This window comes from Mycobacterium sp. NGS49 (genome assembly GCF_059812565.1).
Window position 1 is genome coordinate 1 of sequence record NZ_JCALCX010000024.1, and the last position, 56,804, is coordinate 56,804.

Below are 56,804 nucleotides of genomic sequence, written 5' to 3' on the forward strand. Positions count from 1 at the left end.
GCAAATCTTGCGGGTACGTGATCGGCATCACACGTCCCTAGGAGTAGACATGGCAATTCACGGCATTATCAGCGCGATCCTGGTCGGTCTGGTGATCGGCGTGCTCGGGCGGCTCGTCGTACCAGGAAAACAGCCGATCCCCATCTGGTTGACGATTCTCGTCGGCATCGGTGCTGCGTTCCTGGGCACCGCACTGGCCAACGCACTGCACATACCGACCCAGACCAACGGTGTCGATTGGCTGGAGCTGTTGGTTCAGGTTGTCGTGGCGGCGATCGGCGTGGCCATTGCCGCGGCCGCATTCGGGCGCAGGCGGTCCGGCGTGCTGAGGCGCTGACGGTTGGGGGCGCGGGAGCCGGCTGCTGGTCAGCCGGCTCCTTGCTGTCTGGCGCTGCACTGGCGCTTGAGTGACGGCACGTGCGATGGTGGCAGAGCGATACCCGTCGGGAACACGACCATAGGCTGAGGTGGCGCTGCGGTGCAGCTAAGCGCACAGAACTTGCACCTGTTGAATATTCCTGTCCCCAACTACGATCGCAGCCGAATCAGAACCGGCATAGTGCATTTCGGTGTCGGCAACTTTCACCGTTCGCACCAGGCAATGTATATCGACCGGCTACTCAATCAGGGCATTGCCCGGAACTGGGGAATCTGCGGGGTCGGCGTCCTGCCGGGTGACCGTCGGATGCGCGACGCGTTGCGCGGTCAGGACCATCTCTACACGCTGACCCTGGCGCACCCCGACGGCACCCAGGAGCCACGAGTCATCGGCTCCATCGTCGACTTCCGTTATGCGCCAGACGATCCGGTGATCGAGCTGCTCGCGGACCCCGCGGTCCGCATCATCTCGTTGACCATCACCGAAGGGGGCTACCACCCGCCGTTGAGCGCGGTCTTCGGCCTGGTCACCGCGGCGCTGGACCGGCGCCGGCTGCGGGGCCTGCCCTCCCCGACAATCATGTCCTGCGACAACATCGTCGGAAACGGTGACGAGGCACGGCGGGCGTTCACGTCCTATGCGCAGGCGGCCAATCCGGCGGTGGCGCACTGGATGGACGAGAACACCAGGTTCCCCAATTCGATGGTGGACCGGATCACGCCGGGCACCACTCCCGACGTGGCGTCGCGGCTGGCAACCGAATTCGGCGTAGACGATGCCTGGCCGGTGACCGCCGAACCATTTGCCATGTGGGTGATCGAGGACGATTTCGCCGACGGCCGCCCACCCCTGGAGCGGGCCGGTGTCAAGTTCGCCGACGACGTGTCACCGTATGAGGCGATGAAGCTGCGGCTGCTGAACGCGAGCCATCAAGGCCTGTGCTATTTCGCGTACCTCGCCGGGTACCGCATGGTGCACGACGCCGCGCAGGACCCGTTGTTCGCCGAATTCCTCAGGCGCTATCAGGAACACGAGGCGATGCCGACACTGGCACCGCTCGAGGAGTTACCCGCATTCAAGGGTCAACTTTCGCCACGGTTCACCAATGCGCATGTCCGCGACACGGTGGCGCGCCTTTGCGCCGACTCCTCGGACCGCATTCCCAAGTGGCTGCTGCCCGTCGTCCGCGACAACCTGCGCTCGGGTGGGCCGGTTCGGCTGTCCGCGGCCATCGTCGCCAGTTGGGCCCGGTACGCCGAGGGGGTCGATGAAGACGGCCGGCCGATCGACGTGGTGGACCCGCAAGCGGAAACCCTGATCCCGCTTGCCCGCTCGCAGCGCTCAAACGCATCGGCCTTCCTGTCCAATCGCTCGGTATTCGGCAACCTGATCGAGGAGCCCCGCTTCGTGCAGCCCTACCTGTGGACGCTGGACTTGCTGCACCGCGACGGCGCCCACGCGACAGTGGGAAAGCTGCTGCAGTCATGACCCTGGTCGGCGGTATCGACTCGTCGACCCAGTCCTGCAAGGTCCTGGTGTGCGACGCCGACACCGGTGCGGTGCTCCGCCAGGGTCGCGCCGCACACCCCCCAGGGACCGAGATCGATCCTGCCGCTTGGGAATCGGCCGCCCGACAGGCCATCGCCGCGGCAGGTGGGTTCGACGACGTCGACGCGGTGGCAATCGGCGCGCAACAACACGGCATGGTCTGCCTCGATGCCACCGGTGCCGTGGTGCGGCCCGCGCTGCTATGGAACGACGTGCGCTCGGCCGGCGCGGCAGCTGCGCTGGTGGACGAACTCGGCGGACCTCAGGCGTGGGCCGACGCCGTCGGACTGGTGCCGCTGGCCGCGGTCACCGTCGCGAAACTGCGCTGGCTCGCCGACCGCGAACCCCGGCACGCCGACCGCACGGCGGTCGTGTGCCTGCCCCATGACTGGCTGACCTGGCGACTGCGCGGCGAATCCGATATCGCAACGCTGACCACCGACCGCAGCGACGCCAGTGGCACCGGCTATTTCGACGCCGAGAGCGACCGGTACCGGATCGACTTGCTGCAGCTGGCGCTGCACGGCCGCAGTCCGGCACTGCCGCGCGTGCTCGGTCCGTCCGAGTGTCTCGGCGGCGCGACGCTGTTCGGTGCCGGATTGGGTGACAACGCTGCCGCGGCGCTGGGCCTGGGCGCCGAGGACGGCGACGTGATCGTCTCGATCGGCACCTCCGGGGTGGTTTGTGCGGTGGCCGCTGACCCGGTCCGCGACGATAAGGGATTCGTGGCCGGCTTCGCCGACGGCACCGGTCGCTACCTTCCGCTGGTGTGCACGCTGAACGCGGCGCGGGTGCTCGATGCCGCGGCGACGATGCTGCGGGTCGACCACCACGAGCTGTCCGGGCTGGCGTTGTCGGCGCCACCGGGCAGCGGCGGCCTGGTACTGGTGCCCTATCTGGAGGGTGAACGAACACCCAACCGGCCCAACGCTACTGGTGCGTTGCACGGTCTGCGGGTGTCCAACTCGACGCCGGCCAACGTGGCCCGGGCAGCCGTGGAAGGCTTGCTGTGCGCACTCTCCGACGGTCTGGCCCACCTCACCGGGCACGGCGTCCGCACCCGCCGCATCCTGCTGATCGGCGGCGGCGCGCAGTCGCGTGCGGTGTGCGAGATAGCGCCGGCGGTATTCGGAATGCCGGTGCTGGTGCCCACCCCCGGCGAATACGTCGCGCTCGGCGCGGCCCGGCAGGCGGCGTGGGCATGCAGCGGATCACCCCACCCGCCCGCGTGGCGACCGCCGGCAACGCGCGAGTACACCGCTGACGCCGAGCCGGGCGTGCTCGAACGCTATGCGCAGTTGCGGGATCTCACCGAATGAGCGGAAGCGGCCGGTAGACCGGCAGGGCCCGGTACTTGGAGGCGAAGGTGGCCTTGTCGTACTTCTCGCCGATCTCGCCGTCATGGGCGACCACAGTGGGTCCCTCGACGGCCGTGAAGGTGAACTCCGGCACCTGCATCTCGTGATACAGCGGGCTGCGTTCCAGGCGTCCGAGCGCCAGTGCAGTCAGGATCCTGATCCGGGCCAGCCGCCGGCCGGTCTCCAGGATGCGCACATCGATCAGGCCGTCGTCCATCCGGGTGCGCCGCGACGGCGCGAATCCCGTTGGCAGATAGAGGGAATTGCCGACGAACATGAAAGACGTCTGCAGCGTCTTGTTGTCGTAGCTGATGCGCACGGGCTGGCCGTTGCGCAAGGTGTGCAGCATCGCGTACATGCCGGCCAGGGGCTTGCCGATGCGCTTCTCCAGCTTCTCCCGCTGCTGGACGAACGCGGGGTAGGCGCCGATGCTGGCGGTGTTGACCACCATGTGGCACTCGTTCAGGCACATCAAGTCGACGTAGGCCACGCTGCCACGCCGGATCGCTTCGATCGTCTTGGCGTTGGAGTCGCAGCCGATGTCCTTGGCGAAATGGTTGAAGGTTCCGCCCGGAAAGACGGCCAGCGGCACTCCCCTGTCGGCAGCCACCGCCGCGGCCGCTGCCACGGTGCCGTCACCCCCGCCGACCGCAAGCACCTCGGCGCGTGCGGCAGCCTCGCCCAACACCTGCAGCGGGTCTTCGTCGGCGCCCAGTTCGACGATCTCCGCGGCGGGCAACTGGGCGCGAACCTCCTCGGCGACGCGGGCGCCGGTGCCGCTGGCCGAGGCCGGGTTCACGACCAGCACCACGCCGGAGCCGTCGGGCCGTTCCGGTACATCCATCCGGAGCGGCTCGGTCTTCGGCAGAGCGGTTTCGACGATCGGCGGGACCAGCCGGCTGCCCAACACGGCGATGCCGGAGCCGATGCCGAATCCGATGACGACGTCACCGGGGTAGTGCGCGCCGACCGCCACCCGGGACAACCCGACCAGGCCCGCCAGCAACGCCAGCCCGAAGCCCACCGTCGGGTTCTCCAGCCCCACTCCGACGGCGAACGCGGCAGCGCTGGCCGAGTGCCCCGACGGCAACGAGTTGGACGTGGGGCGGCGCCGGACGCGGCGGACCAGCGGCACCGAATCGTAGAGCGGGCGCGGCCGCCGGCGGACGCGCTTGGCGACCTGATTGGTCACCAGGCTGGTGACCCCCAGCGACACCAGCCCGCGGACGGCGCCGCGCTGCGCGGAATGCTTTCCCGACGCGATCAACAACGCTCCGATGGCGAACCACAGCTTGGAGTGGTCAGCCGCCCGGGTCAGCGGCGGCATCGCCGAGTCGAGCAGCGGGGTCGGACTCTCCGCGATCGCCTCGAACAATTCGCGATCGAGGGCGCCCAGCCCGCGGGTTATCTGTTTGATGCTGCGTGCTTCTCGCCAGGGCCGCCGGTCCATTGACTCCACCCTAGGTCAGTGCATGCGGATCGGGTCGTTGGGATGCGGGCTCAGCGGTGTGGTCTCGATCGTCATCCAGCCCGAAAGCGGCAGCGACTCCACGATGGCCATCAACTCGCCGGGGTCGCGGGCACGCCACAGACTGAGCGTGCCCGGGCCGTCCGGCGCGACGGCAAGTGTCCAGAACCGGGACAGGTGCCCGCGCACGGCAAGGTCCCGAATCTGGGCGACTTCGCGTGCCCGGGCCGCCGCCACGGCCGCCTCCGGGGTACCCGGTGGCACGATGAGGGTCATCGTGATCAGGGATTCGGGCCCCTTTCCCGGCCGACCGACCACGCCCTGGGCAGCCGGATCGTCGGGATGCGCGCCCAGCACCGTGACCTGGTCGGTGCGCCATGTTCGCCCGGGCATCGACGAAAGCACCTGCGCGAGCTGGTCTTCGTCGTCGGCCGCGAACAAACCGAGCGCACGCCGCCGGCCGGGCTGAAGCGGCGGACGCCACAGCCGCCGCAAGTGCCCGCGCCTCGCGAGATCCCGCGAGTGCGCGCGCTCGCGGCGAACGGCGTCGCTGACCTCTGCTGCGGATGTCCCGTCCGGCACGCAAGTGGTCATCGCGACCAGGAATTCCACGAAAAGACTGTATTCCGATGCTCATCGGTGGGGACGCTCGGCTTTGCGGCGCAACGTCCACGCCGGTACCCAGTGCGTGACCGTCTTCTGCTTCGCCCCGAAGGCCACCGGATAGGTCACCAGACCCCACCAGTCGCCCTGCTCGCAGATGCCCCAGCAGCTCAACGTGCCCTCGACCACCTTGTGCAGCTGCAGACCGTTGGGCTGATACCTGCCCGAGCGGTGCGGCTCGCGCGGGAACAGCACCGTCAGGTCCACCAGCACCGGAACGGGCGGACGGACCGGCCGGAACGGCCCGCGGAGGGGTTGCCCGTTGTACCCGATCGACGCGAGCCGCCCCATCGATCGATCATACGTTCGAATACGGGATCGCCGTCAGTCCTGCGGGGGTAGCCGACGGGCTTCTGGCACCATGACCGATGTGGCCCGGCGTTGCGGTGCACTCGATTCCCTCCTCGTCGGTGCGTTCGCCGCCGCAGTCGGCCTTTGGGGCGCCGGCCGGCCCTCGTTCTGGTACGACGAGGCGGCAACCGTCTCGGCTGCCTACAGTCGTTCACTCGGCCAGTTGTGGCACATGCTTGGCAGTGTCGACGCGGTTCACGGCCTGTACTACCTGTTCATGCACGGCTGGTTCGAGGTTTTCCCGCCGACCGAGTTCTTCTCCCGGGCACCGAGCGGCCTGGCCGTCGGGGCCACCGCGGCCGGAGTGGTGATGTTGGGGCGGCAGCTGTCGTCGCGCACGGTGGCGCTCAGCGCCGGGATGTTGTGCGCGATCCTGCCGCGGACGACATGGGCCGCCATCGAAGCCCGTCCGTATGCCCTGTCGATGATGGCCGCGGTCTGGCTGAGCGTGCTGCTCGTCTGCGCCACGCGCCGCGCCGGCGCGTGGATGTGGGCGGCTTACGGCGCCGGCCTGGCCCTCTCGATCATGCTGGACGTGTATCTGATCCTGTTGCTGCCGGCGCACGCCGGCTTCCTCTGCGTCTTTGCGCGGCGGCGAAACGTGTTGTCCGCGTTCACCATTACCTCGATCGTCACGGTCATTGGCATGGCGGCGTTCCTGGTCACGGTCGTCGGGCAGGCCCATCAGATCCGCTGGGTCGCTGCGATCGGGCACCGGACCGTCGAAGACGTGGCGGTGCAGCAGTACTTCGAGCGCAACCCACCCTTCGCGGTGCTGTCGGCGCTGGTCGTGGTCGCTGCCGTCACCGTCTGGCGATGGTCGCCGGTGCAACTGACGCAGGCGGATCGGCAGCTGCTGACCCTGGCGGTGGCCTGGATCGTGATGCCGACCGCGCTGATCGTGCTGTGGTCGTTGGTCCACCCGATCTACACGCCCCGGTATCTGACCTTCACCGCACCGGCGGTCGCGCTAATCCTGGGCGTCTGCATCGGCGCGGTGTCCGTCAAGCCGTGGACGGCAACGGCGCTGGTCGCCCTCTTTGCGGTCGCTGCCGCTCCGAATTACCTTCGCACGCAACGTCATCCGTATGCCAAGTACGGAATGGACTACAGTCAGGTCGCCGATCTGATCGGCGCGGAGGCGGCCCCCGGTGACTGTCTACTCGTGAACGACACCGTGAGCTTCATGCCCGCACCGATGCGCCCGTTACTGGCGGCGCGTCCCGACGCGTATCGAAAGCTCGACGACCTCACCCTGTGGCAGCGGGCAACCGAGCGCAACGACGTCTTCGACACCAACCTGATACCGGAGGTGGTCGCCGAACCGCTGAGCCGCTGCCACGTGGTGTGGATCATCACCGAGGCCGACAAGGCGATGCCGTCGCACGAGCAGGGTTCGGCGCTGCCGCCCGGCCCGCGCTATGGCGCTACCCCGGCCTTCGCGGTTCCGCACGACCTGGGTTTCCGACTGGTCGAGCGCTGGCAGTACAACCTGGTTCAGGTCATTCGAGCGCAGCGGTGACGCGCTACCAAACGCGGATGTAGTCGATCAACATCGAGGCCGGAAAATTGCCGGCGGCGGGATCCCCGGCGCCGACGCCACCGACCGCAAGGGTGAACATCGGAGTCATCCAGTAGCCCGGATTGTTGAACGGCCAGCGGAAGTCGTCGGGAGCGCCGCCCGCAACGTGGATGGGCTTGGGCGGAACGCTGAAGTACTGGGCGCCGTCGCGGGAAAACTTGAAGCCGCTCTCATCCCAGCGCATCTGCCAGGTGTGCCAGCCCTCGTCGACCAGGCCGGGAATCGACTTCCCCTCCCAGGTCTTGCCGTTGGACGCCGCGTGAACCGTCGTCCCCGGGGCCCAATCCCCATTGCCGTACCACTCGAAGATGTCGACCTCGCCATCCGGCAGCGGATCCTCGTTGACGGTCCAGAATGCGGGCCACAGGCCGGGGCTGAGGCAGTCCAGCTTGATCCGTGCTTCCCAGGTGGTGTTGATCATGCCGCGCCAGTTGCCGCGCAGCTTGCCGCTGTAGTAGCCGTCCAGCTCCCGGGTGGCCCTGAGCACGAGGTTGGAATTGCCGTCCTGGAAAACATTGCGGGGATCGTTGCGGTAGATCCCGTCGACCGGCGGAAAGACGTCGTCCTGCCAGGTCTGCACGGTCCACTTGGCGGGATCGGGCCCCGCACCCGCCGGACCGTCGAATTCGTCGTGAAACAGGTAGGGCCCGGACCCACCGGCGGACGGGGCCTGGGGTGGCGCCGGGTGCGCCTTGGCCTCGGGAATGGGAATCGCGGCCGCGGCTGCCAGCATGCCGATACCGGTCGTCAACAACATGCTGCGACGATCCATTCAAATACCACCGTTCCTCAGTGCCCACTCAGAGCCGCGAATGATGACTCGCGCCATCCCCCTGCACAGTTCTCACAAAACGGTCTTATAGAACCATGTGCCGGGCCGGACGCGCATCTTGCACACGCGGTGAGATGCGCCGCAACCTTCCCGGCTCACGTTTCCACTGCCTCTATCTGGTCAATTCGGTGTGTCAACCATCGTGGACAGGAGGTCGGGATGCGGACCATGATCGCCGCCGGGATACTGACAGCGGGCGCCGCGCTGCTCACCACCGCCGTGGGTATGGCCAATGCCGATGAAGTGCAGGTCGAGGGCAGCTACGCGACGCTGGCGGCCTGCCAGGCCGACGGCCCGCACGTCGAGATCACGCACAACGACGGCGCCTATACCCACTGGGACTGCCGCCAGGGCGAGGACGGGCTCTGGTATCTGCACCTGTCGAACTGAGGTCAGAAGACGCGCACCCAGTCGATGAGCATGTCCTGCGGGTAGTTGCCCGCCGCGGGGTCACCGCCCCCGGACCCACCCACGGCCAGGTTGAGAACGGGGAAGACCGTGTAGTCGGGGTCGTTGAACGGCCATTCGCGGATCGGTTCGTCAAGGTTCTCGATGCCCGTCGCGGGAACCGAGAAGTACGGGGCGGCCCCCTCGGAGTAGTCGACCCAGAAATACATCCCGGAGGGATCCCACCTAACCCGCCAGTTGTGCCAGCCGCCGTCCACCCCGATCGGGTGCGTCTCGAACGCCGTGCCGTCCGGGTTGGCGTGCACAGTCGTGCCCGACGGCCAGGTGCCGTTGCCATACCACTCGATCAGGTCGATCTCGCCACTGCGGCCCGGGTCGTCGTTGGACAGCCACCAGGCCGGCCACATTCCCGGCCCGAGGCAGTTCATCTTGATTCGCGCCTCCCAGGTGGTCCCGACGCCGCCTCGCCACAGCCCGTGCACCAGGCCGCCGAAGTAGCCGGCGCCGTCCCGGGTGGCCCGCAGCACCAGGTTGGAGTTGCCGTCCAGGAAGACGTTCTGGCGACTGTCGCGGTACTGCCCCCAGTACTGGGGCTGGTCGAACCCCACCGGGTTACGGATCGGCGTGCGGAAACTCGACACCGCCCACCTCGACGGATCGGGCGCCGAGCCGGCCGGACCGTCGAACTCGTCGTGCCAGATGAACCCACCGGTGGCCCCCGCCGCCGGTGCGGCCGGCGCGGGTGCGCGGGAAGGATCGGCCCCGGCTACCGGGGCCGCGCTCGCGGCCGCCAATGCGCCGAATCCCGCCATCATGATCATGCGGCGACGGTTCATCTGTGGCATGGCAAGGGAGGATAGCAGCCCCCCGGAAAGGGGGTCTGGCCGTCGCCGGGTAACGAGGGCGGCGTCACCGCGCGGACCGGACGGCTTCGAAACCTCGTCGCGGCAAGCCATTTCACATGCCGCGGGATCACCGGGCTCAGCCCGGTTCGCTCAGCTTGACCAGTGTCTTGCCGATGTTGGCTCCGGTGAACAGCCCGTTGAGGGCCTCGACGCAGGACTCGATGCCCTGGTAGATCGTCTGCCGATGCCGGAGCCGCCCGTCGGCCTCCCATTGGCGCAGGTTCGCGAACGCCTCGTCGAAACGGCCCCACTGGTCGAGCGCGTTGAACCCCTGCATCGACGCCGTCTTGGACAGCAGGTTGACGTAATTGGCCGGTCCCGGGTGCTCGCCGGTGAGGTAACTGGAGATGACACCACAGAGCACCACGCGCGCCCTGGGTGCGAGCCGGCCCAGCACGGCGTCGAGGATCGGTCCGCCGACATTGTCGAAGTACACGTCGACACGGCGGGGGCAGTGCTCCTTGAGCGCGGCCACCATGTCGTCGTTCTTGTAGTCGATGCAGGCGTCGAAACCGAAGTCCTCGACCACCGCCCGGCACTTGTCCGGTCCGCCGGCGATACCCACCACCCGGGCACCGGCGATCTTGGCGATCTGGCCGGCCACCGATCCGGTGGCACCCGCCGCGGCCGAGACGACCACGGTCTCACCGGCCTGGGGGCGACCGATGTCGGTCATGCCGAAGTAGGCCGTGGCGCCGGTGGGACCGTACACCGACATGATGGCCAACTGATCGCCCTCGCCCGGGATGGGCGTGCTGAAGATGTCGTCGCGGATGGTCACATACTCCTGAAAGCCGGTGAGCGTGGTGACAATGTCGCCGACTTCGTAAGCATCACAACGTGTTTCGACGACTTCACCGATGCCGGCCGCCCGGATGACCTCGCCCAGCCGCACCGGCGGCAGGTAGCCGGGCTGGTCGTCGAGCCAGGTGCGTGCGGCGGCGTCGATGCCCACGTAGGTCGTGCGGAGCAGCGCCTCGCCTTCGGCCAGTTCGGGCGCCGGCCGGGTGACGAGCTCGGTGTCGTCGGGCCGCACCAGCCCGCAGGGGCGGCGGCGCAGCAGGATCTGGCGATTCGGCAACTGGGGCACGAGGCCGAGCCTATTCCGCGGCCTTCGCGATATGGGAGCATCTGAGGCATGAATCCAGAGGACGACCCGGAAGCCCGGATCCGGGAGCTGGAGCAGCCGCTGGCTGACCAGGCGCGCGCATCCGAGTTCGGTTCCGACCTGGGATCCAGTGGCGGTTACAGCTATCCGCCGCCCCCGCCCGGGCCGGTGCCGCCGCCGCCGATGCCGCCGAACATGGCGCCGCAGTCCTATGGCTACGGCAGCCCGTACCCCGGGGCGACGCCGCGGTCCTCATCGGGCATGCGCTGGTTCTGGATCCTGGCCGCGGTCGGCGTCATCGGGGTGCTGCTGCTGGTCGGCGGCATCGCGGCGTACGCGGCCCGACAGTTCTCCCATGACGACCTCGTAGTGGCGTCCCCTACCGAAAGCACCTCGGCGGTCCCGTCGCCCGGCACCGCGCCCAGTCGCACGGCGCCCTCCACCGGCAAGACGCGGTCGCCCAGCGCGAGTCCGTCGCCATCGGCCACCGCACCGGCCGGCGAGGAGATCACAATTTCGGGCATCAACGAGAACCGCACGGTGGCCTGCAGCGACAACGTCGTCACCGTCAGCGGCATCTCGAACACGGTGGTGCTCACCGGGCACTGCGCGACGGTCACCGTGTCCGGCTTGCAGAACGTCGTCACCGTCGATGCGGTCGACACCATCGAAGCCTCCGGACTCAACAACAAGGTCACCTATCGCTCCGGCTCCCCGAAGATCAGCAAGAACGGCAGCGGGAACGTGGTGGAGCAAGGCTGAACCGGCGACCGCCGCCGCCGAGGTTACGCGGGATCGTCCGCCGAGTCGTTGGCCGGCGGGTCGCCCGGATCGTCCAACACGCTGACCGCGATGCCGTACGGCAGGAAACGCACCTTGCGCTTGGGATCGGTGTTGTTCTTGTGGGCGCGCAGCGCGTCGAGCTCGTTGGCGTACACCTGCTCCACCCGGGCCCCGCCGTCGGCGTCCACGGTGTAGATGGCCCACACCCCGTCACCGGCCTCGCCGGCGGTCTCGGGCTCGGGCCGTCCGCGCCGGGAAAGGTCGTCGAAGAGCAGCGACCACCCCGACCGGCCACCGGGAGCTCCGACATACCTGGTGAAGCGCTCGAACGCGTCGCGCAAACCCTCGGTCCCCTCCCGGATCACCCGATCGAGGTCCTCGGGATCGAACCCGAATCCGCCGCCCGATCCACCCTTATCGCTCATACTGCCCAGTCTGCGCTCAAGTCACCGGATCCGCTACGGGCCGGGTTCCGCGGGGGGCGGCGGGGCCGGCGGCGGAGGCGGGTTGATGGGAATCGGGATCGAGACGAACGGTAGGTGCAGGTACATCGTCATGATCGGAGTCGGCGGAGCCGCGGGGGCCGGCGCGGCCGGCGGGGGCGCCGCGGGCGGCGGTGCCACGGGCTGGGGGGCCTGTGGCACCGGCGTCTGCACCGGCGGAGGGGCCTGGCGGGTCGGCTGCCGGCGGGGCTGTGGTGCCGGCGCCAGGTACGCCGGGGCCTGCGCCGGTCTGGTGACGGTCTGCGGCGGTGCCTGCACCACCGGCGGCGGGGGGGCCGCCACCTCCACGGGCGGCGGCGCCGCCGGCGCGGCGCTCGGTGCCGGCAACAAGACCTGCGCCGGCAGCTCGGTGGCGGGCGCCGCCACCGCCGGTGTCTGGAGGCTGTCGCGTGGTCCACCCTGCTGCGCCGCGGTCGGGCGGACATCGGAGGACAGCGACACGACCAGAACCCCGGCCACCACAGCGGCCACGCCGACGACGGCGCCGCCGATCAGCGCCAGGGGCCGACGCCTGGTGTCGGTGGCGGGCTCGATCCGGTGCTCGGTGTCCTCGTCCACCGCGCTGTAGGCCAGTGCGCCCTCGCTGACACCGGCCATCGCGCACACGTCGAGGTAGCTCGGGGTGAGCGCGCGGGGACTCACCTCCCCGGTGCCCGGGTCCAGTGCGTAGGCCAGCGCGGACGTCGACGAGGCGAACAGCGGCGCATTCGCCGATGCCAGCGCCGCGCCCCGGGCCAGCGCCATTTCCGGTTCTTCCGGACAGCTCACGACCAGGGACGTCGCGGCCTCCACCGCCGGCTTGAGGTCGACGATGTCGACGCCACAACCGACGAGAAACACGCCGTCGGCCCGCGAAGCCGGCGCATCGAGACCGGCGACCATGGTGACCAGCCCGGCGGCCGGCGACGCATCCCCCAGCGACTGGCGATGCAGGTCCACGATCGAGCCGTCGGCGATCTCCACCACCGCAAGCGTCGCGCTGTCGGCCTCGACGAAAAGCATCGCGATGTGCTCGTAGTCCAGGGCCGCGCCCACCGTCTGCGCCAGCGCGGCCGCGGCGAGCAGCGGCGAAACCAGCATCACACCGCCCACCTCGCGGGCGGCCAGTTCCAGCCGCAGCGCGGCCACCTCGGTGGGATCGGTCCACGTCACCCCGGTGGAGGTCAACTGGTAACCGCCCTCGGTCGCGCCTTCTCGGGTGCCGATCAGCGCGGCGATCACCCGATCGGTCGCGGCTTCACCCCCGTCGTCGGCAGCGACGTCGATGCTTTCTTCCTCGACGGTCGCGCCGTCGGCATCCGTGCCCTCGATCAACACCATCCGGACTGCCGAGGGCTCCATCGATACCCCGAGCACGATGTCCATAACCCCTCCAAGCCATGTGCGAGCTAGCACGGGGTCTAGGCGGACCGGCGCACCGCCCCGGCCGCCATCGACAAGAGATCCGCCCCTCTGCTGGAGCGACCGATTCAGCTGGCCTGTATGCAGTTTGCCAGCTCAAACCCTACTCGCACACATCGAGGCAGGGAGCGATTCCTATGAAGCTCAAATGCAGACGGCGTGCGGGGCCGACACGTGGCCCCGGACCGGACACCCGTGTTTGTCGCGCGCCCGAAGGCACCTGACCCGCGGGGTCAGGGGCCGCCCGGGCTGGAGAACGGGTTCTGTGGGTTGGTGTTCTGCGGCACCTGGTTGAGCGGGACCTGATTTGCCGGAATCTGGCTGCCCGGGGCCTGGTTGGCCGGGGCCTGGTTGGCGGGCACTTGAATCGGTATCGGGAGCGGGATCAGCGGGACGTGCAGCCACTGGGTCGTCATCTTCACGGGCGGCGGTTCCGACGTGGCGGGTGCCTCCGCCGCACTCGGCTCCTCTGCCGCGCTGGGCGACTCGGGGGTGGACGGCGGTGCGGAGCTGACCGGCGTGGTGGCCGCGGGGGGGCGTGTGGTGGTGGTGATCGGCGCCGGCTTGGTGGTCGTCATCGACGGGGGCGGCGACGGGGTCGGCGGGGGCGGTGGCGGCGTCTCGACACTGGTGGGCGCCGCCGCATTGGGGATCGCCGCCTCGGTGGGCGGTGGCGGTAGCGGGCTGGGCGCCATGGGACTGGTCGGGATGGGATTGGGCAGCTTCGCGCTCGGCGACGGCGCGACGCTGGGCACGATCGGGGCCGGGTGGGGAGTGTGGCGTTGCTCGACCGCGGTCAGGGTGATCGCCACACCGCCGATCGCCGTCATCGCCACCGCCGCACACAGGCCGATCAGCAGCTGCGACACCCGAACGCGTCGCCAGGACGGCTCTTTGGGTGGATCGATGATGTTGAGCCGCATCGAGAAGCAAGGACCGTCTTCGTTGTAGGAGTCGCCCTCGAAGCGGGTCGGCACCTCCGGGAATTCGGTCTGCGACCAAGCCAATTCACGGTCTGTCAGGGCATCCTGGTCGATCACCAACACGTCGCCGGCCGGCAGGTCGATCACGCCGGTGCCCGAACCTGCGGTGGCTTGGGCAAACCCTGCCATCAGCCCGATGGAGGTGCGGGTCCGCAGGTCGAGAAGTTCCTCCCGCGTCGCCAGCAGCAGGGCTCCTTTTGCGGCCGCGCTCACCGGATCCGACGCGGTCAGCACCGGCAGCCTGGTGTGAAACGAGAGGCGTTGGCTGACAAGCGGAATGCTGGCGCCCCCGCCGACCGTCACCACCGCTGCGAGGTCGGCGAAGCTCGAGTTGTGGCGCGCCAGCATGTCGTCGAAGGCGTAGATGAGGCCGGTGAGCCGGTCGGCGATCAGGTCCTCGAACTTCTCCCGGTGCAACTCGATGCCGGTGCGGGTACCCGAAAGCTCAACCGCGAGTTCGGTCACGGCGTCGGTGGACAGCCGCTCCTTGGCCTCCCGGCACTGGTCGCGCAGTCTGCCGAGCTGCCCCAGGGCGGTGGGACCGGTCGGGTCCACGTCCTCGTGGCCGAGCTCTTCGATCACCTGCAGCAACAACGCCTGATCGAGCTGGTTGCCCGAGAAGTCGTCGTAACGCATTGTGGCACTGACAGGTTCGAACTCATCCTTGGTTTCGACCAGGGTGACACAGGTGCCGGAGCCGCCGAAGTCCAGCAGCCCGACCACGCCTCCGGTGGGCACGCCCACTTCGGCGTTGACCGCCGTCAGCGCCGCGATCGCATCCGGCACCAGGCGTGGTGCCATGCCGCTGCGGACGAACCCGACGTGCGTGCGCAATGCGTTGCGCAACGCCTGCACCGTCGCGGGTTTCCAGTGCGCGGGGACGGCAATCGTGATCTCCGAGGAACTCGCATCGGCACCGACGGCAACCACCATCGCATCCAGCGCCTCAACCGTCAGCAGGTCGGGGTCGTGCGCGGATCCGTCCGGGGAGATCAGCGCCACAGAATCGCCGATACGTTCCACGAACGCACTCATCAGAGTGCCCGGTTCGGCCGAATTATCGGCGAACACACCAAGTTTCGGGGCGCAGTGTGGATACAGGGTGAGCACGGCGCGACGGATGACCGGAGAACTGCCGTTCGCCGCCGCAACCAGGTTCATGGTCCCGATCGACAACCCCAGCGGGTCGTACATATAGCCATGCTTTCGTCGATAGGGGTCGGTAGCCAGCGTTAACCATAGCCGCGGAGGTGTCGAATACGGTTCGGCAGCAACCTCATTGGTATCCGGTCGATGCCGTGTCGTCATTGAAAAGGTATCTTCGGCACCCTTGACAGGACGGCCGGAGCAACGTCCGGCCCGGCCCTGGCGCAGCGCGGCCGGCGTGATGTGCTGCAATGGCCCGGTGAGCCTCTCCGATTACCCCGTGGCAGATGTCGAAGCGATCAAGCAGGTCAAGTACCGCTACCTGCGCGCGATGGATACCAAGCACTGGGACGAATTCGCCGACACGATGACCGAGGACATCGTCGGCGCCTACGGTTCGTCGCTGGGTAAGGAATTGCACTTCGACAATCGCAAGGACCTGGTTGAGTACCTGAGCTCAGCCATGGGGCCCGGCGTGGTCACCGAACACCGGGTGACGCATCCGGAGATCACCGTCAGCGGGGACACGGCTTCGGGTATCTGGTATCTGCAAGACCGGGTCATCGTGGCCGAGTTCAACTTCATGCTGATCGGCGCGGCGTTCTACCGGGATCAGTACCGGCGTACCCCCGACGGGTGGCGGATCAGCGCAACCGGCTACGACCGCACCTATGAGGCGACGATGTCGGTGGCGGACCTCAAGTTCAACGTGAAGCCCGGCCGTGCTCGCGCAGATGTGAGCGAATAGCGGCCTCTTACTTGGCGATCGCGATGACCGCGCCGGGCCGCAGCCACTTGATGATCGACACCAGCGTCGCGTCGTCGATGGCCACACATCCCTCGGTGGGACCGCCGTCGGTGGTGTGAAAGAAGAACGCGGCGCCACCACCGGGCACCTTGTTCTTGTTGACACCCATCACCACCGCGTGCTTGTACTGCGGGATCTGCAGGTTCTCGCTTTCGGCAGTATTGAAGGGGCACTGCGCTTTCTGGCACACCTGCATGCTGTTGAAGGTGGGGCTGTGGTCGTCGCCACTCCACCAGTGGTTCGGTCCGACTTGCGTATAGGGAAGCCCCCCACCGGGATTCGGCGCGGTACCGAACGCCGAGTCCAGGCTGTAAACGCCCATCGGGGTGGCCGGATAGCCGCTCTTGGCCTGCGGGGCCATACCCGCCGAGCCGACGTGGGTGGAAATGCCGGTCTTCAGCGGCTGCCAGCCGGCCGCGGTGCGCTGATAGATGTCCATCTTCGCGTTGGACCCACCGGTGGAGACCACCGAAACCACTTGTGTCGCATTACCGACCGAGTTCGCGAACCACGGATTTCCGGCCGCGCCGGCAACCGGGGCACACAATCCTGCGAGAGCGATGACCATTACGGGAGCGCACACGGCAGCACAAAGCTGAGCTAGCAGTCGGCGCATTGCTCAATCGTCAGACCGGCCGCAGCGCAGGGTCAAGTCAAGGTTGAGACCCGGTTGCGTCACGGGGCCGTGATCCAGGCCGGAACACCCAGAGACACAACATGAAATACACGTACCCCAGCGCCCAGCCGGCGATGACGTCCGACGGGTGGTGCACGTTGAGCGCCACCCGCGCCACGCCCACCCAGAAGACACCCAGGCCGGACAACCCCATCGCGGCGACCCGCGCCGGACGGCTTCTCATCATCGGCAGGAACAGGGCCAGCAGCGCGAGCAAGCCACACATCGCCTCAAGTGCGTGCCCCGACGGGAATGACGTCTCGGTTGCCACAACCAGGGCGGTGGCGGGGCGCGGCCGCCCGGCCAGATTCTTGGCCACCCAGGTCACCAGCCCGTTGAGCGGGCCGCAGGCCAGCAGCAGCAGCCCCATTCTGACCCGCCGCCGGGCCAGCAGCGCCACCGCCGCCACCAGGCCGCACACCCGCACGGGAACCGGGCCCAAGACAATAGACACGACAACCCAGAACCGCACCCATCCGGCGTGCTTGATCCCGATGTCGTGCGCCGGGTTCAACAGCGCCCAGTCGAAGTCGTGCAGCCAGCCCCAGTGCTGCCGGTGCCCCACCCACAGCACGACGTAGAGCAGCACCGCCGCCGGCACCAGCCAGCCCGGCCACCGGCAGCGGGGCGCACTTTGTCGGCTGGTCACGGGCTACATCGATACCAGGCTTGGTGCACCGAACGCCAAACCGCCCCATACTGGCGAGATGGCGGTGATTCTTCGCAAGTTGTTCGGTGTCGGTAAGTTGCCCGCGGATCTGCACGCCCAGATGGAAGCCGAGGGCATCATTCACCTCGCCGAATTCGTCGCCGTCACCAGGCGGTTCAGCGGCTCCATTCCGGGCCTGCGCTCGCAGGGCAGCATCGCCAGCTATGTGGGATCGCTGGTGTTCACGCAGGAGCGGGTGCTCGCGACACTGTCGGTGGTGCCCAAGCTGGCCGGTCGCGTCGTGGACGTGCGATGGGACGAGGCGGAAAGCGGTGCGGCCACCGCGGAGATCTCCGCGACGGGACTGCAGGTCGATCTGGACACCGCCGCCGTGGACGAGAAGTTCCACGGTCACCTGTCCCTGCACTTCAAGGACACCATTGACGACGAACTGCTGGCCCGGCTGCCGCGGCGCTCGCTGGCCTTCGATGTGCCGCCGGAGTACGTCTTCCGGGCGGTGGGCGTCACGTACAGCCCGTGAGGGCCACGTTTCTACGATGACCGGGTGACCGATCACGCGTACACCGCCGCCGAGCGTCGCGCCGTGTACCGCGTCATCTCGCAGCGACGCGACATGCGCCGCTTCGTGCCGGGCGCAGAGGTTCCCGGCGAGGTGCTGACCCGACTGCTGCAAGCCGCCCACGCCGCGCCCAGTGTGGGACTGATGCAGCCGTGGCGCTTCATCCGGATCACCGATCAGGACCTACGGCGGCGCATCCACGCACTCGTCGACGCCGAACGCGTTCTCACCGGGGCAGCGCTGGGGCCGCGGGAGGCGGAGTTTCTGGCCCTGAAAGTCGAGGGCGTGCTCGAGTGCGCGGAGTTGCTGGTGGTGGCGCTGTGCGAGAACCGGGAGGCGCACATCTTCGGCCGGCGCACGCTCCCGCAGATGGATCTCGCGTCGGTCTCGTGCGCGATCCAGAACCTGTGGCTGGCGGCGCGGTGCGAGGGCCTGGGCGTGGGCTGGGTGTCGCTGTTCGACCCGGACCGGTTGGCGTCCTTACTGGGGATGCCGGCCGGTGCCGAGCCGGTGGCGATTCTGTGCGTGGGTCCGGTGCCGGACTTCCCGGACCGCCCGGCACTGGAATTGGACGGCTGGACGTCGGCGCGACCGCTGCCGGACTTCGTCTCGGAGAATCAATGGCAGACTCCTCAGAGCGAAAGGACGGTGTGAATGGGTGACGCGGGAACAGCTGCGCAGAATGTCCTGCTCGTGCACTGGCACGACCTCGGCCGTTACCTCGGTGCCTACGGCCACCCGGACGTGTCGAGCCCACGACTGGACCGCCTCGCCGCCGAGGGCATCCTGTTCACCCGGGCGCATGCCACCGCACCGTTGTGCTCGCCCTCACGCGGCTCGCTGTTCACCGGGCGCTACCCGCAGAGCAACGGGCTGCTCGGCTTGGCCCACCACGGTTGGGAATACCGCACCGGGGTACGCACCCTGCCCCAGCTGCTGAGTGAATCCGGTTGGTATTCAGCACTTTTCGGCATGCAACACGAGACGTCCTATCCCAAGCGGCTGGGGTTCGACGAGTTCGACGTGTCGAACTCGTACTGCGAGTACGTGGTGGAGAGGGTCCAGGAGTGGCTGCAGGACTGGCCCACTCTGCAAGCCGGTGAGCCGTCCGGACAACCATTCCTGCTGACCGCAGGCTTCTTCGAAACCCACCGGCCCTATCCGCACGATCGCTACCAGCCCGCCGACAGCGCGGCCGTCGCCGTCCCTGACTACCTGCCCGACACCCCCGAGGTGCGCGGCGACCTCGCCGACTTCTACGGGTCCATCACCACTGCGGACGCCGCCGTCGGCCGGATTCTGGACACCCTGTCCGAGACGGGGCTGGACGCCAGCACCTGGGTGGTGTTCTTCACCGATCACGGTCCGGCGTTTCCCCGGGCCAAGTCCACGTTGTACGACGCGGGAACCGGCATAGCGCTGATCATCCGGCCGCCCGCCGGCCTCGGCGTCCCGCCGTCTGTCTACGACGAGTTGTTCAGCGGCGTCGATCTGCTGCCCACCCTGCTCGGATTGCTGGGTGTCGAGGTGCCTGACGACGTCGACGGCGTCTCGCACGCCGATGCGCTGTTCGCACCCGAGGCGATCGCCCCGGTGCGCGATCACGTATACACCACGAAGACCTACCACGACTCGTTCGACCCGATTCGGGCGATCCGCACCAAGGACTACAGCTACATCGAGAACTACGTGCCGCGGCCGCTGCTGGACCTACCGTGGGACATCGAGGAGAGCCCGTCCGGAATGGCCGTCGCACCCTTCGTCACCGCGCTCAGGCCGCCGCGCGAACTCTACGATCTGCGCACCGACCCGACCGAGACCAGGAATCTGCTCGGTGACACGGTGCCCAACCGGGACGCTGACTCCGTCGCGGCAGATCTTGCCGTACGGCTCCATGACTGGCGTCAGCGCACCGGAGATGTGATCCCTTCGGAGTTCGCCGGCACCCGGATCTCGGTGCGATACACCGAAACCTATCTGCAGATCCATCGCTCGACACCGACCAGCCGCTCCGCCATCGCCGTGGACCGCGGTATCGAAGACGAGGTCGAGCCCGGCCTAACCAGTTGACCGGCGCCCGCCGACCTGCGCCACGATGAACAGCCGCCGGAACGGGAAGATGGTCGTGCCGTCGGCGCGGGCCGGATAGGCGTCGTCGAGCAGCGGGATCAGCTCCTGGCGGAATTGGTCGAAACCGTCGTCGTCGAGGCGCTCACGCACCGGCACCAGCGCCGTGCCGGTGATCCACTCGAGCACCGGGTTCTCGCCGGAGAGCTGGTGCAGATAGGTGGTCTCCCACGCGTCGACCCGGCAGCCGGCGTCCAGCAGCAGGTCGGCGTAGTGGTTGGGCGGATGCACCACCGCACCCACCCGAAACGGTATGTCGCGCATGATCTTCGCGTACGGCTCCCGGCGGGCCAGCGCGCGCACGGCGGCATGCGACGGCGTGTCGAAGTTGCCGGGGATCTGCACGGCGATCCACGACCCGCCGGGCAGCTGTCCGACCCACTTGAGCAGCAGGTCGGAGTGTTCGGGCACCCAGTGCAACGCCGCGTTGCTGACCACGACGTCGGTGTCCGGTTGCGGCTTCCAGTTGCGCAAGTCGCCGGTGACGGCGTCGATCCCGCGTTCGCGGGCCGCGGCAACCATCTCCGGTGAACTGTCGATGGCCTCGATCACCGCTTGCGGCCAGCGCTTGGCCAGGTACCGGGTCAGGTGACCGGGGCCGCAACCCAGGTCGACCACGCGGCGCGCCCGGTCGGCCCCCACCCGCGACAGCAGGTCGTAGAACGGACGGCTGCGATGAGCCGCAAAAGCCAGGTAGACGTCCGGATCCCACATTTCGGTCCTCCTGATCGACACCTGCAGTGGTTTGGTCCGTCGGGTGTCATAAACAAACCGTATTACCGGACTCGCCCAGAATGCGCGGCCACGGTCTGAAAAATATTGACGATCGTGTCCAAACGCCCGGCTTTCGTCCCGAAGTGCGCGTTAACATCGAGGAGATGTCTGAGATTTCGGACCTGGCCGGCGACGCTGCCGCTCCGATCATTCCACCGGCGCTCGTTCCCGACGTACCCGGCGGCGATGTCGGCGCCGAGGGACTGCCCGCCCGCTCGGCCCTTTCGGCCCGGCAGCGCCTCGTGGTGGAAGCCTCGGCCATCAGCGATGTCGCGCTGCGCACCACCGCGTCGGCACTGCTGGCCGCCACGGTGGCACCGGTGGTCGTCAACAGCAATCTGCGCCGCGGCGATTCCGGCAGCGAGCGCGACAAGCTCAGGTTCTACGCCGAACTCGGCGCCGAGAAAGATCCGCGCAAGTCCTTTCCGGCTCCGCTCGAGCCACCCGAGAAGGTGTCCCGGCAGGCCAGTCCAATCGCCCAGCGAGTCGCACTGGCCACCATCGACAACATCTCGTTCCCCAGCAGTTTCCGGGCGATCAACCCGGCGATACGCAAGCGGTGGAGTGCGTTGACTGCCAACAATGTGGTGCGTGCCCAACATTGGCGCCACGATGACGGGCCGCGGCCCACACTGTGCGTGATCCACGGCTTCATGGGCTCTTCCTACCTGTTCAACGGCCTGTTCTTTTCGCTGCCGTGGTACTTCCGGTCCGGTTATGACGTGTTGTTGTACACGTTGCCCTTTCATGGGAAGCGAGCCGAAAAGTGCTCACCCTTCAGCGGTTTCGGGTTCTTCGCCAATGGGTTGAGTGGTTTCGCCGAGGCGATGGCCCAAGCGGTGCACGACTTCCGGTCCGTGGTGGATTATCTGCACGGCACCGGTGTGGAAAAGATTGCGCTGACGGGACTTTCGCTGGGTGGGTACACCGCGGCGCTGATCGCCTCCGTCGACGACCGACTGGAAGCCGTCATCCCGAACTGCCCCGTCATCACGCCCGGTGACCTGTTCGACGAGTGGTTTCCGGCGAGCACCTTCATCAAGTTCGGCAGATGGCTGACCAGCATCAGCAACGAGGAGTTGCAGGCCGCGCTGGCCTATCACGGTCCGTTGAACTACCGGCCGCTGCTGTCCAAGGAGCGCCGGATGATCATCACCGGGCTGGGCGACCGGATGGCCCCGCCGCAGCACGCGGTGGCCCTGTGGGAGCACTGGGACCGGTGCGCGCTGCACTGGTTCCCCGGCAGCCACGTCCTGCACGTAAGCCAATTGGACTACCTACGCCGGATGACGCCATTCCTGCATCAGTTCATGTTCAACTGACCACCGCCACGGCGGTCGGCCAGTTCAGCCTTTCGAGCAGGTCCACCGGCGCCTGCGCGTGCCCGTCGAGTCGCCTGGTGGACAGCGGATCCAGCGCCTGCAGAGCCGGGCGCTGATTTCCCCGCTCGAGTATCAGCCCGGCTACCGGTGCCGCGCTGCCCGGCGCGGCATCGGTGTGCAACGCGCAGGCGGCGGCGAGCGTGTGGCGCCCACCCGAGTCGGCGATCTCGAGCGCCGTCCAGATTTCGCCGGCCTGCTGCGCCCGAACCGCGGCCAGCGTCTCTGGCAATGCGGAATCGGGAGTGATCCGGTACGCCGCAACATAATCCGAGTCACCCTGCTGCACCGAGCGCCAGGTTTCGCGGGCCGCCTTGGATTCGAAAGCAAGCACTTCCGGAACCTGCTCAGGGTCAACGATATTGGCGTCGAAGCCGATCTCACGCAGATGATCGGCGAGCCGGCGGGCGGCGACCTCGGCCGTCTCGTGCAACGGAATCCGGGACGAGCGGGCCTGTAGCGCGGCGAGGTTCTCGACGGCCGACACCGTCAGCCCGATCCACGTCTCGCAGGCACCGCCGGCGACGGCGCGACTGGTGATCCGGATGCTGTCGGCGCGGATGCCGTAGCAGTTGAGGTAACGGGCAATCAACGGCAACGGCAACGGGCCGGCGTCCGGCGCCGCCGGTCCCAGCCGCAGCAGCGCGGTGGTGCGGGTCTTCGCGTCGGGCTCGGGCGCCGGCCGTCCGCCACGGCGGATGATTGCCAGGCGCCGGCCGAGGATTGTGGTGAAGTGCAGCCCGCGCCACCAGCCGAACAACAGGATCACCGTCACGGCGGCGCTACCCAGCAACCAGTAGGCACGGGTGGACTGCCAGGGGTAGGCCCCGGAATAGGCTAAGGCGGCGGGCACCACGGCCAGCAGCGCCAGGGTGACCCTGGCGGCCCCCGGTTTGGGAATCGAGCGGCTCACGGGGTGGACTCCTTCCGGCGGCGCACTACCGCCACCGTCGCTGCGGTGATGATGACGAGCAGTGTCAGCACGCCGGCTCCGGCCAGTGCGACATTGCGTGGTGTGGTGTCCTTGGCCGCCGCCGGCGGCGGGAGGGTGACCGGCCGCACCGATGGCGGGGGCGGGGTCCCGCCGGGCGCGGACGGCAGTTGCCAGGTCAATGCCGCGACCGCATCCAGGGTGCCGGCCCCGACGACGTTGGACGGATCCCGGGGGCCGTTCTGTGCGGTCGCGGTCAGGCGGCGCACCACCTCGGCGGCCGGCAGCTCCGGATACTTGGAGCGGACCAGCGCCGCCACGCCGGAGACGTAGCCGGCCGCGTAACTGGTGCCGCTGAGCGGGATCTGTTGCTGGTGGTCGTCGGGCAGGCCGTTGGCCAGGGCACCGCCGTCGGCGTTGCTCACCGACGCGATGTTCTCCCCGGGTGCCGCGATGCCCACCCACGGACCGGCCATGGTGAATCTCGAGGGCCGGCCGTCTGACGCGACCGAGGCCACCGACAGCACGTAGGGCTGCCACCACGACGGCACCGAGACCGACGTGACGCCCGCCCAGTTGCGTGGGTCACTGGGCCGGCTCATATCGGTCAGCGGGTTGGAGTCGCACGAGGTGCCACCGGCCACCGATCCGGTCGGGCCGCTGTTGCCCGCGGCCGCCACGATCACCGCGTCCCGGTCCACGGCCGCATACCTGATCGCCGCCCCCAGCGCCGCCTGATCGACGCTGCGGTCGGCCGGCAGGCACGTGATCGCGGAGATGTTGATCACCCGGGCGCCGCGGTCGGCCGCGTGCACGATGGCCCGGGCCAGCGCCTCGATGTCGATGGCCGCTCGCGCCAGCGTCGGGTCGCCGCCCGGGGTGCGCGGCGAGAACTTGGCGGAAGTGACCCGCAGCGACAGCAGGCGCGCCGCGGGCGCCACGCCGGAGAAGCCGTCGTCACCGGGCTGGCCGGCGACGATACCGGCGACCAGGGTGCCGTGCCCGTCGCAGTCGGTCAGCCCGTCGGTGGAATCTACGAAGTCACCGCCGGCATCGACATTGTTCAGACGCGGACCCGGCTGCACCCCGGTGTCGATGATGGCCACCACTTGGCCTTCACCGCGGGAAAACTGCCAGGCGTCAGTCAGATTCAACATGGATTGGCTGGCGGTCGGCGTGCCCGGATCGCTGCCCGGGATGACGCCGGAGACGCTGCACGGGCCGCGCTGCTCCATCGCCTGCACCGGCCCCGGCGTCCCACTCGGCGGCTGGGCCCCGGCATCCACCACCGGCGGGCTGATCGCCGACGCCGACGGGGCAGTCGCGATCACCGGAGCCTGCAGCAACGCCAGAACCGCAGTGCAGCAACCGAGTGCAGCGGCACGTCTCATCGATTGAGCACCCAGGCGAACAAGCCGACCAGGAACGCCATCACCGGGATCAGCGAAGCGTCCAGGCCGGCCGCGACAAAGCCCAGCAACCGGCGCAGCGGCAGTGCGTAGCTGTCCGGCGAGGCGATCGACGAGTTCAGCGCCACCACGATCCACGCCAGCGCGAGGACGACCAGCACCAGTCCCGCGACGAAGGCACCCACGAAACGCCCCGTCGCGGCATAGAACACCAGCAGCACCCCGGCCACCAGGAACGGCTGCGCCAGCAGCCACGCCTTGCATGCTGCCGAATCCCACACCCGCGCCCTTAGTGTGGCGGCCAGCGAGGTCGCTACCACCACGTACCAGCCCGCAACGCTGAGCGTCTCGGGTCGCAACGCGATGGCCACCGATCCGAGCACACTCAGTAGCACGGCCGCGGCGATGAACCCGTTCTGGTGGGCGTCGCTGACCCGCACCCGTCGGGGCAGGTCCTCGAGCACCCGCAACGACGGTGCGGACGGTGTGGGATCGCCGGGCGCCGGAATGACCGGCAGCGGGAACCGCGCCCACAGCGCAGAGAGTTGAGCGGCCTGGATGGTGATCAACAGCGCGGCCACGATCAGCCCGCAGCCCAGGGTCAGTAGCGTTGGCTGCCAGAGTAATTCGGCACCCGCCGCCAGCGCGACGGTGAGCCCCACCACCGCCGTTGCGGTGAAGAATCCGACGGCGCGCTCGCGTTCCACACTCGGGACGATCAGGGCGATCAGCGACCAGGCGGCGACGCCGGCCGCGGCCAGCAGCACCTGTGCGGCCCCGAACCGACCCGGTACCGCCAGTGCCAGCGCCGCCGCAATGGGCACCAGAGCGGCGATCGACAAGGCCATCCCGGTACGCGGCGAGCGACCGGTGCTCAGCAGGCCGGTGATGGCAACCAGGGCCGCGATGACGCCGGCCGCCACCAAACCGGCCAGCGCTCCGGTGACCACCCGGTGGGCAACCGACAAACCGGTCGCCAACAGCGCCACGCCGATCACCGCGGCCAGCGCGCCGCGCTGAATGTGCTTCGGGCCCCAGGGATTGCGCCGTGACGACGAGAAGATCATGGCGGCGTCGGCGATGTCCTCGACGATGCCGGGCGCGGCGGGCCCCGTCGGCACCGGCTGCAGGGCGAGCAGATCCCCGTCGACCACGCCGACGGTGTCCAGGCTGGCGTCCAGGCTGAACGGCGCGCCCCCGATGGGCGCCAGGCTCAGGTAGGGAGCGGCCGCGCTGCCGTCAGCGTCTTCACCGTTGCGGCCGGCGGGAACCACCAAACGCTGGACCGCAGGAAGGATTTCGCGCAGCGGCAACTCGGCCGGCAGTGCCATCTCCGTCAACCGGCTGTCCGCGAGAATGGCGACGCGGACGATCGGCATGACGGTGCCGGACGTCACTGAACCCACCGGGGTTGCCGGGGTCGTTGCTGAAACATCGTGCTCTCTTTCTGCTTGCTACTTATGCGTTTGTCTGGGTAGAGAAGTCTCGCGATAACCGGTGGTCGGGGAACCATTCCCCGTCCGGCAACAAGGACGTGAGGTGCTCGATCGCGACCGCGGTCGCGAAGGGCGTGCCGGGACTGAAGGTCGAAACCCATTCGCCGTCGAAGGCCCGGGAGGGACTGACCAGCACCCGCCCGGCGGTGGCGTCGACGATGCTCAACCCGACTTCGGTGGTGGTGTGCGTGCCGTCCCGGTTGCAGCCGGCGACCACCTCGACATAGCTGCGCGGGCCGGAGAACACCGACTCCACCACCGACCGTGCGGAGGCCGGGACGCCCAGAAAGTCAAGGACTTCCGCAAGCGGCGCGCCGGACCGCAGCCGCTCGTCGGCGCGGGCCCCGACGCGGGTCGGCATGGTGAACGCCTCGAACCGGGCCGGGGGGCGTTGCATCAGTCCGACGCCCAGCACCGGAACCAGCGCCCGCGGGTCGTCGATGTCCATCACCGTGAACGTGACCAATTGTGCGCTGCGCAGCGCCACCACGGTCACACCGGCACGCTGGGCGACGATGCCGCGCAACATGTCATCGGCGCCGGTGACCGAGCCGGGGCCGACGTATCGCAGGTCGAGCCAACGGTCCGGGAAGCAGACCACCTTGATCCAGTCGGCGATCGCGGGGTTGATCGCACCGTCTTGCGGTGCGACCACCCCCATCCGGGTCAGCTCGTCGCGCTGACGGTCGAAAAAGGCAGTTCGTTGCGCGGCGTCCCGATAGGGCGTGGTGATGGCGAGCACCCAGGGAAAATTGCCCGCCCCAACACTTTCGGCAATGAACCACGCCTGATCGACCGTCAGCTCGACGGCGTTGGGCGTAGCGTCCATCTAGTTGGGACTAACCGCCCCACTTGGCGGCTTCGGCCTGGTCGCGGGCCATCATCGACATGGTGTTGGCCTCGTGGGTGCTGGCCATCGCCTGGTAGGCGCGCACCAGGTCCTCCATGGCTTGGTTCCACTGCACCTGCCAGGCCTGGTACGTCACCCCGGTGTCGCCCTGCCAGGCATTCTGCAGCGCGGCCTGCTCGGCCGAGATGTCGGCACCCAGGCCCTGCAGCGTGCCCGCGTAGCCGGACATATCGCCGGCGTGGGCGAGCATGGCCGGGTAGTTGTACATGATCTGCGACATGAGAAATCCTCTCTGGACGAACCGGCTCAGAAACCGGTGTAGGACGAGGCGGCCGCCGCGTCGGCAGCCACATACGTGCCGGCAGCCTCACCGAGGTTGGCCTGCGCGATGTCCAACAGGGTGTTGACCCGGGCCGCTACCTCCACGAAGCGGGCGTGCGCGGCTTGAAACGCGGCCGAGGACTCGCCCTGATGGAACGCCTGTGCGGACATCGCCGCCTGCTCGGCCTGACCGATCGTGTGCCGCATCAATCCCGCCTTGGCGCCGAACGCCGACTGCGAGGACACCAATTGCGGAATATGAGCATCCAACAAACTCACAACTTTTCCTTTCCACCTACGTGATTCATTCGAATCGGAATTCCGTCACCGACTGCTCGGCAAGTCTTCTCGCTGACTTCCGGCTACCCCTTCCTCTCGGCCCCGCTCCCAGGTCCCGGGCACCATCGGCATCCGCGGACCCCCACCGAAATCGTCGCCGGCCAGGGCCGTCAGCCCGGCCGCCGGCAACAGCGTCTCGGCGGGCAGCGTCCCGGCGAATCCGAACGTTCCGCCACCGCGCCCGGAAGCCTGGGTACCGCCCTCGAATGGCTCCGGTGCGTCGGGATTGCCGGAATCCATATCCAGATACTCGTCGCTGTGGTCGTGCAGCGGAGCGCGCCGGCGCCGCTTCGCCCGCGCCGCCGCACTGCTCACCGCGGCCGCGCCGGCCGCGGGAATGGTTGCCGCGGGCGCCTTGGCGCCGCTGCGGCCACCGACCGTTGGTCCGCAGCTAGGTCCCCAATCACCGCCCACCCCAACGACATACGGCGCGAAACTGGAGGTGGCAGGGGCCGGCGTCGCGGGCGCGCCCGCACTGGTGCCGGCGGCGGCCGATCCGGCCGGGGCGCCGGCGACGCTGCCGGTCGTCGGCGCCATCCCGGCGACCGGCCACGCGGCGTGGGCACTGGTACCGACCAGCGCCAGCGGCGCCGCGACGGCCGGAAGCACGACCGGCGCGGCAGTGGGCAGCAGCGCCGTGGCGCTCAGCCCCAGGCTGAGCGCGACCGGCAGCAGGAACGGCGAACTCAGGATCAAGGCCCAGGTCGGCCAACCCACGAGGTTGAAGAACACCTGGTAGGCCAGCGCGAACAGCAATGGGCCGTAGGTGATGATCGCCGCTTCGGGATTGGTGAGGAAGGCGATGATGATTTTGATCGTGTTGCCGATCGGGTCCTGCAGGAACGTCGCAATCTCCTGCAGCATCCAGGAGTAGAAGCCGGTGTAGGCGTTGTACAGCTGCTGCAGTAGTTGCACCAGCCACTGCCACGGATCCGCTGCGGCCGCAGTGGCCGTCCAGCCGCCGGCCTCGCCGCCGGGATTCAGCACCGCGGGGGCGGGGTTGGTACGCGGCGCCGATGCCAGTGCCGCGCCGGTGGCCGCCTGATAGAGGGCCATGGTCGCGGCGGCCTGCAACCACATCCGCAGATAATCGGCTTCGTTGAGCGCGATGGGAATGGTGTTGATACCGAAGAAATTCGTCGCTACCAGGACACCGTGCAGCAGGTGATTGGCCGCCAGCTCCGCCAACGTCGGCATCGCCGCCAGGGCGGTGCCGTAGGCCGCGGCCGCCGTGTTGAGCCGGGCAGCCGTCACCGCGGCGTCAGCACTGGTCTGCGTGAGCCAGGCCACGTAGGGCTGATGCGCGGCCACATACCGCGCGGCGCTCGGCCCCTGCCACGAGCCGGCCGCAACCGCCCCCAGCAGCCCATCCAGTTCCGCTGCCGCCGAGGCATATTCGGCGCTGAGCGCGCTCCAGGCCCCGGCGGCCGCCAAAAGCGACGCCGGACCCGGTCCACTGCTCAGCAGTGCCGAATGCACCTCCGGCGGCGAAGCCACCCAGATGGGCCCCAGGGGGGAGCTCATCAGCCGCCCGCCACCCCGTAGGTCGCAGCGGCCGCCGCGTCACCGGCGAGGTAGCTGGCTCCGGCATCGGCGACGCCGACGCCGGCCCGCCCCAGTTCTTCGACACCCTGGGCGGCAACCGCGGTGTGCTCCTGGCCCTGCGCGCTGAAGCCGGCGGCGGTCTGCAACGACACCGGGTCGGCCGCAGGCGGAACGACCGCGGTGATCAACGGCGCCGCACTGGCGTGCGCTGCAGCCAGTCTCGCCGTCAGCGCCTCGACAGCGGCGCTGGCAGCGGCCAGTCCCTCCGGAACCACTCGCAACGTCATGACTGACTTCCCTCCTGTTGCGTATCACCAAATAACGCGGCCGCACCGACCATCGGATTGACCAACTGCACGAATGTCGGGGTGTCGCTGTCGGACAACAAGATTCCGCGGCCGGCCGGCAGCCGGCTGAACCGCTGGCCGCGGATCTTGCCGCTGTCCTGCGGGTTGCCGGCCAGCATCAACGTGGTGGCTTGCAGGTCGTTGAACCTGCGCAGCAGCGGGTTGGTCATCAGCCCGTGCGCCGATCCCGACGCCCGGCCGGTGACGATAACCCGCAATCCCAGATCAGCTGCCTGACCCAGCAGGCCGATCAGCGGGGTCCACGGGCGCTGCCCGGCGTAGGGCCCGCTGGTTGCTGCCGAATCCGGAAGCTGGTCGACGTCGTCGATGATCAGGTAGTGGGTGTGACCGCCAAAGGTCCAGCGCGACAGCTCGGCCGGCGACATTCCGGCGGGCGGCCGACGCGACTCGATGATGTTCGCCAAGCCCAGCATCGCCGGGGTGATCCGGTCGATGTTGGCCGTGTACTCGTTGTCCGGGAACAGCGGCTCGTCGACCAGGTGCAACCGGCGGTCGAGCACGGTGAAGGCGACCGTGTCGGCGGTCGAATTCTCCCGGATGGTGCGGATGATGTGCCGCAGCAAGGTGGTCTTGCCGGACTTGCTGTCGCCGAACACCATCAGCAGCGGGTTCTCGGCGAAATCGTGTACCACCGGCGCCAAATCTTCTTCGCGCTGGCCTAGAACAACTTGGTCGATCTGTTCCGGACCCCGATACAGCGGGCCGACCGCCTCCGGCCCCAGGTTGGTGGGCAGCAACCGCACCGGCGGCGCCGTCTGGCCCGGGTAACGCGCGTTGATCGCCGGGATCTGGTCCAGCTCCGGCTGGGCGAACAGGAAATGCTGGGCGGCCATGGTCAACCCGCGGCCCGGCTGGTCGGGCGGAACGGCATCGGCCGGACGGTGTAGCGCGCCCACCACCCGCACGTTGCTGTCGCGCGCGTCGTGCAATCTGAGCTCGAGGCGCAGCCCCAGTCCGTCGCGCATCGCCAGCGGCACCTCCAGCCAGCTGGGCGTGGTGATGACCACGTGGATGCCATAGGCAAGCCCGACATTGACAAGCTCAGTCACCTTCGCCAGCAACGGGTTTCGAGTGTTGAACTGGTCGACGTTGTCCCGCCCGAACCCGTACAGGTTGTCGATGACCAGGAAAACCTCGCCGAAGCCGTCATCGGCGGGCGTGGATCCCGCGGAGCCGTTGCCGTGGCCGTTGGTCCGCCCGTCGCGGAAGGCCCCCCGCCGCTGGCGGGACAGCAGCAGCTGTTCCAGCTCACCGAACGTGCGGCGGATGCGTTCGGGTTCCAGGGCGGAGGAGACGCTGCCGACGTGCGCCAATCCTTCCAGGGCACGCAGCTGTCCGCCGCCGTAGTCCAGGCAGTAGAACGTGACGTCGCGGGGCGAGTGCAGGCTGGCGGCCGACATGATGAACGTCTGCAGCGCCGTCGATTTGCCGGACTTGGCACCACCGTGAATCACCATGTTGCCGGCCGCCGACGTGGCGTCGAACACCAACGGGTCGCGGCGCATCTCGAACGGCTTGTCGACCTCACCGAGCGGCCACCGCCACTGCCGGGCCGGCACACCCGCCCGCGCCAGCGCCGCGGTGAGCGGGATCGGCTCGTCCAGCGGTGGCAACCACAGCTGCGGCGCCCGCGGCCCATAGCCCGCAAGTTGCTGGCCGATGGTGGCGATCAGCTTGCGCGGCGGTCCGATCGGCTCGTCCTGGCCGTCACCGGAGATCACGGTGCCCGGATCGGGCTCCACCGCACCGGCGGGGAACAGCTTGGGCTCCGGAATAGACTGCATCACCATGGTTTTCGCCGTCTGCGGCGGTTCGTAGATGCCGTCGACGTAGGTGGACCGGAACTTGATCGGGGCCGCACCCGGTGCCGGCACCAGGAACCCGATGCCCTTGTGCTCCTTGCCCGATTCGATGTGGTAGGCGTCCTCCACGCCGATGATCTGGCGTGACACGCTGGGGCTGGCCACCTTCAGACCGATCCGGTAGGAGGTGTTCTTGTCGATGTCCTTGATCTTGCCGACGTCCAGCGTCTGGGAGGCGAACAGGATGTGGATCCGGAAAGAGCGGCCTTTGCGCGCCACATAGTCGAACAGCTCCGCATATTCCGGATGGTCGGCGAGCATCAGGGTGAACTCGTCGGCTACCACGAAAAGTGTTGGTATGGGCGCCAGGTCGTGCCCATTTGCAATGGCGTTCTCGTACTCGGTCACCGAGTTGAAGGCGCTGCCCTGCACCCTGCGGCCGGCGTCGCGCAGCAGCATCTCGCGCCGGGCCACCTCGCCGCGCAGCGTGTCGGCGAATCGGTCGGCCAGCGACTTCTTCTCGGCCATGTTCGAGATCACGGCGACGACCTGCGGGAAGTTGCGGAAGCTGTCGGCCCCGGCCTCGCCCTTGAAGTCGGCGTAGATGACGATCAGCCGATCCGCGGAGTGAGTGGTCAACAGCGACAACAGAATCGACATCAGGGTTTGCGACTTGCCCGAACCCGTCATACCGATCATCAGGCCGTGCGGACCCATCCCGCCCTCGGCCTCGTCCTTCAGGTCGAACATCAGCGGTTCACCGGTGGCGGTGACGCCGATCGGGACGCGCAACTCGTCGTCCCGATTTCGCGGTGCCCACAACGCGGGCACATCCAGCCGGGACGCGTCCGGGATGCCCAGCAGCGTGGTGAAATTCGCGCCGCGGGTGGCCGCTGAACGCAGACCGGTGTGCGTCGGATTCGAGTCCCAGCGCGACAGCCGCCGCGCCAGATGCGCGGCCTCGCGCGTACCGAATTCGTCGGCGACGTCGATGTAAGGTTGCCATCCGCCGGTCTGCCACCGCTCGATGGCGCCGCCGGCGATCCGCAGAATCGGCTTCTCCGGGTCGGAGTACTGCTCCCGGTGCGGCGCCGTGTCGGAGAAGTGCACGACCGTGACACCCGCGCGTCCCGACGCGAGCGTCGAAACGTTCAGGTCATAGTCGGGGTCGTCCACCACGATCAGCAAGTGCCGCAACGCATCCACCGGGCGGCCGGTGAACGCCGGGCGGTCGTCCAGCGCGGGCGCGAGCAGATCTGCCAGTCGGTCGGCATCCTCGGTCAGGTAGCGCGCCGGTCCGACACCGTCGAGCTGACCCGGAATGTCTACGTGCGGCAGCCATTTCAGCCATGACCAGTCTTCGCACTCCAGGTCGGCGCTGGCCAGCGCCACACCGAGCACCGTAGGGTCGTGCCAGGTCACCGCTTGCGCGATCCAGGCCCGCACCGCTGCGCGTGCCTGCTCGGCGTCTCCCAGCACGGTGATTCGGGACACCTTGGTCAGGTCGATTCCCGTCGGGATGTCGCGGACGGTCCGCTGGGTGTCGAGCAGGCTCCGTAATGCACTGTGCGACACCGGTTCCAGGTCGATCTCGTCGGCGGTGTCGTTGACCCGCAGCGCGGTGGCCAGCGGCGCCGAGTGGCGGCCGGCCCGCACCACCAGGAAGTCGGGATCGTGCGGGTCGCGCTCCCACTGTCGACGCGAACCGGGCACCGCGGCCAGGGTCTGCGGCTCGGGATGCGACCACTGCGCCGCCTCGCGCTGCTCTGCCGCCTGGGCCCGGATGTTGTCCCGCACCACTGACAGGTAGCGCAGATAGTCGGCGCGTTCGGCGTCGACTTCCTCGGTGCGCATCTTGTTGTCGTTGCCCCGGTAGAGCGCGGTGGCGGCCAGCAGCAGCACGAACGGGAAGAACAGCGTCTGCGGGGAGATCACCTTCATGCCGGTGGCGAACAACGCCACGATCATGCCGACGATCAGAATGCCGATCAGGTACGGCATCGCGCGCCGGAACAGCGACGGCGGGATCGCCCGGGGCAGTTCCGGTGGCGCCTCGATGGTGATGGTGCCCTTACGGGCACTCGGCGGCGTCAGCCGCCGACGGGCCTCGAAGATCAGTCTGCTCATCGGGGCTCCCCTTCGGCGGTCACCGGGTGGCCCGGCCGGCTGTCGGGCGGCAGGCCGTCATGCGCCAACAGCGCATCGGCGCGCGACAGTGTCGGACCGGGTGCGAACAAGGACAGGATGGACCACGGGATGCCGAGCGGCGGCGACGCGAGACCAAGGGCCTCAACCGCTTTGCTGCGACCGGTGGCTCCCGAGCGGCCGTCGGACTCGTTGTCGATGCCGTAGCGCACCCCGGTGTCGGAGACCCAGAACAACGACCCGGTGGCCGGCGCCGCCGGACCTCCGCCGACGGTCTGGGTGAAGTATCCGGAGCCGGGCGCAATCGCGACTTTGGCTCCGCCGCCGACCAATTCGACGGTGCGCAGGCCGTCGCGCACCGGCAGCGCCGACCCGGACAGCAGGCTCAGCGAGCTGGTGGCGGCCCCGGCGGGTTTGCTCCAGAACGCGCAGGTGATCGGATTGCTGGCCGCGTTCACCAGGGTGACCGGCTGGGCGGGATAACTGCCGGTGTCCAGCATCCGCGACGCCGGCAGTTTCGCGATGTCATCCGCGCCCAGGCGCGGAGGTTGTTGCAGCCCATAGGAGTTCGTATTGCGCAGGATCGCGGCCAGCACCGGCGAGATCGGCTGCAGCCCGTCGGGCAGCACCGCGTAATAGAGCGAGCCTCCTGGCGCATCCCTACCCAATGCGTACGACACCACTACGCCGCCGATCGGCGCGGGCACGGCAAAACCGGCCGGGCTGCCCGCGTTGGGGATGGGCGGCGCGGCCAGCGGCGGGGATTCCGGGATCGCGTTGAACAGGCCCGCCGCGATCGGCCGCGGTGCGGGCACGTCGGCCCCCAGCCCCAGTGCGTTGGTGACGGCGTGGTCGGCCAGGTCGATCCGGCTGCGCTTCCCGTCCCACAGCACCCAGGTGCCGTTGCCCCCGGAAGGTCCGGCGTCGACCAGGATCACCTGGCCGGACCCGATTGCGGCGGCGCGGGCACCCGCATTGTCGGGCCGTCCGGCGATGACGGTCACGCCGGTGCTGCGCGCCCCGCGCCCGGGCTGCCCGCTGACGGCGTCGCACACCGTCCAGTCGGCATCGCGCGCGGTGTTCTGCACCATGCGCTCCGGGGCACCCGGGATGCCGATCAGGTTGCCACGCGGAAACCGATCCAGCTCAGTGCTTTTCACGGTGGTCGGATTGACCGGCTGGCCGGCGATCAGACGGGCCGAGGTGAGGTTGAGCACCGGGTGCAACTGGTCACCCACGCGTACGTACAGCGCTGCGGTGGAGCGGTCGGCCAGCACCGTGTTGTTGCCCACCTGCCCGTTGGGCCGGATCAACGAGAAAACGAAACAGCCGAGCAACCCGGTGATCAACAGCAGCACGCCCATCAACACCGAACGCGACTGGGTGCGCAGCGGGTCGACCAGCATTCTGGTGTCGTGCAACGCGATTCCGGAGGCGATGCGGCGCATGACGAACCGCCACCCGGTCACCTGGTGGCGGGTGACGAAGCCCCGCCGGTAGTGCACCTGGTCGGGGTTCTCGTTGACCGGCGTCCGGGAGGTGAAGGAACGCCGTGCCTCCTCGTCTTCATACTCGCTCTTGCTCATGCCGGCACCGACAGTCCGAGACCGCGCAGCAGCGGGGCCACCGTGTTACTGACGTCTTGGGCGGTGATTGTCATCAGGTCCTCATCGGTGAAGTCGCCCGTACCGGCCTGTTCGGAGTGGTCAAGCCGGAACTCCCGCTCCTCCTCCGACCGCTCGACGATGTTGCGGACGAATCGGCCGTTGCCCGCGATGTCCAGGCTGCGCCGGTCGATTCCGTTGCTGTCCGGTGATGATGTCTGCGCCAGGTGGGTGAACAGCTTCTGCATGCTGTCGAGCGCGGCCTGCTCGAACAGGCTGTCGCGTTGTTGCGCCATCAGGTTCGCGATCTCCACCAGTTCCGCCGGCTGGTAGGACGGGAAGTCGATGCTGCGGGTGAACCGGGAGCGCAGACCCTCGTTGGTGTCGAGGAACTTGTCGAGGTCGGCGCGGTATCCGGCGATGATGACCACCAACCGGTCGCGGTCGTTCTCCATGCGTGCCAGCAGGGTGTCGATCGCCACCAACCCGAAGTCGTTCTTGGCTCCGGTAGCCACCAGCGCATATGCCTCGTCGAGGAACAGCACGCCGTCCAGGGCGCTGTCGATGATCGCGTTCGTCTTGGCCTCGGTCTCACCGATGTGCTGCCCGATCAGGTCCGCGCGGTGCACCTCGCGGATGTTCTCTCGCTTCAGCAAACCCAGCCCGCAATAGATCTTGGCGACGACGCGGGCGATGGTCGTCTTGCCCGTTCCGGGCGGTCCGGCAAACACCAAGTGGTGGGTGCGCTGGGCGACGGTAAGCCCGCGCTGCTGACGCAGCACCGCCATCGCGACGGAACTCTTGAGCCGGGAGACCTGGTTCTTGACCTCTTCCAGGCCGATGAAGTCGTTGAGCTGGACCTCTGCCTCGGCCAGCAGCGCCGCCTTGCGCTCGCGGGCGCCTGGGTCGACGAAATCGGCGTCACTGGGCTCGGTTTCGGGATTCCACGGATCGATGCGCGCCTCGATGCGCGCCGCGGTGGTGGTGACCATTCCGAAACTCGGGTCGGACAGTGCCTGCTCGATCTCTTCGTTCTCCGGATTGGCCGCGTAAAGTTCGTGCAGTACCTCGCTGGCCGCTTCCTCGTCCACGTGCGCGCGCAGTGCGAGGGCTTTGGCTAACGCGCCGTCGACCGCGGCGACGGCGATCGGACCTTCCGGCTCTTCCAGGTAGGACAACGCCGGAGCAAACATGCCCAACCGGGCCAGCGCGGTGCCGAGGGTGATCTTCACTGCGTGCGCGAAGGCCTCGTCGAGGTCGGGATCGTTGACGATCGGGGTCAACAGCTTGACGACGTCCGACCAGCGCTCGGCGCGATAGTTGACCACGACGGAGATCCAGCGGGCTTCACGCAGCTTGGGCCGGCGCTCGCTGATTCTTCGCACGATCTCGTCGGCCAGCGCGAACTGGCGTTCCGAGGCGAGCGCGGCGGCGTAGGCGAGGTGGAAGTCGTCGGGCGTGGCGGCGCGGAACTGCAGATACAAGCCGGTGTCGTACCGGAACCCGAGCGCCCCCGGCACCAGTTCGACCTGGCGCTGCAATATGCCGGCCGTGGCGGCCGTCCGCGACACCTGTTCCAGCACGTGCTTGGAGGTGTCCCCGGCTGCCGCCAGCCCGGTCCACGCGTCGCACTGGTCATGGGCGATGCGGGTCAGTGCGCTGAAGCCCGAGCGTGCCGCATGCAGGTCCGCGGGACGCTGCCGTTCGTAGACCGCGATGCCCAGGGCGCGACAGCAGGTGGCAAACCTGCTGACAACGTCGCCGTCTACCCTGCCGTCTGTCCGGGCTGCGCGCGGTTGAGCCGCCAACATGCCCGCAACACTGCCGTCACCGCGTTCCACGCCCCCGCCGTCTCCTGAAGTCAAGATCGCCATAGGCGAATTCCGCCTGAGGTTAGCCACACGAAGTTAGCATTCCCTAAGCTAACTGTCGAGGCGGCCCATTCCGCGTGATCCACCACTCCCACTCCTGTCCCAAAGCCTCTGACCTGCACATCTACCGAAACGTGAATGACGCGGGCCCGGCTACCGAAGCTTACTGAATATGATTTTCATTAACAACACCGGGGTGCGAACATCGCGGGGGGCACGATGGTGCACGCCGCCGTCGGCCTGAGGGCACACTGAAGTGGTCGTGCACGCGCCGGCAAAAGTTCCCTACGTAGCCGCTACGGCTTGGTGGCGCTGACCAGGGTGTTACGGGCGAACATCGGCCCCGCCTCGGAGTCCGGTCCGGGAATCGGCCGGCCGACCTCTTGTAGGTAGTCGTTCAGCGGTGTTCCGATCGCCGTCCACCCGTGCTCACCGAACCACTCTGCGGCCGGGGCACAGCGTTCGTTGTAGACCAACTGAAAGAAGGGACGTTCCTCGGCGGCGGCGCGCTCTTCTTCGACCCTGGCCTCGAATTCATCCCGCGGCATCGGAGCGCCGTCCTCGACGGCAACGTGGCTGCCGAGGGTGGCCAGTGCGTCGATGCCGGTGAACAACTGCTCCTGCGCGGTGGCCGGCAGATAGATCAGCAGACCCTCGGCGATCCAGGCGGAGAACAGGGCGGGATCAAAGCCACTGTCCTGCAGTGCTTTCGACCAGTCGTCACGCAGGTCGACGGCAATCTCACGGCGCTCGGCGCGTGGTTGCACGCCATGCTCGGCCAGCACCTCCCGTTTGAACTCCAGGACTTGCGGCTGATCCAGTTCGTAAACGGTGGTTCCGTCCGGCCAGGGCAATCGGTAGGCCCGCGAGTCGAGCCCGGCCGCCAGGATCACCACCTGGCGCGCCCCGGCGGCCGCGGCACGGTGGAAGTAGGCGTCGAAATACTTGGTTCGAGCCGCCTGAAAGTTGACGAAATGCCGACCGAAGTCGTCGCTGAGCAACTCGTGGTCGGGCGCAATGCCGTCAAGCACGTCTGCCCAGGAACCGCCGACGGCCCGGCAGAACAGCTCCGCATACGGGTCGACGACGAGCGGGTCGGGCTTTTTCGCCTCCAACGCCCGCGCGGTCGCGACGAACAGCGCCGTCGATCCGACGCTCGTGGTGATGTCCCAGCTGTCGCGTTCGCTTCGCACGCAACCGACCCTACGCGGGGCGGTCAACTGCGTCCGGGATCCCAGGTGCTCGGCAGCATCGGCGCCTTCGGACCGCCACCGAATTCATCCTCCACCAGCGTGCTCAATCCCGCCGCGGCAGCAGCGGTCTCGGTACGCACGGTGCCGGCGAACCCGAATCGTCCGGCGCCGGCCTGCGAAGCCACCGGCTCGCGGTCTTCGGGTTCGGCCCAGTCTGGGTCGACATCGACATTCATGTCCGCGAACTCGTCGCCGTGGTCGCGCAGCACGGTGCGCCGGCGCCGACGCGCGCGGGCCTGCTCACGGGCGGCAGCCGCGGCCGCCACCGCCGCCAGGTCGGGTTCGGACGCCTTCCTGCTGGCGCTGGCGCTGGCGCTCATGCCGGAACCGAAGCCGATGCCCGGGCCACCGCCGACCAGGAACGGGTAACCGAAACCGGCGGCGGGTCCGCCGGCAGGAGGCGCCGGTGCCGGCGCGGCGCTGGCAACGGTGCTGGCCGTGGGCGTGGGTGCCGGAGCGGGAGCCGCGGGCGCGGCTGACGCGACAACACTCGGGGCGACGGCGACTACCGGCAGCAGCGGCACAGCAGGAAGCGACGGCAGCAAGGGGGGCACGGCCACCGGCGGTGTCCCTGCCAGGCCAGCCAAGCCCGCCAAGCCCGCAACCGACCCCAGGTTGGAAACGGCGGCACCGAGCGCGGCGGCGATCACCTGCGGAGAGGTGACCGCTTGCACGATTTGCAGCATGTGGGTGGGCCAGTCCAACAAGGCGATCTCGATCAGGAACCAGATCGCTCCGTACGGATCCGTGGACAGCTGACCGACAAAGTTTTGAGCTTGTGAGCTCAATTCGACAGCACGAACACCCCACCAGATCGGTTGCGTGGCGTCGGTGTAGTCGTGTGCCGGGATTCCGTTGACGGTGCCCTCGAGGGGGTCCCAGTCGAACTGATTGTTCGTGAGCGTGCGCAGCACATCCGCAATGAAGTAATCCAACACGGTGGGATTTCCGTGATCGTGGCCTTCATGCTCGTCGTGCTCGCCTTCCTCGTGCTCGTGCTCCTCGTCTTCGTGGCCGTGGTCGTCCTCGGTGGCCACGATCTCGGGGGCCGGCACAGTCTCCGGCGACGACGCCACCGCCGCGCCCGAGACCGCCTCGTACGTCGCCATCGTGGTTGCCGCCTGAATCCACATCCGCGTGTAGTCGGCCTCGTTGAGCGCGATCGGGATGGTGTTGATGCCGAAGAAGTTGGTGGCCAGCAGCACCCCGTGAATCGCGTGGTTGGCGGCCAGCTCGACCATGGTCGGCATCGCCGCCAGGGCGGCGGTGTACGCGGCTGCGGCCGTCTCGTGCTGCAGGGCCGCGTTCGCGCTGCGCGTACTGGCCTGCGTCAGCCACGCCAGATACGGCTGATGCGCCCCCACGTACTGCACCGCGGTCGGACCTTCCCAGGCTCCGCCCTGAACCGCCGCCAGCAGTGCCAGCAGTTGGTCGGCCACCTCGGTGTACTCGGTGCTCAGGGCCGACCACGCCGCGGCGGCCGACAGCAGGGCACCGGGGCCGGGTCCGCTGCTGAGCATGGTCGAGTGCACCTCAGGTGGCGCCGCCATCCACATCGTGCCCATACCGAACGCCCCTCCACCGCCGAGATCTGGTTTTGGAGACTACTGATTTTGACAATCGTTTTCAATACGAGCGACGGAATGGCTCCCTATACCAGCGGCCGGCCGGTCCTGATCCTCCGATCGAGGTCCCACAGCATCAGGTTGAAGGGGAACTGCCGAATCACCTTCGGCAGCAGACCGTTCACCGTTCCGATCACCGCCGTCAGCCGGTCGAACCGCCGCTGCCTGGCCTCGTCCCACGGCAACCGCATCTCGTCGCGAAACCGTTGCGGCAGAAACCCGGTGGTGATCAGCAGATTGAAGCTCTCCGATCGGGTGCGCAGCCAGGCCGGCAACCGTACCCCCCGGATCCGCGACACCGCGATGGGATAGAGGAATTCCCGGACGGCGTCGTCGATGTGCACCTTGTCCAGGGACTCCTGCCAGTATCTGTCGAAGGCCGCGCGATCCGCCGGCCACAGTTCCGGCGGCACCTGCAGCGTGGTGCCGATCGACATGCCCTCCCGGTAGAGCCGATCGGCCTCCTCTTCGGGGATCTCGCCGACGAAGGTGCGATAGACGTCGATGCCGCCCTTGTAGATGCAGGCGGCGACCCACAGCTGCAGTTCGGGATCGAACGCGTTGTAGGGCACCGGGCTGTCGGGCGTCGAGTAGACCTGCGCGTGGGCCCGGTTCACGGCGCGGCGAAAGGCCGCCTTCTGAGTGTCGTTGCCGCCGTTGGCCACTGCGATATAGGTGAACGTCGTACGTGCCCGCTTGATCGGATGGCGGTCGATGCGCCCGCTCTCCACCCGGCTCTCCGCCACACCATGACCGACGCCGGGCCGCGCCAGCTCCATGATCACGTTGGCGGGGCCGGCCAGCAGCGCGACACCCATCAACCCGTAATCACGGGCGATCCGCCGCCGCACGCCGCCACCCGGACGCGGCGGGTCCGAAATCGGGCGCTCGACGTGGGGAATGCGCCGGTGCACCGTCTGTTCGATCGTCATCGTCGGCTCCTGCCATCGTGCCCAATTTGACAACGCTTGTTTCCTGATATTGGCCGCCGGTCGGCGCCGATGTCAAGATGGGTTTCATGACGTCCCCGAGCGCGCGGCCCTACCGCGGCGTCGAGGCGTCCGAGCGGCTGGCCGCGCGCCGCGGGCAGTTGCTGCAAGCAGGCCTGGACCTACTGGGCGCCGCCGACGGCGAACTGCCGGAACTGACGGTGCGCAGCATCTGTCAACGCGCCGGCCTGTCAGCCCGGTATTTCTACGAAAGCTTCAGCGACAAGGACGAGTTCGTCGGGCGCGTCTACGACTGGGTGATCGCCGACCTCGCCACCGCCATCCGGGCGGCGGCGACGGCGGGGTCGCCGTTGGAGCAAGCGCGGGCAGGGATGGGCGTGCTGGTACGCACGGTCGCCGACGACGCCCGCATCGGCCGTCTGATCTTCAGCACCAAGCTCGCCAATTCGGTGGTGGTGCGCAAGCGGGCGGAGTCCAGCGCGCTGTTCGCGCTGCTGTCCGGCCAGCACGTGATCGACACGCTGCGCGCCCCGGCGAACGACTATGTGAAGGCAGCGGCACACTTCGCCGTCGGCGGCGTCGGTCAGGCACTGAGCGCCTGGCTGGACGGCGACGTCAGGATGACACCCGACGAACTCGCCGACCATCTGGCGTCGCTGCTGGTCGAGTTGACCGAGCCGAGCCTCTACCGGCCGCCGGTCACGGCATCAGCGGCACCTGCCACAGCCGCATCTCGGGATGCAGCCACAGCCGCAACCACGTCAACCGCATGACCCGCAGCGCGCCGGAGATCAGCAGAAAAGCCATCGGCGCCTGGATCAAGAGGGCGGTGACCACCGATACGGCGGCGTCTTCCGGTTTCGCGGTCATCAGGTCGAACCAGCCGTCACAGATCAGCAGCACCCCGGTGGTGAACGCGGTGAGCACGATCAACTGCCGGCGCAGGTAGCCCAGCACCGCGGTGGCAGCCATGAACCCGAGCAGCAGGACGTCGAAGCCGATCCAGGTGACGGGCCAGTTGTGGGCGACGTACTTCTGCGGCAGCGTGACCGCCAGGTAGCCGATCCACGGGATCATCGCGATCAGGCCGCCGACGATCAGACCGAGCCGGATCCGCCGCATCCGGTCGAGGGCCTCGACATCCTCCAGTTCTTCGAGCGGCTTTTCCAGTCGGGTGATCAGCTCCCGTCGCTGTTGCGGGCTCAGCGCGGCAATCTGGTCATCGGAGAGAATGGTCTCGGTCACGACTAAGACTAACCGGCCGCGGAAACCGGGGGCCGGCGATCGGCGGCCGTCCTGGGCACGGCCGGAGTATCGGCTTCAGTGAATTCCCTTACCCAGCAGGCGAATTCCAGCATGATCCCGTCGGGGTCCTGGAAGTAGAAGGAGCGCACGTACACCCCGGGGTGCACGGTCGCGGAGACTTGCATGGGGCTCTCGTCGTGGTTGAGCACCGGGCCCACCCGCACGCCCTTGTCCTTCAGCCGCTGCCGGTACTCGTCGAACTTCTCGGCAGGCACATGGAAGGCCAGATGGTTCATGGTGCTTACCGCGCTGGTGATGTCCCCGAGACCCGGCAGTGCGCCCGGCGACGAGATGCCGGGCACCCGGTCGGCCGCCTCGGCGAACCAGAAGAACGCGACGCAGTCGCCGTTGCCGGCATCGAAGAAGAAGTGCTGACCGGCGCCACCTGGCAGGTCAAGGGACTTGATCAGTGGCATGCCCAGGACGTTGCTGTAGAAGTCCACGGTGCGTTCCATGTCCGAGCACACCAGCGCGACGTGATTGATCCCGCCGAGTTCGAACTCGTTGTTGGTGTTGTGCGGCTTGATCATGTTCGCGACTCCTACCTAAGATCCAAATCTGAATCTAACATCAGATTCAGGTCGGTGACAGGGAAGGTGCACGTGTCAGACACGGCAGCAGCGGACGAGTCGCCACCGGCCACCCAGTTCCCCACCCACCGCGGCCGGCGCACCCACGCGGCAATCGACGCCGCCGCCCGAACGGTGGTCGCGCGCAAGGGAATTCTTGCGACGACCATCGCCGACATCGCCGCCGAAGCGGGCCGCTCGGCGGCCTCGTTCTACAACTACTACGACTCCAAAGAGGCCATGGTGCGCCAGTGGGCGCTGCGCTTCCGTGACGAGGCCAACCGACGCGCAGCCTCGGTGACCGAGCACGGCCTGTCCGAGCGCGAGCGCGCGCACCAGGCCGCCGCCGCCCACTGGCACACCTACCGCCACCGCCTCGCAGAGATGATCAGCGTGTCCCAATTGGCGATGGTCAGCGCGGACTTCGCCCAGCACTGGGACGACATGTGTTCCATTCCGACTGCTTTCATCGCCGACTCGGTCAGACGTGCTCAGCAGCACGGCCATTGCCCCGACGACGACCCGCAGCTGCTGGCCGAGGCGATAGTCGCGATGTTCAACCAGTTCTGCTACATCCAGCTCACCCGGCCCGGCCAACCTGACGACGAGGCCTGTATCCGGACCTTGGCCAACATCTACTACCGGGCCATCTACTGCGAGGAGCGCCGCTCTTGACCGAAGTCATCCGCGAATTCATCGGACTGCCCTCGCGCACCGCCGACCGCGCAGGCGCCGGTGGACACCCCTGCCAGGGCCTGTATCACCACGCAGCGGGCCACCGACCGAAGATCGCGATGATCGCCACGCACTACCAGATCGACTTCTCCGAGCACTACATCGCCGAGTACGTCGCCGCCCGCGGCATCGGATTTCTGGGCTGGAACACCCGTTTTCGCGGCTTCGAGAGCAGCTTCCTGCTCGATCATGCGCTGGTCGACATCGGCGTCGGGGTGCGCTGGCTGCGCGAGGCGGCGGGCGTGGAAACGGTTGTCTTGCTGGGCAATTCCGGTGGCGGATCGTTGATGTCGGCCTACCAGTCGCAAGCCGTGGAGCCGAACGTGACGCCACTGGACGGGATGCGGCCCGCCGACGGCGTGACCGAGTTGCCGGCCGCCGACGGGTACGTCGCGACCGCCGCCCATCCCGGACGACCCGACGTACTCACCGCCTGGATGGACGGGGCGGTCATCGACGAAAAAGACCCCGTGGCAAGCGATCCCGAGTTGGATCTGTTCGACGAGCGCAACGGCCCGCCGTACTCACCGGAGTTCGTCCAGCGTTACCGTGCGGCACAGCTGGCGCGCAACCACGCCATCACGGATTGGGCCCAAGCCGAGTTGAAACGCGTTCGCGCCGCGGGCTTTTCCGATCGGCCCTTCACGGTGATGCGCACCTGGGCCGACCCGAGGATGGTCGATCCCACCATCGAGCCCACAAAACGCCGGGCCAACCTCTGTTACGCCGGAACTCCGGTGAAGGCGAACCGATCCGCACACGGCATCGCGTCGGCCTGCACGTTGCGCAACTGGCTGGGCATGTGGAGCCTGCGGGCGGCGCAGACCCGGGCCGAGCCGCACCTGAACCGCATCACCTGCCCTGCGCTGGTGATCAACGCCGAAGCCGACACCGGCGTCTTCCCGTCGGACGCCCAACGCATCTACGACGCGCTGGCCGGCGCCGACAAGACCCAGGCGGTCATCGACGCCGACCACTACTTCACCACGCCCGGCGCACGCGACGCGCAGGCCGACACCATCGCCGACTGGATCACCAGACGGTGGTCGTGAGGTTAGTACCCGAGCTTGCGCCCGTCAGCGTCACCCGATTCAGTGATCGTGACCGCTGTGATCACCCGGGGCGAAAGGCTCGATCTGGTGGTACAGAGACTGACACCCCGACAACGCTGAGGAGCCCACGACCGCGGCCGCAACCAGCCCCAACACCCGGGCCATCAACAAAGCTTTTCCGGACTTTTCATTCATGAAACGCTCCCTTCAATTCAGTGACAGGTGGAGCGTAATAAACATGACAATCATTTTCAATAGAACACGGTGAGTACCCTCAACCAGCCAGTTGTTAGGTTGGAAGATGCTGGGCAGAAGTGAACCCACCAATCCATGGGAAGGCGACCAATGCCGATCGCGATCACCCCTGAACATCAAGACCTGGCCGATTCGGTGCGGGCGCTGGTGGCGCGGATAGCGCCGTCGGAGGTGCTGCACGCCGCGCTGGAGACCCCGGTGGAGAATCCTCCACCGTACTGGCAGGCGGCCTCCGAACAAGGCCTGCCGGGCGTGCACCTCGCCGAGTCCATCGGTGGCCAGGGGTTCGGCATCCTCGAGTTGGCGATCGTGCTGGCCGAGTTCGGTCACGGCGCGGTGCCCGGGCCGTTCGTCCCGTCGGCGATCGCGAGCGCGTTGATCGCCGCCCACGATCCGGACGCCAAGGTGCTCGCCGAGCTGGCATCCGGATCGTCCATCGCCGCCTATGCGCTGGACTCGGGCATGACCGCCACCCGGCAAGGCGACGTGCTGGTAATCCGCGGCGAAGTGCGTGCGGTGCCCGCCGCCGCGCAAGCCTCCATCCTGGTGCTGCCCGTGGCCATCGACAGCGGCGAGGAGTGGGTGGTGCTGCGCGCCGAACAGCTGGAGATCGAGCCGGTCACCAGCCTGGATCCGCTGCGACCGGTCGCCCACGTACGCGCCAACGCCGTCGAGGTGGGGGACGACGTGGTGCTGGACAACCTGAGCATGACGAAGGCCCACGCGCTGATGATCACGCTGCTGTCGGCCGAGGCGGTCGGCGTGGCGCGCTGGGCGACCGATACCGCGTCGGCCTATGCCAAGATCCGCGAACAGTTCGGCCGCCCGATCGGCCAGTTCCAGGCCATCAAGCACAAGTGCGCCGAGATGATCGCCGACACCGAGCGCGCCACCGCCGCGGTATGGGACGCGGCGCGCGCGTTGGACGAGACGGGCGAGGACTCCCACTTCGAGTTCGCCGCGGCGGTGGCGGCGACGCTGGCGCCCGCCGCGGCTCAGCGGTGCACGCAGGACTGCATCCAGGTGCACGGGGGCATCGGCTTCACCTGGGAGCACGACACCAACGTGTACTACCGCCGCGCGCTGCTGCTGGCCGCCTCCTTCGGCCGCAGCTCGGAATACCCGCAGCGGGTGGTGGACACCGCTACCACCACCGGGATGCGTGCGGTGGACATTGACCTGGACCCCGAGACCGAACAGCTGCGGGCCGAGATCCGTGGCGAGGTAAGCGCTTTCAAGGCGATGGATCGCGCGGCCCGGACCGTCGCGCTCGCCGAGGGCGGCTGGGTGCTGCCGCACCTGCCCAAGCCGTGGGGCCGGGCATCTAGCCCCATCGAGCAAGTCATCATCGCGCAGGAGTTCGCCGCCGGCCGGGTCAAGCGGCCGCAGGTCGGCATCGCGGCGTGGATCATTCCGTCCATCGTCGCGTTCGGCACCGACGAGCAGCAGCAACGCTTTCTGCCGCCGACATTCCGCGGCGAAATGATCTGGTGCCAACTGTTTTCCGAGCCCGGTGCAGGATCCGACCTGGCCGGCCTGTCCACCAAGGCCACCAGGGTCGACGGCGGCTGGCGCATCACCGGCCAGAAGATCTGGACCACCGCCGCCCAGTTCTCGCACTGGGGTGCGCTGCTGGCGAGAACGGATCCCGACGCTCCGAAGCACAATGGCATCACCTACTTCCTGCTCGATATGAAGAGCGAGGGCGTGACGGTCAAGCCACTGCGGGAGCTCACCGGGCAGGAGTTCTTCAACACCGTCTACATCGACGACGTGTTCGTGCCGGACGAGTACGTGCTGGGCGAGGTGAATCGCGGCTGGGAGGTCAGTCGCAATACCCTTACCGCCGAACGAGTTTCGATCGGCGGTAGCGACCTCAACTTCCTGGCCAGCCTGCCACAGTTCGTCGAGTTCGTGCGCGACGGCCATTTCGATCAGGTGGCCAGGCACCGGGCCGGCCAGTTGATCGCCGAGGGGCACGCCGCCAAGGTGCTCAACCTGCGCTCCACGCTGCTGACGCTGGCCGGCGGCGACGCGATGCCGTCGGCCGCGATCTCCAAGCTGCTGTCCATGCGCACCGGCCAGGGCTACGCCGAGTTTGCGGTGTCGTCGTTCGGCACGGACGCCGTGATCGGCGATCCCGACACCGTGCAGGGCAAGTGGAATGAGTACCTGCTGTCCAGCCGGGCCACCACGATTTACGGCGGCACCTCGGAGGTACAGCTCAACATCATCGCCGAACGCCTGCTGGGGCTACCCCGCGACCCGTAAGCCGGGGCGCGCCCAGTGGCGCGAGCAGACGCAAAATCGCACGAATTCGGCACGAAGAGTGCGATTTTGCGTCTGCCCGCCGGAGTCAGTCGCCCTTCTTCTCGGCGTCCTGAGCCAGGTCCTTGGCTTTGTCCTTGGCCTGCTCTTTGTCAGCCTCGGAGTCGATGTCCAGCTCGCGCAGCTCGCGCTTGAGGATCTTGCCGGTGGGGTTGCGCGGCAGCTCGTCGAGGAAGATGACCTCGCGCGGCACCTTGTACCTGGCCAACTCCTCTTTCACGTGCTTCTTGAGTGTCTCCTCATCGACGTCGGACCCATCCTTCTTGACCACGAACGCGCGCAGCCGGTGACCCCAGTCCTTGTCCTCGACGCCGATCGCGGTAGCCTCCACCACGTCCGGATGCCCGCTGAGACAGTCCTCGACCTCGGCCGGGAACACGTTCTCGCCGCCGGACACGATCATCTCGTCGTCGCGGCCGCTGACATACAGCAGGCCGTCCTCGTCGAAGTAGCCGACGTCACCCGAGGACATCAGACCGTCGATGATCTGCTTGTGTCCGCCGCCGGTGTACCCCTCGAACGGGAAGGCGTTGCCGACGAAGATCCGCCCCACCTCGCCCTGCGGCTTCTCCTTGCCATTGTCGTCGAGGATCTTGACCTTGACGCCCTTGACCACCGGGCCGACCGTCGCCGCGTTCTTCTCCAGGTCCTTGGGTCCGGCGATCGTCGCGAAGGCTATCTCGGTCGAGCCGTACATGTTGTAGATCACCGGGCCGAAGTCCTTCAGCGCCCGGGTCGCCAGTTCGGCGCCCAGCTGTGACCCGGACACGAAGATGATCTTCAAAGCCGACAGATCCGGCTTCTTGTCCATCTTCTCGATCGCGTCGAGCAGACGCGACAGCATCACCGGCACCACCACCATGGCGGTCGCCTTGTGCTTTTCGAGGTCTTCGAGCACCAGTGGCGGCTTGAACTTGCGGCGCAGCACCAGCGTCGAGCCCAGGAACATCGCGATCGTGGCGTGCAGGTAACCCAGCGCGTGGAACATGGGCGCGGGCAGCGAGGTGATCTCGTTGGCCTTGAACGGCACATGCGACAGGATGCCGCCGACCGGAGCCAGCGTCGGCGGGGTGCTGCGGTTGGCCCCCTTCGGTGTCCCGGTGGTGCCGCTGGTCAGGATGATGATCGACGCGTGCTTGCTGGCCTTAGGCGCGGGCTCTTTGCTGCTGCGCTCGATCAGGTCGGCCAGCGTCTCGTCCTGGCTGCCCGAGTCCTCGTCGCTGTCCGGGTTGGTGCCCAGCGCCCGCAACTTGCCCAGCTCCGGCTCGGCCTTGCTGACCACCTTGGTGTACTCGTCGTCGTAGATGATGAGTTTGGCGCCTTCACGCTCGGACACCTCTTTGACCTGCGGACCGGAGAACTCGCTGTTGAGCAGGATGATGCGGGCGCCGGCTCGGGCCGCGCCGTAGTTGGCGATGACGAACCACCGGGTGTTGCGGGCCAGAATGGCGACGCCGTCGCCACCCTTGATCCCCTTCTCGATCAGGCCGTTGGCCACCGCATGGGCGGCTTCGTCGAGTTCCTTATAGGTGAGCTCGCCCTCTTCGTCGATCACGGCCCGCGCGTCCGGATGGCGCCGCGCGTTGAGCGACGGCAGCATGCCGAACTCGCCCCACTTGGCGATATCGGCTGCCATCGCCGCGGTCTTGAGGGGGGATTCCAGCTTGAACGCGCCCGCTTCGAAGATCTTGCGCACGTAGTGCAGTTCCGCGGCGCCGCGTTCGACGTACTGCTGAATCTTGGCAGGGATCTGCCCGGGCAGGTCGCTGAGGTTAGGCATGTTCCTCACCATATGTGACGGAGGTCGCAAAGCGATCGATAGGTTTCCCCCGAATTACCATCGGGTTCCATGACCAAACCCGTGTCGCTGGAAGTGGCCGGCCGCGAGGTCACCGTCACGCATCCGGACAAGGTCGTTTTTCCTGATCGGGGCATCACCAAGCTCGACCTGATCCGCTACTACCTGAGCGTGGCCGACGGTGCCCTGCGCGGGGTGGCCGACCGGCCGATGATCCTCAAGCGCTTCGTCAAGGGCATCACCGAAGAGGCGGTTTTCCAGAAGCGCGCACCCGCCAACCGGCCCGACTGGGTAGACGTCGCCACGTTGCGATACGCCTCGGGCACCTCGGCCGACGAGGCCGTCATCCGCGACGCCGCGGGATTGGCCTGGGTTGTCAACATGGGTTGTGTCGACCTGAATCCACATCCGGTGCGCGCCGGCGACCTCGAGCATCCCGACGAGTTGCGGGTCGATCTGGACCCGATGCCCGGCGTCGACTGGCAGCGGATCATCGAGGTGGCGTTGGTGGCCCGCGAGGTGCTCGAGGATTACGGCCTGACTTCCTGGCCCAAGACGTCGGGGTCGCGCGGCTTCCACGTCTATGCCCGCATCGCTCCGCACTGGCCGTACGCCACGGTGCGGCTGGCCGCCCAGACCGTTGCCCGGGAGGTCGAGCGGCGGGCGCCCGATCTGGCCACCAGCCGCTGGTGGAAGGAAGAGCGCGAGGGCGTGTTCGTCGACTTCAACCAGAACGCCAAGGACCGCACGGTCGCGTCCGCGTACTCGGTGCGCGCCACCCCGGACGCCCGGGTGTCCACCCCGCTGCACTGGGACGAGGTGCCCGGGTGCCGCCCGGAGGAGTTCACCATCACCACCGTGCCGGACCGGTTCGCGCACCTGGGCGACCCGTGGGCCGGCATGGACTCGATGATCGGCTCAGCGGCCGGGCGCCTCGACGAACTGCTGGAGCTGGCCGAAGAACTGGGCCCCCCGGAGAAGGCGCCGGGCGGCGCCAAGAAGAGCGGCGCAACGCCAGGCCGTCGTCAATCCGAGATGCCCTTGATCGAGATCGCCCGAACCAAGACCAGGGACGAGGCGATGGCGGCGCTGGACACCTGGCGGGCCCGTCATCCGGCAGCGGCCGCATTGCTGGAGCCGGTCGACGTGCTGGTCGACGGGATGCGCGGGCCCAGCTCGATCTGGTACCGGATCCGGATCAACCTGCAGCATGTCCCCGCCGACCAGCGACCACCGCAGGACGAACTGATCGCCGATTACTCCCCTTGGGTCGGTTACAAGCCGAAGCCCCGGCCACGTAGCTGACGGCCCGTGAAGACACGCGATACCCTCACGCTGTGCAACAGGCATGGACTCGGCGGGGATTCCTGCAGGTCGTTGGGGTCGCCGGGCTACTCGCGGCGTGCTCTGAACCCAACCGGTCGCCCGGTTCGCCGGGGGGTGGCTCGGTGACGGTCACCCACCTTTTCGGTCAGACCGTCGTCAAGGAGCCGCCCAAGCGTGTGGTGAGCGCCGGCTACACCGAGCAGGACGACCTGTTGGCGGTGGGAGTCGTGCCGATCGCAGTCACCAACTGGTTCGGCGATCAACCATTCGCGGTATGGCCGTGGGCGCAGCCGAAACTCGGTGCGGCACAACCAGTTGTGCTCAGCCTGGACAACGGGATACAGGTCGATCAGATCGCCGGTCTCAAGCCCGACCTGATCGTGGCGACCAACGCCGGCTTGGACGCCGACACCTACCAGAAGCTGTCCGCGATCGCACCGACGATCGCGCAATCGGGGGACGACGCCTTCTTCGAGCCATGGAAAGACCAGGCCACGACGATCGGGCGGGCGGTGTTCCAGGCCGACCAGATGAAGTCGTTGATCGCCGCCGTCGAAAGCAGGTTCACCGAGGTCGCGCAGCAGAACCCGTCCTGGAAGGGGCGCAAGGCGTTGCTGATGCAGGGCCGGATGTGGCAGGGAACCATCGTGGCGACCGCGGCGGGCTGGCGCACCGATTTTCTGAATCAGATGGGCTTGGTCGTGGCCGACTCCATCAAGCCCTACGTCAGCGATCATCGCGCGGTGATCCCCCGCGACCACATCAAAGACGTGCTGGATTCCGCCGACGTGGTGATCTGGTCGACGGAGAGCCCCGAAGAGGAACAGGCGCTACTCGCCGACCCCGAGGTGGCGGCATCCCTGGCGACCGCGCAGAAGCGCCACATTTTCACCACCAAGGACCTGGCCGGGGCGATCGCTTTCGCGTCGCCACTGAGCTACCCGGTGGTCGCCGATCAGCTGCCCCCGCAACTGGCCAAGATCCTGGGCTGACGGGGCTCTGAGCGTTTGCTAAGGCACCTCTGGCAGTGCTCGAAATTCCCTCGCGTCAGGCTCGAGTGCGGAGCTACCGTCGAATCATGAGTGTGCCGGAGATCACCGATTTCCCGGGGGGCACCGACTTGGCCACCACTGTGCTCGACTACGGCGACCAGGCATTGATGCTCGAGTGTGACGACACCGCCGACGTCCTGGCGTGGACCGAGGCCCTGCGGGCGGCGCGGTTGCCCGGGGTGGTGGACATCGTCCCCGCCTCCGTCACGGTGCTGGTGAAACTGGAGTCACCGCGCTTCCAGGGCGTCACCCGCCAGCGCATCAGACGTTTGCAGGTGGCAGCTGCGGGGACGCGTGACGACGACCACGGCGACCCGGACAACGACATCGTGATCGACGTCGTCTATGACGGTCCCGATCTCGACCAGGTGGCCGGCCACACCGGCCTGAGTCCCGCGCAGGTGATCGACGCGCACACCGGCACCCGGTGGCGGGTGGCGTTCGGCGGATTCTCACCCGGGTTCGCCTACCTGATCGGCGGCGACGACCGGCTGCACGTACCCCGGCGGTCCGAACCGCGAACGTCGGTGCCGGCCGGCGCGGTAGGCCTGGCCGGTCAATTCAGCGCGGTCTATCCGCGGCAGTCTCCCGGCGGGTGGCAGATTATCGGCCACACCAACGCGGTGTTGTGGGACATCGATCGACCCGACCCGGCGCTGCTCACGCAGGGCGGGTGGGTCCGGTTCCGGGCTCGATAGGCCGGAGGTCCTGCCGTGACGACTCTGGAAATCCTGCGCACCGGTCCGCTGGCGGTGGTTCAGGACCTCGGGCGCGCCGGACTGGCACACCTCGGGGTCGGACCGTCCGGCGCCGCCGACCGCCGCTCGCACGCCCTGGCCAACCGCCTGCTCGCCAACCCCAGCGACCGCGCCACCGTGGAAGTGACCTTCGGCGGTTTGACCGCCCGGGTCCGCGGGGGGGACCTCGATATCGCGGTGACCGGAGCCGACACCGACCCGACTGTCAATGGAATCATGTTTGGTACCAACAGCATTCATCATGTCCGCGACGGACAGGTGATTTCGCTCGGGACACCGCGGGCCGGCCTGCGGACGTACCTGGCGGTGCGTGGCGGCATCGGCGTCACGCCCGTGCTGGGCTCGCGCAGCTATGACGTGATGGCGGCGATCGGACCGTTGCCGCTGCAGGCCGGCGACGTGCTGCCGGTCGGCGAACACACCGACGACTACCCTGAACTCGACCAGGCTCCGGTGGCGGCCATCACCGCGGACGTGGTTGAGCTGCTGGCGATCCCCGGACCGCGCGACGACTGGTTCGTCGACCCCGACCAGCTGGTCCACACCGACTGGGTGGCCTCCGACCGCAGCGACCGGGTGGGGATGCGCCTGGTCGGGACTCCCTTGCAGCACCGCAACCCGAGCCGGCAGCTGCCCAGCGAGGGTGTGACCCGCGGCGCGATCCAGGTGCCGCCCAACGGATTACCGGTGGTCCTCGGACCCGATCACCCGGTTACCGGCGGCTATCCGGTGATCGGCGTGGTGATCGACGAGGACATCGACAAGCTCGCTCAGGTGCGGCCCGGTCAACATGTGCGATTGCACTGGGCGCGACCGCGCGCGGCCAGATAGGCCCGCACCGGCTGGGCCTGGTAGAACAAGGGTCGTGCACACCGCACGACTGGTTCACACCGCCGATCTGGACAGCCACACGCGCCAGAGCATCTACCAAATGGTCACCGCCGCATTCGCCGGCGACTTCACCGACAGCGACTGGGATCACACCCTGGGCGGGATGCACGCGCTGATCTGGCACCACGGCGCCATCATCGCGCACGCCGCAGTGGTGCAACGCCGGCTGATCTACCGGGGCAGCGCGCTGCGCTGCGGCTACGTCGAAGGTGTTGCGGTACGCGAAGATTGGCGGGGGCAGGGACTGGTCCGCGCACTGCTGGACGGTGCCGAACAGGTGATGCGCGGCGCCTATCAACTCGGTGCACTCAGCTCCTCGGTGCAGGCCCGCGGGTTGTACGCGGCCCGCGGCTGGCTGCCCTGGCTGGGCCCGACGTCGGTGCTGACTCCCACCGGCCCGGCCCGCACCCCCGATGACGACGGTTCGATTTTCGTCCTTCCGGTGAGCGTGACGCTCGACACCTCCGCGGAGCTGATGTGTGACTGGCGCGACGGAGACGTCTGGTAAGCCTCACAGCCCCGGCGCCGGAGGGTGATCGGAAATTCACACACCCGGGTCGCTGACCGAAGCCCGCGGGCAACAAAGGATTTCTAGCGTCGTCGGCAAGGTCGATGACGTTAGGAGTCTTCATGTTCGCCCGCCGTTCGCACGTTATCTCCGAGTGGGACCCCGAGGACGTGGTCGCGTGGGAGGCCGGCAACAAGGACATCGCCCGGCGCAACCTGATCTGGTCGGTAGCCGCCGAACACGTCGGCTTCTCCATCTGGTCGATCTGGTCGGTAATGGTGCTGTTCATGCCCGCGTCGGTGTACGGATTCTCGGCCGGAGACAAGTTTCTGCTGGGCGCCACGGCGACGCTGGTCGGCGGTTGCCTGCGGTTCCCATACACCTTTGCCACAGCAAAGTTCGGCGGGCGCAACTGGACCGTCTTCTCCGCGGCGGTGCTGCTGATTCCCACCGTCGGGACCATCGCCCTGCTGGCCAACCCGGGTTTGCCCCTTTGGCCGTATCTGGTGTGCGCAGCGCTGGCCGGACTGGGTGGCGGCAACTTCGCCTCCTCGATGACGAACATCAACGCGTTTTATCCGCAACGGCTCAAGGGCTGGGCGCTGGCACTCAACGCCGGCGGCGGCAACCTCGGGGTACCGATGATTCAACTGGTGGGCCTGCTGGTGATCGCGACCCTCGGCGACCGACGGCCCTACTGGGTCTGCGCGGTGTATCTGGTACTGCTGGCCGTCGCCGGCATCGGCGCGGCGTTGTACATGGACAACCTCAAGCAGTACCGCATCGAGATGAACACCATGCGCAGGGTGCTGGCCGAACCGCACACCTGGGTGATCTCGACGCTCTACATCGGCACCTTCGGCTCGTTCATCGGCTTTTCCTTCGCGTTCGGTCAGGTGCTTCAGATCAACTTCGTCGCCGGCGGTCAAAGTACCGCCCAGGCTGCCCTGCACGCGGCCCAGATCGCTTTTCTGGGACCATTATTGGGCTCGCTGTCGCGGGTATACGGTGGCCGGCTGGCCGACCGCATCGGCGGCGGGCGGGTGACCTTGGGCGCCTTCTTCGCGATGATCCTGGCGGCCGGAATCCTGGTCAGCGTCAGCACTTTCGGGGATCATCGCAGCGGTCCCGTACCGCCCTCGACGATGATCGGCTACATCGTCGGCTTCGTGGCGCTGTTCATCTTGTCCGGAATCGGCAACGGCTCGGTGTACAAGATGATCCCGTCGGTCTTCGAAGCGCGCAGCCACTCACTTCCATTGAGCGAGGGCGAACGCCGGCAGTGGTCACGGTCCATGGCGGGTGCATTGATCGGCTTCGCCGGTGCAATCGGCGCCCTCGGCGGAGTCGGCGTCAACCTCGCTCTGCGCCAGTCGTATTCCAGTAGTGGTACCGCTACCTCGGCCTTCTGGGTCTTCGTGGGTTTCTACCTCGTGGCCGCGGCCCTCACGTGGCTGATCTACGTGCGCAGGCCGCTTGCGGAGTCCGGCCACACCGCGGGCGCCGCACGTCTGGCTTACGGCTAACCGCCGCCGTTTCCGACAGCGCCGCTGGCGCCGTCGGCCCCGTCGAAGTCCGGGGTGCTCACGCCGTTGAGACCGGCGGTGCCGTTGTGGGAAGTCGCTCCGAGACCCAGTCCGGCAGTGCCGCCGCTACCCGCGCCGCCGCGCCGGGCCGACCCAGCAATCCGCCGCCGGCACCGCCGGCGCTGCCCCCTGGCCGTTCACACCCGCGCCACCGGCACCGCCGGCGCCGCCGTCACCTCCACCGCCCGCGACGGGGGTGTGGGTAAAGCCTTTGCTCGCAGTGATGTCGGCGTTGCCGCCGTTACCGCCGCTGCCGCCGTTGACCCCGGCCATGCCGACCGACGTCGCTGCCCCGCCGCTGCCGCCGTTGCCCAACAAGATTCCACCGGCACCGCCGACCGCGCCGGAGCCCGGAGCCGCGTCAGCGCCGTTACCGATCAGCGGGCGACCCACCAGCGCCTCGGTGGGAGCGTTGACGACGTTGAGGAGTTGCTGCAGCGGCGAGACGTTAGCGGCCTCCGCTGCCGCATATGCGTTCGAGTTCGCGGTCAGGGACTGCACGAATCGCTCGTGAAATGCCTTCAGCTGTGCGGAAACGCTCTGATACGTCCGACCATGCCCGGAGAACAGCGACGCCAGCGCCATCGACACCTCGTCGGCGGCCGCGGCCACCAGCGATGTCGTCGGGGCGGCTGACGCCGCATTCGCCCAGCGCAGTGTCGATCCGATATCAGCGATATCGGTTGCGGCCGACGAAAGCGCTTCCGGGGCAACGAGAAGGTACGACATCGCGATCTGTCCTCGAAGTTAGGATGACTCCGTTGGCAGCCGATGTTTCGGCTAGTTGCCAACATTCGTCCGCTGCCCGAAGCAGGTCTCTCGGACAGCCGGAGGATTCGGCCGATGAAATCTTCTCCCCCCGTTGGGGGGAGCATCTACCTGTCACGCATCACACTCGGATCGGTCGCGATTCGATGTCCCAGTGAGCTGCCAGAGAACCGGGAGGCAACTGTCAGTCGCAGGCGGCGGTTCTGGGTTGACTGCCTTCCGCGCCTGATGTGAGCATCGAAATCGACCTTGGCGCAAGCCTCTTCACTTCGTGGTGCCGTCGAGGTGCCCGGAAAGGTGAACCACCTTATGGGCCGCAACCATCGCATCACGGACTGGAATCCCGAAGACACCGAGGCATGGCGCACCGGAAACGACAAGATCGCCCGGCGCAATTTGCTCTGCACGGTGGCCGGCGATCATGTGGCATTCTCGATCTGGTCCCTGTGGTCGGTGATGACCCTGTTCATGCCCGCCTCGGTGTACGGCTTCTCGGCCGGCGACAAGCTGCTGCTGGGCGCCGTCGCCACCCTCATCGGCGGCGGCGCACGCATCCCCTACACGTTGGCGATCGCCAAGTTCGGCGGGCGCACCTGGACGACACTCTCGGCTTTGGTGCTGTTGATCCCCACCGCGCTGACGATCGTGCTGCTGGCCAACCCGGGCCTGCCGCTATGGCCGTATGTGTTGTGCGCGGGCCTGACCGGGCTGGGCGGTGCCAACTATGCGGCATCGCTGGCCAACGTCAACGCCTTCTACCCGGACCGGCTCAAGGGTGCGGCGCTGGCGGTCAACGCCGGCGTGGGGAACCTCGGTGTGGCAGTGATCCAACTCGCCGGACTGCTGGCGCTGGCTACCGCCGGCCACCAGGCGCCTTACTGGGTGTGTGCGGTTTACCTTGTGCTGCTGGCGATTGGCGGTATCGCCTCGGCCCTGTTCATGGACAATCTCGA

General features: G+C 67.8%; 53 protein-coding genes (1 of these 53 running past the window's edge). 22 read left to right on the forward strand and 31 right to left on the reverse strand.

The annotated features are described in order from the left end of the window. Positions 1–49 precede the first annotated feature (49 nt). The 3 genes from AC5Y7D_RS22370 to AC5Y7D_RS22380 all read left to right on the forward strand — a co-directional run bounded on the left by AC5Y7D_RS22370 (position 50) and on the right by AC5Y7D_RS22380 (position 3,246). Positions 50–337 carry a GlsB/YeaQ/YmgE family stress response membrane protein gene (locus AC5Y7D_RS22370; RefSeq protein ID WP_499927805.1) on the forward strand — a complete coding sequence of 96 codons (288 nt, stop codon included), beginning with the start codon at positions 50–52 and terminating at the stop codon, positions 335–337. Between the two features lie 141 nt (positions 338–478). Then, positions 479–1,867 (forward strand): mannitol dehydrogenase family protein, encoded by a 1,389-nt coding sequence (locus AC5Y7D_RS22375; RefSeq protein WP_499927806.1) that lies wholly within the window; start codon positions 479–481, stop codon positions 1,865–1,867. Further along, positions 1,864–3,246, forward strand: coding sequence for a xylulokinase (locus tag AC5Y7D_RS22380; protein ID WP_499927807.1), 1,383 nt, complete (start codon positions 1,864–1,866; stop codon positions 3,244–3,246). Before AC5Y7D_RS22375 ends, AC5Y7D_RS22380 begins: the two co-directional genes overlap by 4 nt. On the opposite strand, the gene AC5Y7D_RS22385 is transcribed toward AC5Y7D_RS22380, so the two are convergent. Genes AC5Y7D_RS22385 through AC5Y7D_RS22395 form a run of 3 tightly spaced genes read right to left on the reverse strand, consistent with a single transcriptional unit; the run spans position 3,236 to position 5,707 of the window. Then, positions 3,236–4,735 (reverse strand): bifunctional phosphatase PAP2/diacylglycerol kinase family protein, encoded by a 1,500-nt coding sequence (locus tag AC5Y7D_RS22385; RefSeq protein ID WP_499927808.1) that lies wholly within the window; start codon positions 4,733–4,735, stop codon positions 3,236–3,238. The genes AC5Y7D_RS22380 and AC5Y7D_RS22385 overlap by 11 nt on opposite strands. A gap of 15 nt (positions 4,736–4,750) precedes the next feature. Continuing rightward, the gene (locus AC5Y7D_RS22390) at positions 4,751–5,365 is read right to left on the reverse strand and encodes a muconolactone Delta-isomerase family protein (protein WP_499927809.1); all 615 of its coding nucleotides are present in this window, start codon (positions 5,363–5,365) and stop codon (positions 4,751–4,753) included. A gap of 21 nt (positions 5,366–5,386) precedes the next feature. Continuing rightward, entirely contained in the window at positions 5,387–5,707 is a 321-nt protein-coding gene (locus AC5Y7D_RS22395) for a hypothetical protein (RefSeq protein ID WP_499927811.1), read from the reverse strand. 70 nt (positions 5,708–5,777) lie between these two features. Here AC5Y7D_RS22395 and AC5Y7D_RS22400 point away from each other — a divergent pair, with 70 nt between their 5' ends. Continuing rightward, positions 5,778–7,289 (forward strand): glycosyltransferase family 39 protein, encoded by a 1,512-nt coding sequence (locus AC5Y7D_RS22400; protein WP_499927813.1) that lies wholly within the window; start codon positions 5,778–5,780, stop codon positions 7,287–7,289. Positions 7,290–7,293: 4 nt separating this feature from the next. Here AC5Y7D_RS22400 and AC5Y7D_RS22405 read toward each other — a convergent pair whose 3' ends face one another. Continuing rightward, positions 7,294–8,121 carry a glycoside hydrolase family 16 protein gene (locus AC5Y7D_RS22405; RefSeq protein ID WP_499927815.1) on the reverse strand — a complete coding sequence of 276 codons (828 nt, stop codon included), beginning with the start codon at positions 8,119–8,121 and terminating at the stop codon, positions 7,294–7,296. Positions 8,122–8,340: 219 nt separating this feature from the next. On the opposite strand from AC5Y7D_RS22405, the gene AC5Y7D_RS22410 reads away from it, so the two are divergent. Further along, positions 8,341–8,571, forward strand: a complete 231-nt coding sequence (locus AC5Y7D_RS22410) for a hypothetical protein (protein WP_499927817.1) — start codon at positions 8,341–8,343, stop codon at positions 8,569–8,571. Positions 8,572–8,573: 2 nt separating this feature from the next. On the opposite strand, the gene AC5Y7D_RS22415 is transcribed toward AC5Y7D_RS22410, so the two are convergent. After that, positions 8,574–9,425, reverse strand: a complete 852-nt coding sequence (locus AC5Y7D_RS22415) for a glycoside hydrolase family 16 protein (RefSeq protein WP_499927945.1) — start codon at positions 9,423–9,425, stop codon at positions 8,574–8,576. Positions 9,426–9,570: 145 nt separating this feature from the next. Further along, positions 9,571–10,584 carry an NADP-dependent oxidoreductase gene (locus tag AC5Y7D_RS22420; RefSeq protein ID WP_499927818.1) on the reverse strand — a complete coding sequence of 338 codons (1,014 nt, stop codon included), beginning with the start codon at positions 10,582–10,584 and terminating at the stop codon, positions 9,571–9,573. A 48-nt stretch (positions 10,585–10,632) separates the two neighbouring features. Here AC5Y7D_RS22420 and AC5Y7D_RS22425 point away from each other — a divergent pair, with 48 nt between their 5' ends. Then, positions 10,633–11,364: a DUF3060 domain-containing protein gene (locus AC5Y7D_RS22425; protein WP_499927819.1), complete on the forward strand. Its 732-nt coding sequence runs from the start codon at positions 10,633–10,635 to the stop codon at positions 11,362–11,364. Between the two features lie 23 nt (positions 11,365–11,387). On the opposite strand, the gene AC5Y7D_RS22430 is transcribed toward AC5Y7D_RS22425, so the two are convergent. The 3 genes from AC5Y7D_RS22430 to AC5Y7D_RS22440 all read right to left on the reverse strand — a co-directional run bounded on the left by AC5Y7D_RS22430 (position 11,388) and on the right by AC5Y7D_RS22440 (position 15,466). After that, positions 11,388–11,810 (reverse strand): Rv0313 family protein, encoded by a 423-nt coding sequence (locus AC5Y7D_RS22430; RefSeq protein WP_499927820.1) that lies wholly within the window; start codon positions 11,808–11,810, stop codon positions 11,388–11,390. A 33-nt stretch (positions 11,811–11,843) separates the two neighbouring features. Further along, entirely contained in the window at positions 11,844–13,253 is a 1,410-nt protein-coding gene (locus AC5Y7D_RS22435; protein WP_499927821.1) for a DUF7159 family protein, read from the reverse strand. Between the two features lie 269 nt (positions 13,254–13,522). Then, a complete protein-coding gene (locus tag AC5Y7D_RS22440; RefSeq protein WP_499927822.1) occupies positions 13,523–15,466 on the reverse strand; it encodes an Hsp70 family protein in 1,944 nt (647 codons plus the stop codon). A 193-nt stretch (positions 15,467–15,659) separates the two neighbouring features. Between AC5Y7D_RS22440 and AC5Y7D_RS22445 the strand changes: the two genes are divergently transcribed. Continuing rightward, positions 15,660–16,166: a nuclear transport factor 2 family protein gene (locus tag AC5Y7D_RS22445; RefSeq protein WP_499927947.1), complete on the forward strand. Its 507-nt coding sequence runs from the start codon at positions 15,660–15,662 to the stop codon at positions 16,164–16,166. Between the two features lie 7 nt (positions 16,167–16,173). On the opposite strand, the gene AC5Y7D_RS22450 is transcribed toward AC5Y7D_RS22445, so the two are convergent. Both AC5Y7D_RS22450 and AC5Y7D_RS22455 read right to left on the reverse strand, forming a co-directional pair. Continuing rightward, positions 16,174–16,842 (reverse strand): L,D-transpeptidase family protein, encoded by a 669-nt coding sequence (locus AC5Y7D_RS22450; RefSeq protein ID WP_499927824.1) that lies wholly within the window; start codon positions 16,840–16,842, stop codon positions 16,174–16,176. Between the two features lie 37 nt (positions 16,843–16,879). Further along, complete coding sequence (locus AC5Y7D_RS22455) at positions 16,880–17,551, reverse strand: phosphatase PAP2 family protein (protein ID WP_499927826.1); 672 nt, start codon at positions 17,549–17,551, stop codon at positions 16,880–16,882. A 58-nt stretch (positions 17,552–17,609) separates the two neighbouring features. Between AC5Y7D_RS22455 and AC5Y7D_RS22460 the strand changes: the two genes are divergently transcribed. Genes AC5Y7D_RS22460 through AC5Y7D_RS22470 form a run of 3 tightly spaced genes read left to right on the forward strand, consistent with a single transcriptional unit; the run spans position 17,610 to position 20,201 of the window. After that, the gene (locus tag AC5Y7D_RS22460; RefSeq protein WP_499927828.1) at positions 17,610–18,092 is read left to right on the forward strand and encodes a hypothetical protein; all 483 of its coding nucleotides are present in this window, start codon (positions 17,610–17,612) and stop codon (positions 18,090–18,092) included. A gap of 24 nt (positions 18,093–18,116) precedes the next feature. After that, the gene (bluB, locus tag AC5Y7D_RS22465) at positions 18,117–18,785 is read left to right on the forward strand and encodes a 5,6-dimethylbenzimidazole synthase (RefSeq protein WP_499927830.1); all 669 of its coding nucleotides are present in this window, start codon (positions 18,117–18,119) and stop codon (positions 18,783–18,785) included. After that, entirely contained in the window at positions 18,786–20,201 is a 1,416-nt protein-coding gene (locus AC5Y7D_RS22470) for a sulfatase family protein (protein ID WP_499927832.1), read from the forward strand. Here AC5Y7D_RS22470 and AC5Y7D_RS22475 read toward each other — a convergent pair. Continuing rightward, positions 20,190–20,972 carry a trans-aconitate 2-methyltransferase gene (locus AC5Y7D_RS22475; protein WP_499927834.1) on the reverse strand — a complete coding sequence of 261 codons (783 nt, stop codon included), beginning with the start codon at positions 20,970–20,972 and terminating at the stop codon, positions 20,190–20,192. The genes AC5Y7D_RS22470 and AC5Y7D_RS22475 overlap by 12 nt on opposite strands. A 164-nt stretch (positions 20,973–21,136) precedes the next feature. Here AC5Y7D_RS22475 and AC5Y7D_RS22480 point away from each other — a divergent pair, with 164 nt between their 5' ends. Next, the gene (locus tag AC5Y7D_RS22480) at positions 21,137–22,354 is read left to right on the forward strand and encodes an alpha/beta hydrolase family protein (RefSeq protein ID WP_499927836.1); all 1,218 of its coding nucleotides are present in this window, start codon (positions 21,137–21,139) and stop codon (positions 22,352–22,354) included. Here the strand turns inward: AC5Y7D_RS22480 and eccE are convergent. The 14 genes from eccE to AC5Y7D_RS22550 form a co-directional block, all read right to left on the reverse strand. Continuing rightward, positions 22,347–23,324 (reverse strand): type VII secretion protein EccE, encoded by a 978-nt coding sequence (eccE, locus tag AC5Y7D_RS22485; RefSeq protein ID WP_499927838.1) that lies wholly within the window; start codon positions 23,322–23,324, stop codon positions 22,347–22,349. The genes AC5Y7D_RS22480 and eccE overlap by 8 nt on opposite strands. Continuing rightward, complete coding sequence (mycP, locus tag AC5Y7D_RS22490) at positions 23,321–24,733, reverse strand: type VII secretion-associated serine protease mycosin (protein WP_499927840.1); 1,413 nt, start codon at positions 24,731–24,733, stop codon at positions 23,321–23,323. The genes eccE and mycP overlap by 4 nt, the downstream gene beginning before the upstream one ends. Beyond that, positions 24,730–26,130, reverse strand: a complete 1,401-nt coding sequence (gene eccD / locus AC5Y7D_RS22495; protein ID WP_499927949.1) for a type VII secretion integral membrane protein EccD — start codon at positions 26,128–26,130, stop codon at positions 24,730–24,732. Before eccD ends, mycP begins: the two co-directional genes overlap by 4 nt. Before the next feature lie 79 nt (positions 26,131–26,209). Beyond that, positions 26,210–27,076, reverse strand: a complete 867-nt coding sequence (locus AC5Y7D_RS22500; RefSeq protein ID WP_499927842.1) for an ESX secretion-associated protein EspG — start codon at positions 27,074–27,076, stop codon at positions 26,210–26,212. 10 nt (positions 27,077–27,086) lie between these two features. Then, complete coding sequence (locus AC5Y7D_RS22505) at positions 27,087–27,377, reverse strand: WXG100 family type VII secretion target (RefSeq protein WP_499927844.1); 291 nt, start codon at positions 27,375–27,377, stop codon at positions 27,087–27,089. A gap of 26 nt (positions 27,378–27,403) precedes the next feature. Then, entirely contained in the window at positions 27,404–27,697 is a 294-nt protein-coding gene (gene esxG, locus AC5Y7D_RS22510; protein ID WP_499927845.1) for a type VII secretion system protein EsxG, read from the reverse strand. 45 nt (positions 27,698–27,742) lie between these two features. Then, positions 27,743–29,281 carry a PPE domain-containing protein gene (locus tag AC5Y7D_RS22515; protein WP_499927847.1) on the reverse strand — a complete coding sequence of 513 codons (1,539 nt, stop codon included), beginning with the start codon at positions 29,279–29,281 and terminating at the stop codon, positions 27,743–27,745. Next, entirely contained in the window at positions 29,281–29,589 is a 309-nt protein-coding gene (locus tag AC5Y7D_RS22520) for a PE family protein (protein ID WP_499927849.1), read from the reverse strand. Before AC5Y7D_RS22520 ends, AC5Y7D_RS22515 begins: the two co-directional genes overlap by 1 nt. Next, complete coding sequence (gene eccCa, locus AC5Y7D_RS22525) at positions 29,586–33,599, reverse strand: type VII secretion protein EccCa (RefSeq protein ID WP_499927851.1); 4,014 nt, start codon at positions 33,597–33,599, stop codon at positions 29,586–29,588. The genes AC5Y7D_RS22520 and eccCa overlap by 4 nt, the downstream gene beginning before the upstream one ends. Then, entirely contained in the window at positions 33,596–35,203 is a 1,608-nt protein-coding gene (gene eccB / locus AC5Y7D_RS22530; RefSeq protein WP_499927853.1) for a type VII secretion protein EccB, read from the reverse strand. Before eccB ends, eccCa begins: the two co-directional genes overlap by 4 nt. After that, positions 35,200–37,062, reverse strand: coding sequence for a type VII secretion AAA-ATPase EccA (eccA, locus tag AC5Y7D_RS22535; RefSeq protein WP_499927951.1), 1,863 nt, complete (start codon positions 37,060–37,062; stop codon positions 35,200–35,202). Before eccA ends, eccB begins: the two co-directional genes overlap by 4 nt. A gap of 326 nt (positions 37,063–37,388) precedes the next feature. Next, on the reverse strand, positions 37,389–38,285 hold the full coding sequence (locus AC5Y7D_RS22540; RefSeq protein WP_499927855.1) for a class I SAM-dependent methyltransferase: 897 nt from the start codon (positions 38,283–38,285) through the stop codon (positions 37,389–37,391). Positions 38,286–38,308: 23 nt separating this feature from the next. After that, complete coding sequence (locus AC5Y7D_RS22545) at positions 38,309–39,910, reverse strand: PPE family protein (protein WP_499927857.1); 1,602 nt, start codon at positions 39,908–39,910, stop codon at positions 38,309–38,311. A gap of 86 nt (positions 39,911–39,996) precedes the next feature. Further along, entirely contained in the window at positions 39,997–40,902 is a 906-nt protein-coding gene (locus tag AC5Y7D_RS22550) for an oxygenase MpaB family protein (RefSeq protein ID WP_499927859.1), read from the reverse strand. Positions 40,903–40,988: 86 nt separating this feature from the next. Here AC5Y7D_RS22550 and AC5Y7D_RS22555 point away from each other — a divergent pair, with 86 nt between their 5' ends. Continuing rightward, positions 40,989–41,693: a TetR/AcrR family transcriptional regulator gene (locus AC5Y7D_RS22555; RefSeq protein WP_499927861.1), complete on the forward strand. Its 705-nt coding sequence runs from the start codon at positions 40,989–40,991 to the stop codon at positions 41,691–41,693. Here the strand turns inward: AC5Y7D_RS22555 and AC5Y7D_RS22560 are convergent. Further along, positions 41,620–42,165, reverse strand: coding sequence for a hypothetical protein (locus AC5Y7D_RS22560; protein ID WP_499927862.1), 546 nt, complete (start codon positions 42,163–42,165; stop codon positions 41,620–41,622). The genes AC5Y7D_RS22555 and AC5Y7D_RS22560 overlap by 74 nt on opposite strands. Positions 42,166–42,173: 8 nt before the next feature. Continuing rightward, positions 42,174–42,755: a VOC family protein gene (locus tag AC5Y7D_RS22565; RefSeq protein WP_499927864.1), complete on the reverse strand. Its 582-nt coding sequence runs from the start codon at positions 42,753–42,755 to the stop codon at positions 42,174–42,176. Between the two features lie 72 nt (positions 42,756–42,827). Between AC5Y7D_RS22565 and AC5Y7D_RS22570 the strand changes: the two genes are divergently transcribed. After that, positions 42,828–43,469, forward strand: a complete 642-nt coding sequence (locus AC5Y7D_RS22570) for a TetR/AcrR family transcriptional regulator (protein WP_499927866.1) — start codon at positions 42,828–42,830, stop codon at positions 43,467–43,469. Next, positions 43,466–44,581, forward strand: coding sequence for an alpha/beta hydrolase (locus AC5Y7D_RS22575; protein WP_499927868.1), 1,116 nt, complete (start codon positions 43,466–43,468; stop codon positions 44,579–44,581). Before AC5Y7D_RS22570 ends, AC5Y7D_RS22575 begins: the two co-directional genes overlap by 4 nt. A 39-nt stretch (positions 44,582–44,620) precedes the next feature. Here AC5Y7D_RS22575 and AC5Y7D_RS22580 read toward each other — a convergent pair whose 3' ends face one another. Next, positions 44,621–44,776: a hypothetical protein gene (locus AC5Y7D_RS22580; protein WP_499927870.1), complete on the reverse strand. Its 156-nt coding sequence runs from the start codon at positions 44,774–44,776 to the stop codon at positions 44,621–44,623. Positions 44,777–44,926: 150 nt separating this feature from the next. Here AC5Y7D_RS22580 and AC5Y7D_RS22585 point away from each other — a divergent pair, with 150 nt between their 5' ends. After that, complete coding sequence (locus tag AC5Y7D_RS22585; protein ID WP_499927872.1) at positions 44,927–47,107, forward strand: acyl-CoA dehydrogenase family protein; 2,181 nt, start codon at positions 44,927–44,929, stop codon at positions 47,105–47,107. A gap of 85 nt (positions 47,108–47,192) precedes the next feature. Here AC5Y7D_RS22585 and fadD2 read toward each other — a convergent pair whose 3' ends face one another. After that, positions 47,193–48,944 (reverse strand): long-chain-fatty-acid--CoA ligase FadD2, encoded by a 1,752-nt coding sequence (gene fadD2, locus AC5Y7D_RS22590; protein ID WP_499927874.1) that lies wholly within the window; start codon positions 48,942–48,944, stop codon positions 47,193–47,195. A gap of 69 nt (positions 48,945–49,013) precedes the next feature. Between fadD2 and ligD the strand changes: the two genes are divergently transcribed. The 6 genes from ligD (at position 49,014) to AC5Y7D_RS22620 (ending at position 55,023) form a co-directional block, all read left to right on the forward strand. Next, positions 49,014–50,267, forward strand: coding sequence for a non-homologous end-joining DNA ligase (ligD, locus tag AC5Y7D_RS22595; RefSeq protein ID WP_499927875.1), 1,254 nt, complete (start codon positions 49,014–49,016; stop codon positions 50,265–50,267). A 32-nt stretch (positions 50,268–50,299) separates the two neighbouring features. Next, a complete protein-coding gene (locus AC5Y7D_RS22600; protein ID WP_499927877.1) occupies positions 50,300–51,280 on the forward strand; it encodes an ABC transporter substrate-binding protein in 981 nt (326 codons plus the stop codon). An 86-nt stretch (positions 51,281–51,366) separates the two neighbouring features. Next, positions 51,367–52,038 (forward strand): 5-oxoprolinase subunit B family protein, encoded by a 672-nt coding sequence (locus AC5Y7D_RS22605; RefSeq protein WP_499927879.1) that lies wholly within the window; start codon positions 51,367–51,369, stop codon positions 52,036–52,038. A gap of 15 nt (positions 52,039–52,053) precedes the next feature. Beyond that, complete coding sequence (locus AC5Y7D_RS22610) at positions 52,054–52,929, forward strand: 5-oxoprolinase/urea amidolyase family protein (RefSeq protein WP_499927881.1); 876 nt, start codon at positions 52,054–52,056, stop codon at positions 52,927–52,929. A gap of 34 nt (positions 52,930–52,963) precedes the next feature. After that, the gene (locus AC5Y7D_RS22615) at positions 52,964–53,497 is read left to right on the forward strand and encodes a GNAT family N-acetyltransferase (RefSeq protein ID WP_499927883.1); all 534 of its coding nucleotides are present in this window, start codon (positions 52,964–52,966) and stop codon (positions 53,495–53,497) included. A gap of 122 nt (positions 53,498–53,619) precedes the next feature. Next, positions 53,620–55,023: a nitrate/nitrite transporter gene (locus AC5Y7D_RS22620; protein ID WP_499927885.1), complete on the forward strand. Its 1,404-nt coding sequence runs from the start codon at positions 53,620–53,622 to the stop codon at positions 55,021–55,023. A gap of 126 nt (positions 55,024–55,149) precedes the next feature. On the opposite strand, the gene AC5Y7D_RS22625 is transcribed toward AC5Y7D_RS22620, so the two are convergent. Beyond that, positions 55,150–55,812 (reverse strand): PE family protein, encoded by a 663-nt coding sequence (locus AC5Y7D_RS22625; protein WP_499927887.1) that lies wholly within the window; start codon positions 55,810–55,812, stop codon positions 55,150–55,152. Between the two features lie 348 nt (positions 55,813–56,160). Here AC5Y7D_RS22625 and AC5Y7D_RS22630 point away from each other — a divergent pair, with 348 nt between their 5' ends. Then, on the forward strand, positions 56,161–56,804 hold the start of the coding sequence (locus AC5Y7D_RS22630) for an MFS transporter (protein WP_499927888.1). 754 nt of this gene lie beyond the right edge of the window; 644 of the gene's 1,398 nt are visible here — the first part of the coding sequence; the start codon lies at positions 56,161–56,163; its stop codon lies off the right edge, out of view.

Excerpts from the sequence above, each read along its gene's own strand:
- AC5Y7D_RS22550 (WP_499927859.1), bottom strand. The coding sequence starts at position 40,902 with ATGACGATCGAACAGACGGTGCACCGGCGCATTCCCCACGTCGAGCGC.
- eccCa (WP_499927851.1), bottom strand. The coding sequence starts at position 33,599 with ATGAGCAGACTGATCTTCGAGGCCCGTCGGCGGCTGACGCCGCCGAGT.
- AC5Y7D_RS22405 (WP_499927815.1), bottom strand. The coding sequence starts at position 8,121 with ATGGATCGTCGCAGCATGTTGTTGACGACCGGTATCGGCATGCTGGCA.
- AC5Y7D_RS22425 (WP_499927819.1), top strand. The coding sequence starts at position 10,633 with ATGAATCCAGAGGACGACCCGGAAGCCCGGATCCGGGAGCTGGAGCAG.
- AC5Y7D_RS22370 (WP_499927805.1), top strand. The coding sequence starts at position 50 with ATGGCAATTCACGGCATTATCAGCGCGATCCTGGTCGGTCTGGTGATC.
- eccD (WP_499927949.1), bottom strand. The coding sequence starts at position 26,130 with ATGCCGATCGTCCGCGTCGCCATTCTCGCGGACAGCCGGTTGACGGAG.
- AC5Y7D_RS22385 (WP_499927808.1), bottom strand. The coding sequence starts at position 4,735 with ATGGACCGGCGGCCCTGGCGAGAAGCACGCAGCATCAAACAGATAACC.
- AC5Y7D_RS22625 (WP_499927887.1), bottom strand. The coding sequence starts at position 55,812 with ATGTCGTACCTTCTCGTTGCCCCGGAAGCGCTTTCGTCGGCCGCAACC.
- AC5Y7D_RS22500 (WP_499927842.1), bottom strand. The coding sequence starts at position 27,076 with ATGGACGCTACGCCCAACGCCGTCGAGCTGACGGTCGATCAGGCGTGG.
- AC5Y7D_RS22415 (WP_499927945.1), bottom strand. The coding sequence starts at position 9,425 with ATGAACCGTCGCCGCATGATCATGATGGCGGGATTCGGCGCATTGGCG.
- AC5Y7D_RS22605 (WP_499927879.1), top strand. The coding sequence starts at position 51,367 with ATGAGTGTGCCGGAGATCACCGATTTCCCGGGGGGCACCGACTTGGCC.
- ligD (WP_499927875.1), top strand. The coding sequence starts at position 49,014 with ATGACCAAACCCGTGTCGCTGGAAGTGGCCGGCCGCGAGGTCACCGTC.
- AC5Y7D_RS22480 (WP_499927836.1), top strand. The coding sequence starts at position 21,137 with ATGTCTGAGATTTCGGACCTGGCCGGCGACGCTGCCGCTCCGATCATT.
- AC5Y7D_RS22475 (WP_499927834.1), bottom strand. The coding sequence starts at position 20,972 with ATGTGGGATCCGGACGTCTACCTGGCTTTTGCGGCTCATCGCAGCCGT.
- AC5Y7D_RS22470 (WP_499927832.1), top strand. The coding sequence starts at position 18,786 with ATGGGTGACGCGGGAACAGCTGCGCAGAATGTCCTGCTCGTGCACTGG.
- AC5Y7D_RS22430 (WP_499927820.1), bottom strand. The coding sequence starts at position 11,810 with ATGAGCGATAAGGGTGGATCGGGCGGCGGATTCGGGTTCGATCCCGAG.
- mycP (WP_499927840.1), bottom strand. The coding sequence starts at position 24,733 with ATGAGACGTGCCGCTGCACTCGGTTGCTGCACTGCGGTTCTGGCGTTG.
- AC5Y7D_RS22565 (WP_499927864.1), bottom strand. The coding sequence starts at position 42,755 with ATGATCAAGCCGCACAACACCAACAACGAGTTCGAACTCGGCGGGATC.
- AC5Y7D_RS22440 (WP_499927822.1), bottom strand. The coding sequence starts at position 15,466 with ATGTACGACCCGCTGGGGTTGTCGATCGGGACCATGAACCTGGTTGCG.
- AC5Y7D_RS22450 (WP_499927824.1), bottom strand. The coding sequence starts at position 16,842 with ATGCGCCGACTGCTAGCTCAGCTTTGTGCTGCCGTGTGCGCTCCCGTA.
- AC5Y7D_RS22520 (WP_499927849.1), bottom strand. The coding sequence starts at position 29,589 with ATGACGTTGCGAGTGGTTCCGGAGGGACTGGCCGCTGCCAGCGCCGCT.
- AC5Y7D_RS22460 (WP_499927828.1), top strand. The coding sequence starts at position 17,610 with ATGGCGGTGATTCTTCGCAAGTTGTTCGGTGTCGGTAAGTTGCCCGCG.
- AC5Y7D_RS22545 (WP_499927857.1), bottom strand. The coding sequence starts at position 39,910 with ATGGGCACGATGTGGATGGCGGCGCCACCTGAGGTGCACTCGACCATG.
- AC5Y7D_RS22410 (WP_499927817.1), top strand. The coding sequence starts at position 8,341 with ATGCGGACCATGATCGCCGCCGGGATACTGACAGCGGGCGCCGCGCTG.
- AC5Y7D_RS22555 (WP_499927861.1), top strand. The coding sequence starts at position 40,989 with ATGACGTCCCCGAGCGCGCGGCCCTACCGCGGCGTCGAGGCGTCCGAG.
- AC5Y7D_RS22395 (WP_499927811.1), bottom strand. The coding sequence starts at position 5,707 with ATGGGGCGGCTCGCGTCGATCGGGTACAACGGGCAACCCCTCCGCGGG.
- AC5Y7D_RS22585 (WP_499927872.1), top strand. The coding sequence starts at position 44,927 with ATGCCGATCGCGATCACCCCTGAACATCAAGACCTGGCCGATTCGGTG.
- AC5Y7D_RS22580 (WP_499927870.1), bottom strand. The coding sequence starts at position 44,776 with ATGAATGAAAAGTCCGGAAAAGCTTTGTTGATGGCCCGGGTGTTGGGG.
- AC5Y7D_RS22515 (WP_499927847.1), bottom strand. The coding sequence starts at position 29,281 with ATGAGCTCCCCCCTGGGGCCCATCTGGGTGGCTTCGCCGCCGGAGGTG.
- AC5Y7D_RS22445 (WP_499927947.1), top strand. The coding sequence starts at position 15,660 with ATGTGCTGCAATGGCCCGGTGAGCCTCTCCGATTACCCCGTGGCAGAT.
- fadD2 (WP_499927874.1), bottom strand. The coding sequence starts at position 48,944 with ATGCCTAACCTCAGCGACCTGCCCGGGCAGATCCCTGCCAAGATTCAG.
- eccB (WP_499927853.1), bottom strand. The coding sequence starts at position 35,203 with ATGAGCAAGAGCGAGTATGAAGACGAGGAGGCACGGCGTTCCTTCACC.
- AC5Y7D_RS22435 (WP_499927821.1), bottom strand. The coding sequence starts at position 13,253 with ATGGACATCGTGCTCGGGGTATCGATGGAGCCCTCGGCAGTCCGGATG.
- AC5Y7D_RS22505 (WP_499927844.1), bottom strand. The coding sequence starts at position 27,377 with ATGTCGCAGATCATGTACAACTACCCGGCCATGCTCGCCCACGCCGGC.
- AC5Y7D_RS22400 (WP_499927813.1), top strand. The coding sequence starts at position 5,778 with ATGACCGATGTGGCCCGGCGTTGCGGTGCACTCGATTCCCTCCTCGTC.
- AC5Y7D_RS22380 (WP_499927807.1), top strand. The coding sequence starts at position 1,864 with ATGACCCTGGTCGGCGGTATCGACTCGTCGACCCAGTCCTGCAAGGTC.
- AC5Y7D_RS22620 (WP_499927885.1), top strand. The coding sequence starts at position 53,620 with ATGTTCGCCCGCCGTTCGCACGTTATCTCCGAGTGGGACCCCGAGGAC.